A 49,012-nucleotide genomic window follows, 5' to 3' on the forward strand; every position below is an offset into this window, starting at 1 on the left:
TCACCCCAACCACCACCCAATCCCTATCCCCCACAACCCACCCCGCCGCCCCCGCCCCCCCCCCCCCCCGCGTCCGCACCGGAGGTCAGCTCCGGCGCTCGTCCTCCTCGTCCACGACCGTGCCCTCGGAGTCGACCTCGAAGCGCTCCCGGCGCACGTCCCCGCGCACGGTCTCGTCCTCGCGGACCCGCTCCTTGTGCACGCGCACCCGCTCGACGGGCCTGGTCTCCTTGCCGACGACCGGGCGCTCCTCGTACAGGGTGATGGACTCCTCGTCATCCTCGAACTCGCCGCCGCCCAGGGGCATGCCCTCGCTGATCGGCTCGCGCTCGATCACGACCTCGTCGTGCTCCAGCGGGATCTCCTCCTGGACCTGCTCGGTCTCCACGTACTTGCGCAGCCGTACGTGGCCGGCCTCCCTGGTCTCCTTGCGGACGCGCATCCGCTCCTCGGAGCGGGTCATGTCGAGGTCGTCCCCCGTCTCCGCGTCGCCGGGCGTGCGCTGGGAGGGGACGCCGGACGGCCGCAGTCCGTAGTAGCGGTAGAGACCGGCCTCCTCCTCCAGGGTCAGGCGGTCGTCGTCCACGTCCACGTTCGGCGCGTCCTTGATCGTCTCCTTGCCGAACGGGACGCGGAGCTCGTCACCGGACCGGCGGGCACCGATCAGCGGCACGAAGGTCTGCTTCATGCCGAACATCCCGGTGCGCACCGTGACCCACTCCGGCTCGCCCGTGCGGTCGCTCAGGAAGACCTGGCCGACCTTGCCGACATGCCGGCCGTCCGCGTCGATGACGTCGCAGCCGAACAGGCTCCGGATCTCTGTCTGCATAGCCACGGCGGTTCCCCCGAATACTGGTTTCCGCCGGCCGCTTCGCCGGGCCGGCGGGTGGCTCAACCCGGCAAATACCCCCAGACCTGGACAGAGCACGTCGGAACTGGATGTTTTGCCGGAATTCGGGGTCGGCGTCTCAGGAGTTGCCGGGCGCGGGGCTGTCCCCCGGCCTCTCGCCGCCGGGGATCTTCCCGATCTCCTCCAGATGCCGCTCCAGCTGCGGGAGCGCCTGCTCGGCGAGCTGCTTCACCTGCGGCGACGAGCCCTTCTCGATCTCGGTCTTCGTCTGCGCGACGGCCTTCTCGTGCGCATCGCGCATGGCGATCAGGAACTCCTGGTCGAAGTCGGAGCGCGAGGCGTCGCGGAGGGCGGCGAGGGTTCTCTTCTGCTCGCCCGAGGAGTTCTTCGGCAGCTTGACGCCGAGCTGCTTGGCGGTCTTGACGACCTGCTTGTCGAGCTCGTCGTGGTCCTTGACCAGCAGCGCGCCGAACTCGCGGACGGCCTCGGCGGAGCCCTTCTCCTTGGCGAGCTGACCGGCCTGGATCTCGGCCAGGTTGCCCTGGTGGGTCTTCTTGAGCCAGTTCCGGTCCTGCTTGGAGGGCTTGGCCGGGGAGGCGGTGTCCATCGGCGACTCCGCCGTGGCGGTGGGCGAGGCGGGCGAGGCGAGGCCCGCGGAGCCCGCGGAGGTGTTGGTGCCGCCGTTGCAGCCGGTGAGGGCGGTGGTGGCGGCGACGAGGAGCACGAGGTACGGGCGCGGAATGGGCATGACAGGTCCCCTGGCGTTCTGTGGTCACACGTTGACGGAGAGTCATCCAAGCGCGTCCGGAGGCCCGCGCTCACCACGCCACGCCGTTTCACCGGCAAAAGATGGGGCGGCAAGGGTTAGGTCCGGGCCTGTCCGGGAATGGCAGGCGACTCATGGACGTCGAACCGAGGAGGAGCCGTAGTGCTCACCCTGACAGAAAACGCAGCCCAGGCGATCCGCAGTCTCACCGCGGGCGCACCCGAGCCGACGCAGAGCGGCATCCGCATCGCGTCCAGCGGTGACGACGCCAGCTCGCTGACCCTGTCCCTGGCCACGGCTCCCGAGCCGTCTGATGCGGTCGTGGAGTCGGAGGGCGCCCGCGTCTACCTCGACCCGGTGGCCGCGTCGGTGCTGGACGACAAGGCTTTGGACGCCGGTGCCGACGACCAGGGGGCGGTGTCCTTCCTGGTGACCGAGCGCACCGTCTGAAACCATCCGAGCGGCACGCCGCCGCCGGGCCCGGCACGCGCCACGTGCCGGACCGGCGGTGTCGTCGTGCCCGGATTCAGGAGAACAGCTTGGCGAGGTAGCGGATCTGCTCTTCCCGCTGGTAGCCGCTGCCGCCCTCGTGGCCGTTCCACGGGTAGACCGTGATCTCCTTCGGCCCCTGCCAGTGGTTGTAGGCGGCGAAGACCGTCGACGGCGGGCAGATGAAGTCCATCAGCGCCACCGAGTACAACGCCGGCACTCTGCCGCGGGCCGCGAAGTTGACCCCGTCGACGTACGACAGCGTGCGGAACACCTGGTCCGCGGTCTCCCGCCGGGTGGCGAGGAACCGGACCAGCTCCTGGTACGGGTCGCGATCGGTGATCTCGACGGCCCGGCGGAAATGGGTCAGGAACGGCACGTCGATCAGCGCCGCCGCCACCGACGGGTGCAGCACGGCGGCGGCCTGCGCGATGCCGCCGCCCTGGCTGGCCCCGGAGACCACGATCCGGTCCGCGTCGACGGCCGGATGCGCCGCGGCGGCCTCGACCGCCCGGACCGCGTCGGTGAACACCCGGCGGTAGTAGTAGTCGTCGGGGTCCATGATGCCCCGGGTCATCATGCCGGGGGCCTGCGGGCCGGCCGCGCCGTGCGGGTCGCCAGTACTGCCGGGCGCGTTGATGTTGGCGCCGCCGTGGCCGCGCGTCTCCATGACGAAGACCGCGTACCCGGCGGCGGGCCACGTCAGGTGGTCGTGCGGGAAGCCGCGCCCCCCGCCGTAGCCGATGTAGTGCATCACGCACGGCAGCGGGCCCTCCGCCCCGCGCGGCAGCAGGAACCAGCCGTTGATCCGGTGCCCGCCCCACCCCGCGAACGAGACGTCGAAGACGTCCACGTGGGCGAAGGGCAGCGGGTACGGGGTGAACTCGGCGTCCAGCGCGAACTCGCGGGCCTCGGCGAGCGTACGGGTCCAGAACGAGTCGAAGTCGTCGGGCTCGTCGCGTTCCGGGAGGTAGGACCGGAGTTGCTCAAGCGGCAGATCGAACAGCGGCACAGATACTCCAACCTTTCGGGGTAGCGACATTTCATCGCATTCACCCTTATCTGCGCCACAGCGTGCACGATCGCCGCGAAACCGGGTAGCAGGCCGCCGTGAACCCGCATCTCTCCCCGCCCTCCCGGCCCCTCCTCGCGCCCGGCATGATCCTCGACGCTCCCCTGGAGCACGACGACTTCATCCTGCGGTTCGGCGACGACACCGAGGCACGGGCCGAGCTCGTCCGGCACGGCCCGCGCCCGGTGCTGATCGTCGGCGGCTACATGACCATGGACGGCACCGTCGTGGACGAACGCACCTGGACCGTGCGCGAGGTGACCGAGTCGGGCGGCCGGCGCGTGCTGCGCCTCGGAGAGCCTCTGGACTGACCCCCGGGAAACGCGCGAAATGCCGCACCCCCCTTCTTGCCGGGGTGCGGCATTCGCACAGCTTTTACGTGCGCCAGTCGTGAGCGGTTCCGTCAGACGCGGCCGCTGGTGTTTCCGTCGGCGTCGAACCAGCTACGTCCGAGGAAGTCGTCCTCCTCGTCGAACGGCCAGAGCCAGCCCTTGTCGTCGTAGCGCCTCTTGTCCTGGTGCTTGTGACCCCACTTGTCCCAGGAGTCGTCGTAGCGCTTCTTGTCGCGGTGCTTGTAGTCCCAGTCGTCCCAGGAGCGGTCGTCCCACTTCTTCTTTTTCTTGCCGCCGCGGTCCCACCGGTTGTCGTCGCGGCGGTCCCACCACTTACCGTGGTCGCCGGCCCACTTCTTGTCGTAGCGGCGGTCCCAGCGGTTGCCGTGGTCGCTGTCCCAGCTGTTGTCGACGTAACGCTTCCACCAATTGCCGTGGTCGTTGTCCCAGCTGTTGTCGAGGTAGCGCTTCCACCATTTACCGTGGTCGCCGGCCCACTGCTTGTCGTAGTCGCGGTTCCACTCGCTGCCGCGGTGGCCGTCCCACTTCTTCTTGTGGCGCGAGTCCCACTTCTTCTTGTGGCGGGAGTCCCACTTCTTCTTGTGGCGGGAGTCCCACTTCTTCTTGTACTGACCGCCGCGCTTCTTCTTGTAGTGGCCGTGGTCGCGATCCTTGTAGTCGTAATCGCGGTCGTAGCCGTGGTCGCCCTTGAACCTGCCTTCGTGGTCGTAGTCGAAGTCGTGGTCGAAGTCGTGATCGTGGTCGTGGTCGTGGTGGCGGTGGTGACGGTGGTGGCCGAAACCGAAGCCGTGGTGGAAGTGACCGCCGCAGTGCCCGTGGCGGCACTTGTGGTGGTGATGGTTTCCGCACTTGCGGCCGCACTTCTTCTTCACGCGGTGGCGCTTGCACTTGCCGTGCTTGCAGAGGACCGGCTTCTCGTGCATGGCGATGCCGACGCCGGCCACCTGGCCGGTGCTCGCGCTCGCCTGCGTCGCCGGGAGGAGCAGGGTCCCCGCGGCGACGGTCGCCAGAGCCAGCCCGGCGACCCGCCTGGCGGTCCGGAGAGGGCTTGCAATGTTCATGGGCGATGGTTTCCGTTCATGTTCATCGATCCTGGAAGCGGGCTTTCGAATGCCTCGCGACAGCGGCGAACATACCCGCACTCCTGATCACGACTATCTCGCCACTCAGCAATGTCGGTTCAAAAAAACGTCATTCTAGGGAACCGAAGAGATAGTGATGTAAATTGTCCAGTTTGGCCCGAAATGCTCTTTACGGAACAAGAACTTCCGGCGGGGCCATCATTTCCGAATAACAGATACGGTGGTGTCGTGATCAACGTATGCCGCACCACCGTGCTCGTCCTGTGTCTTCTTCTTCCATCGGTCCCGTTCACCGCCGCGACGGCGGACCGGGATAAGGACAAGGAAGCGTCCGTGTCCTCGCAAGAACCGGACGCGGACATCAGGTGGCTCCAGAAGCGGCTACGTCAGCGCGGTTATCTCTTCGCCAAGGCGACCGGCGTATACGACAAGGAGACCCGCTTCGCGGTATGGGCTCTGCGCAAGAGCCATGGAATGCGGCCCGCGAATGTCGTGGACGCGGCCGTACTGAGGAAGCTGGACCAGCCCGGGAAGATCCGCCCGCTGGTGAAGGGCGGGTCGCCCAACCGGGTGGAGATCGACCTGGGCCGGCAGCTCCTGACCGTCTACCGCCGCAACAAGCCGGTGCTGATCTCGCACGCCTCGACGGGCGCCGGGGTGCGTTTCTGCCAGGGCGGCCGCTGCCGCAAGGCCATCACCCCGGTCGGCGACTTCCGCGTCTACAAGCGCGCCGGAGGCTGGACGAAGGGCCCGCTGGGCTCGATGTACAACTCGCTCTACTTCGTGGGCGGGGTGGCCATGCACGGCTCGCGGAAGGTGCCCTCGTGGCCCGGCTCGCACGGCTGCGTGCGCCTGCCCATGTCCGTCGCCGACCGCCTCTGGAAGATCGTGGGCATCGGCGAGCCGGTGCACGTCCGCAAGGGCCGCAAACTGCACGGCTAGCCGCAAAATAGGTCGAGGGGCGCGGGGCCGCTGATTAGCGTGTGCCGCATGGAGACCGCACGACTGGTCTTGAGCCCCTTCACCGCCGGCGACGCCGACGAGCTGGTCCGCCTGCACAGCGACCCCGAGGTCATGCGCTACCTCAACGGGGGCAGGCCGACGCCGCGCGACACGGTCGTGCGCGACCAGCTCCCCCGCTTCATGGCGACGGGGTTCTTCGCCGCCCGCGAGCGCGCCACCGGCGCCTTCGCCGGCTGGTTCCACCTGCGGCCGGCCGGCGAGGGGGAGCTGGAGCTGGGCTACCGGTTACACCGGGCGTACTGGGGGCGCGGGTACGCCACCGAGGGGTCGCTGCGGCTGATCGAGCGGGCCTTCGCCGAGCTGGGCGCGCGCCGCGTCTTCGCCCAGACGATGGCAGTGAACCTGGGGTCGCGCCGGGTCATGGAGAAGTGCGGGCTGCGCCACGTACGCACGTTCTGGGAGAACTGGGAGGACCCGATCGACGGCGCCGAGCAGGGCGAGGTCGAGTACGAGCTGCTGCGGGAGGAGTGGGAGGCGTCACGTTAGCCCGACTACCTGGTGCACTGGTCCGACCAGTGACTAAGGTGCTGCCTTATGACGGCATACGAGCGGTTGTTCCGCCTCGACGGGCGGCGTGCGGTGGTCATCGGGTCGGGCAGCGGCATCGGCAGGGAGGCGGCGCTCGCGCTGGCCGCGCACGGCGCGTCGGTGGTGTGCGCCGACCGCGACCTGCCCGCCGCCGAGGAGACGGCCGCCCGCTGCGGCGGCACGGCCCGGCCGCTCGACGTCCTCGACGGCGACGCCGTGCGGGCGGCGGGCGCCGAACTGGAGGCGGACGTGCTGGTGTTCACCGCCGCCACCAACGTGCGCAAGCGGCTGCTGGACTACACCGCCGAGGAGTTCCAGCGGGTCGTGGACCTCAACCTGAAGGCGTCCTTCGAGGTGGTACGGGCGTTCGGCGCGGGCATGGTGGAGCGCGGGCGCGGGTCCATCATCGGCTTCGCCTCCATCCGCGCCTCCGTCACCGAGCCCGGCCAGAGCGTCTACTCGGCCACCAAGGCCGGGCTGGTCCAGCTGCTGCGCACCGCGGCGGCCGAGTTCGGGCCGTCCGGGGTGCGGGTGAACGCGATCGCGCCCGGCGTGGTGGAGACGCCGCTCACCCGGCAGATCAAGGACGACCCCGGCTGGTACGGCGCGTACGCGGCCAAGAGCGCCCTGGGCCGCTGGGCGACGGCAGAGGAGATGGCGGGCGCGGTCGTCTACCTGGCGAGCGACGCGGCCAGCTTCGTCACCGGCTCGGTCCTCTACGTCGACGGCGGCTGGACGGCGGTGGACGGCCGCTTCGAGCCGCCCAACTGACGGCCGCCCACCCGGGAGGGCTCAGGGCCGGATGATGGCCATCCGGGTCACGGTGAGCTCCTCGATCGCGAACCGCGGGCCCTCCCGGCCGACGCCGGAGTCCTTGACGCCCCCGTACGGCATGTTGTCGGCGCGGAAGCCCGGCACCTCGTTGACCACCACTCCCCCGGCCTCGATCCGCTCGATCGCGGCGAACGCGGTCGCCAGCGAGCGGGTGAACACCGAGGCGTGCAGCCCGTACCGGGAGGCGTTGACCGCGGTGAACGCGGCCTCCAGGTCGGGCACCGCGCGCACGCACACCACCGGCCCGAAGATCTCCTCGTCCCAGGCGGCGGCCCCGTCCGGCACCCCGGCCAGCAGCGTCGGCGCGATGGCCCGGCCGTCGCGCACGCCCCCCGTCACCACCTCGGCCCCCGAGCCGGCGATCCAGCCGAGCACCCGGTCGGTGGCGGCCGGGTCGATGAGCGGCGCCACCCGGGTCTCGGGCCGCCGCGGGTCGCCCACCACGACGTCCTTCATCCGCTCGGCCAGCAGCGCCTGGAACTCCGCCACCACCGGCTCCTCCACCAGCACCCGCTGCACCGAGATGCACGCCTGCCCGGAGGCGTAGTAGCCGCCGCGCACCACCGCGTCCGCCGCCGCCTCCAGGTCGGCGTCCGCCGCCACCACGAGGGCGGCGTTCGAGCCGAGCTCCAGCAGCACCTTCGTGGGGGCGGCGTTGCGGGCGATGGCGTGCCCGGCCGCGGCCGAGCCGGTGAACGAGACCGCGCCGATCCGGCGGTCCTCCACCAGCGTCCGGCCCACCTCGACGTCGCCGGTGACGAGCTGCACCGCCGCGGGCGGCAGCGCGCCGGACTCGCGCAGCAGGTGGACGAGCCAGAGCGTGGTCAGCGGCGTCGCCGGGGCGGGCTTGACGATCACCGGGCAGCCGGCGGCCACCGCGGGAGCGATCTTGTGGGCGGCGAGCAGCAGCGGATAGTTGAATCCGGTGATGCCGACCACCACCCCGATCGGCCGCCGCGTCCAGAACCCGACCAGGCCCTCGCCCGCCGGCAGCAGGTCCAGCGGCACGGTCTCGCCGTGCAGCCTTGCCACCTCCTCGGCGGCCGTGGCCAGCGTGACCAGCGTGCGCGCCACCTCCACCCGGCAGTCCACGAGCGGCTTGCCCGTCTCCAGCACGAGCAGCTGCTCGGCCTCCTCGCGGCGGGCGGCCAGCGCGTCGTGGGCGGCCATGAGGGCGCGGCGGCGGGCGTGCGACGGCAGCGCCGCCATCGCGGGCGCGGCGGCGAGCGCCTCGCCGACCGCGCGCGCCGCCAGTTCCGCGTTCCCGACGGGTGCGGGCATCACCACCGAGCCGTCGTACGGGAAGATCACGTCGGCTTCGGCGGCCGGCTCCACCCACTCGTCACCGATCGGCAGCCCGGACGGCCACTGCTGTTTCATGCTTCGATCCCCTCGATCATGGACGAATCGCGCTCGGGAAGACGTCGAGATAGGCGGGCGCGTCCTCCCAGCCGGTGGCGGCCAGCACGGCGTGCGCCACCGCCCTGCTGAACACGTCGGCCCCGGCGGCCAGCAGATCGTGCAGTTCGGCGCCCGGCTGTCCGTCCTGCTCCCCCGCGTCCGGCTCCGGCAGGGCGCAGGTGGCGACGGCGAAGATCGTGTCGCCGTCGACCATCGTGTGCGCGGGGCGGATGGCGCGGGCCAGCCCGTCATGCGCGACGGCGGCCAGCTTCGCGCACTGCGCCTTGGTCAGGGTGAGGTCCGTGGCCACCACCCCGATCGTCGTGTTCAACGAGGTCAGCCCTTCCGGCTGCCACGCCGCGACCTCCTCCTCGCGCGGCTCCTGTAACCGGTCGAACTCCCCCGGCAGCCCGTACCGCGCCCCGGCCGGCCGCCCGCTCCCGGGATCCAGCACCGACCCGGCGGCGTTCACCACCACCAGCGCGGCCACCGTCCCGCCCCCGGGCAGCACCGCACTCGCGTTCCCCACCCCACCGGCGAGGCCCCCGGCCACGGCCCCGGCGCCTGCCCCTACAGAGCCGTTGAGCGCTGAGGTCGATGTGCCGGACACGCCCGCCCCGCCGTCATCGGCTGAGGTGGAGCTCGGGGAGAGAGCACCGGACGCGGCTGGGGTCACACCGGGAGTTGCGACGGTCGTACGGTCCAAGCCGCTCCTGGCGTTGGCGGGAGCACTCGTACGGTCCGGCACGCACCCCACAGAGGCGGGAACACTCCCACGGTCCGGCAGGCCCACGGCGGCGTCGTAGGCGGCCTGGCCGAAGGAGGCGTCCGGGGTGGCGCGGAAGGCGCCGCCGCGGCCGAGGTCGTAGATGACGGCGGCCGGGACGATGGGGACGACGCCGCCTTCGACGGGGAAGCCGATGCCGGCGTCGGCGAGGCGGGAGACGACGCCGCAGGCGGCGCTGAGGCCGTAGGCGCTGCCGCCCGTGAGGACGATGGCGTGGACGCGGTCGACGAGGTTGCGGGGGTCGAGGAGTTCGGTCTCGCGGGTGCCGGGGGCGGCGCCGCGGACGTCGACGCCGGCCACCATGCCGCCGGGCGGGGCGAGGACGACGGTGGTGCCGGTGCGGTAGCCGCCGCCGGTCCGGTGGTGGTGGCCGACACGCAGGCCGGCCACGTCCAGCAGGGAGTTGGCAGGTCCGGGTCTCACGTCAGGTTCCGGGTGAGGAAGCGCCTGGCCGCCTCGGCGAACACCCGGGTGCAGCGGACGATCTCGTCGACCTCGACGTACTCGTCCGCCTGGTGGGCGATCCACTTGCCGCCCGGCCCGTACACGACGGAGGGGACGCCGCCCCAGTGGGTGAGGACGGTGCCGTCGGTGGAGCCGGGGACGCCGCCGTAGACGGGCTCCTCGCCGGTGACGTCACGGTGGGCGGCGGCCAGGGCGGCCACCACGGGGTCGGTGACGGGGACGTCCACGGGCGGGCGGTCGACGAGGGTGGTGACGTCGGCGGTGATGCCGTCCCAGGCGGCCAGGGCGGCGACCCGGGCGGCGATGTCCTGGTGGTCGACGCCGGGGATGGTGCGGATGTCGATGAAGACGGAGGCCGTGGCGGGGATGACGTTGACCTGTTCCTCGCTGCCGGCCCGGACCACGGTGGGCGTCACGTACACCTCGCCGAGGTGCTCGTGGGCGGGGAAGCGTTTCTGCAGCTCGGCCTGGAGTTCGCGCAGGCCGGTGAGGAGCGCGCCGACGGCCTGGACGGGGTTGCGGCCGTGCTGCGGCATCGCGCCGTGCGCCATCTTGCCGGTGAGGTCGGCGCGGAGCCGCAGGGCGCCCTTGGCGACGGCGCAGATCTCGCCGGCCTCGGGTTCGGCGACGATGGCGCCGTCGACGTCGGCGGCCAGCCCCTCGTCGACGAAGTGGTGGGCGCCGATCATGAGGCCTTCCTCGTCGGCGAGCGCGCACACCTTGATGCGTCCGGGGAACGGTCCAGCGAGCTGGAGCGCGCGGGTGGCGTAGAGGGTGGCGGCCAGGCCGGACTTCATGTCGGCGCTGCCGCGTCCCCACAGCTTGCCGTCGCGGATCTCGCCGCCGAACGGGTCGACGGTCCACTCCGACAGGTCGCCTTCGGTGACGACGTCGGTGTGGCCCTCGAACATCAGGGTGGGCCCGTCGCCTCCGCCGCCCTCGACCACGGCGACCACGTTGGGCCTGCCGGGCGCGGCCTCGTACATGACGGGCTCCCAGCCCCACTCGCGCATCCTGGCGGCGACCAGGTCGGCGGCGGGCTGCTCGCTGCGGCCCCGCGCCGGGTCGTTGGTGCTGGGGATGCGGACCAGCGCCTGGGTGAACTCCACGACGCCCTGGGCGTCCACTTCGATCACAGCAATCCCTCCAGAGTGGGTACGGCCGCCAGCAGCGCCCTGGTGTAGGGGTGGCGCGGTTCGATCCAGATGTCGTCCACGGCGCCGCTCTCGACGATCTCGCCGTGGTGCATGACGGCGACGGTCTCGCAGACGTGGCGGACGACGGACAGGTCGTGGGAGACGAAGACGAGGGTGAGGCCGTGCTCGTCGACGAGGTCGGCCAGCAGGTTGAGGATCTGCCCGCGGACGGACACGTCGAGCGCGCTGACGGGCTCGTCGGCGACGAGCACGGCGGGGCGGGGGGCGAGCGCGCGGGCGATGGCGATGCGCTGGCGCTGCCCGCCGGAGAACTGGTGGGGGTAGCGTTCGGCGGCGGCGGCCGGCAGCCCGACCTCGTCGAGGAGTTCGGTGACCCGGTTCCCCACGGGTTCGCCGAGCGCGACGAGCGGTTCGGCGACGATGTCGCGCACCCGCATGCGGGGGTCGAGCGAGCTCATCGGGTCCTGGAAGACGATCTGCAGGCTGCGCCGCAGGAAGCCGAGCCGCCGCTCGGGCAGGCCGGTGATCTCCTGGCCGCCGAACCTGATGGAGCCGGAGGTGGGCTTGTCGAGCGCGCACAGCAGCCGCAGCAGCGTCGACTTGCCGGAGCCGGACTCGCCGACGATGCCGTACCGCTCGCCCTTCTGCACGGCCAGCGAGACGCCGCGGAGCGCGTGCACGGCGCCGCCCGGCTTGGTGAGCGAGGTGCGGGGCCGGTGGTAGACGCGGGTGAGGTCGCTAGCCTCGATCAGCGGGGTGCCAGCATGCGTGGGCATGGCCCTCTCCTGTCAGCGCCGGGACTTTCTCGCAGGCGGAATCGGCGTGGGGGCAGCGGTTGCGGAAGACGCATCCGCCGGGGAACTGACCGGCGGGCGGCACGCTGCCCTGGATGGTGGGCAGGCGGGTGCCGCGCGGCGTCAGCTTGGAGGCGGCCAGCAGCCCTTCGGTGTAGCGGTGGCGGGGCCGGGTGAACACCTCGCGGATGGGGCCGCTCTCCACGACGCGTCCCCCGTACATGACCAGGACGCGCTCGCAGACGGAGGCGACCACGGCCAGGTCGTGGGTGATGAACAGCAGCGCGGGCGCCACCTCGGCGATGAGGTCGAGCATCTGCTTCTGCACGGTGACGTCGAGCGCGGTGGTGGGCTCGTCGCAGATGAGCAGGCCGGGCTCGTTGGCCAGGGCGATGGCGAGCATGACGCGCTGGCGCTGGCCGCCGGAGAGCTGGTGCGGGTAGGCGCGCGCGACCTGCGCGGGGTCGGGCAGGCGGACCTCGCCGAGCAGTTCGACGGCGCGGGCGCGGGCCTGGTCGCGCGGCCTGCCGTGCAGGGTCATGACCTCGGCGACCTGAGCGCCGACCCGCATGAGCGGGTTGAGCGCGGTCATCGGCTCCTGGAACACCATCGACATGGCCCGGCCGCGCAGGTCCTTCAGCTTCTGTTCGGGCACGCCGATCAGGTCGCGGTCGTGCAGGCGGGCCTTCCCTCCGGCGGTGACGCCCTCGGGCAGCAGGCCCATGAGCGACAGCGCGGTCAGCGACTTGCCGGAGCCGGACTCGCCGATGAGGCCGACCCGCTCACCGGGCCCGATCCGGAACGACACGTCGTGCACGAGCTCGACCGCGCCGGCCCGTACGGTGAGCCCCTCAACGCTCAGCACGGATCCTCCTGAGCTTGGGGTCGAGGTAGTCGCGCAGGCCGTCGCCGAGCAGGTTGAAGCCGAGCACGGCCAGCGCGATGGCCAGGCCGGGCCAGAGGGCCAGGCGCGGCGTGGAGAACAGCAGCTCCTGCGACTCCTGCAGCATGCGGCCCCACGACGGCGTCGGCGGGCGGGTGCCGAAGCCGAGGAAGGACAGCGCCGCCTCGGCCAGGATGGCGATGGCGAACGACACCGACGCCTGCACGATCAGCATGGAGCCGATGTTGGGCAGCACGTGCCGGAACGCCACAGGCAGGCGGCGGCGCCCGGCGGCGCGGGCGGCGAGGATGTAGTCGGTCACCATGACCTGCATGGTCGCGGCGCGGGCGACCCGGGCGAAGGCGGGCACCGTCGCCACCCCGATGGCGATCATCGCGGTGAGCGTGCCCGCCCCGTACACGGCGCCGAGCATGACGGCCAGCAGCAGCGCGGGGAAGGCGAAGACCAGGTCGTTGACCCGCATGACCAGCTCCGAGAGCCAGCGCAGGCGGGTCATCCCGGCGATCACGCCGAGCGGCGTGCCGATCAGCGCGGCGATGCCGACGGCCACGATGCCGACGTACAGGGTGGTGCGCGCGCCCACCATGAGCTGGCTGAAGGTGTCGCGGCCGAACTTGTCGGCGCCCAGCAGGTAGCCGTCGCCGGGCTCGCGCAGCTTGTTCGCCGCGTCGACGAGCTCCGGGTCGTGCGGCGTCCACACGAACGACACCAGCGCCATGGCCACGACCAGCCCGACGAGCACGCCGCCGGCGATCAGCCCGGCGTTCACCCGGCCCTTCATCGCGCCCCCCGCAGCCGGGGGTCGAGCGCCGCGTAGGCCACGTCGACCACGAAGTTGATCAGCAGGACGGCCGCCACCAGCACCATGACGACGCCCTGGACGAGCAGCAGGTCACGGGCAGCGACGCCGTTGAGCAGCAGGTCGCCCAGGCCCGGGATGACGAACACCCGCTCCACCACGACCGCGCCGATGAGCAGGGTGGCCAGTTGCAGGCCGAGCACGGTCACCACCGGCACGGCGGCGTTGCGCAGGCCGTGCCGCCAGAGCGCGCCCATCCGGCCGCGTCCCTTGGCGCGGGCGGTGCGCAGGTAGTCCTCCCGCATGACGTCCAGGACGGCCGAGCGGACGTAGCGGGTGAGCACCGCGCCCTGCACCAGGCCGAGGGAGAGCCACGGCAGCAGGAGACTGCGGAACCACTCGACCGGGTCCTCGGCCAGCGGCACGTAGCCGCCGGAGGGCAGCGCCTGGGCCTGCACCGCGAAGACGAACACCAGCAGGATGCCCGCCAGGAACGCCGGGATGGCGATGCCCACCTGGCTGAACGCGCTGATGACGACCCCGAGCGGGTTGCGGTGGTGCACGGCGGCGAACGTGCCGGCGGGGACCGCGATCAGCAGGGCGGCGAGCATGCCGCCGCCCACCAGCACCACGGTGACGCCGAGCCGGTCGCTGATCTGCGGCCCGATCGGGGCGCTGGTCACGTACGAGGTGCCGAAGTCGCCGGTGGCCAGCCCGCCGAACCAGTCGAGGAACTGTGCCACCGGCGGACGGTCGGTGCCGAACTGCCGGCGCAGCTCGGCCAGCGCCTCGGGCGTCGCGTTCACGCCCAGCGCCACCTCGGCGGGATCGCCGGGCAGCACGGCCATGAACGCGAAGACCAGCACGCCCGCGACCGCGGTGCTCACGAGGAACACCGCGGTCCTTTTCAGCAGGTACAGGATCACTGCTTGGCGAGCCCGGTGAAGTCGAAGGACTCGGAGATGGCGTTCTTCGGCAGGCCGGTCACGCCCTTCTTGGCCACGATCAGGTTGGGGAACAGGAAGAGGAAGTCGGCCGCGGCGTCCTCGGACATCAGCTTGGCCGCCGCCTTGTAGTTCTCGATCTGCTCCTGCTCGGTGCCCTCGTCGGCGGCGGCGAGCAGCTTGCCGAACTCGGGGTTGTCGTAGCGGAAGTAGTAGTCCTTGTTGGCGAAGATGCTGATGTCGCGCGGCTCGACGTGGTTGATGATCGACAGGTCGTAGTCAGCGTTGGTGAACACCGCGTCCAGCCAGCGGGCCGGGAACTCCAGCGGCTCGATGTCGGCGTTGATGCCGACCTGGGCGAGCTGCGACTTGACGACCTGGGCGCTGGCGACCGCGTACGGCAGGTTCGGGATACGCATCTTCACGTCGTACGTCTTGCCGCCGAGCAGTTCCTTGGCCTTCTCGACGTCGTACGGGTAGTCGCCGGTGCGGTCCTCGTACCAGGGGTCGGTGGGCGGCACCATCGCGCCGATCAGCTGGCCGCGCCCGGCCCAGGCGGTGTCGAGCAGCGCCTGGTGGTCGATGGCGTGGCGGACGGCCTGGCGCACCTTCTTGTCGTCGAACGGCGGCCGGCCGTTGTTCATGGAGAGGACGACCTCGCCGTTGGTGGTGCCCTCGATGACCTCGAACCGGTTGGGGTCGGCGAACTGGTCCAGCGACTCGGGGGCGTTGACGGCGGAGATGACGTCGATGCCGCCGGTCAGCAGCGCGTTGTTGAGCGCGGTGGCGTCCTTGAAGTACTTGAGCGTCACGGACGAGATCGCGGGCTTCTCGCCCCAGTAGCCGGGGTTGGCGTCGAGGCGGATGTGGTCGCCGCGCCGCCACTCGCCGAGCTGGTACGGGCCGGTGCCGACGGGGGTGTTGGCCAGGTCGTCGACGCCGGTGCGGCTGAACATGGCGCCGAGCCGGGTGGCGAGCGTGTACAGGAAGCTGTTGCTGGGCTTGGAGAGGGTGACGACGGCGGTGGTGTCGTCCTTCTTCTCCACCTTCTCGACCATGTCGAGCTGCGAGGTGATCTTCAGTTTCCAGTCGGTCTTGAGCCGCTCGAAGGAGAAGACCACGTCGTCGGCGGTGAAGTCGGCGCCGTTGCTGAACTTGACGCCCTGCCGCAGGGTGAAGGTGTAGGTCTTCCGGTCGTCGGAGACCTCCCACTTCTCGGCCAGCAGCGGGGCGATCGCGCCGTCCTGGTCGAGCTTGACCAGGCCCTCGTAGACGTTCACCAGCAGGGCCTGCGGGATGGCGACGCCCTCGGTCGAGGTGAAGTCGAGGTTGGCCGGCTCGGCCACGAACCCGACCGACAAACTCTGTTCCTGGGTGGCCTGCCGCTCACCGTCCGCGGCGCCGGAGCCGCCGCCCCCGCCGCAGGCGGCGATGCTCAGCAGGAGACCGCCCGCGGCGATCCAAGTCCCGATTCGCCTCATGTCCTTCAGCCTCCTGGCTAGTGCACTGGTCTGACCAGTAGGCTGCACCTTGCCAGTCCGCTACGGCTCAGGTCAAGGGGGCTTCAATGGGTGGTCCGCGGTTCGAGCCCGTACGGACCGTTCGCGCGTACGAGCGCATCGTGGAGCAGATCGAGGAGGCTGTCGAGACGGGGACGCTCAGGCCGGGTCAGCGGCTGCCGAGCGAGCGGGAGCTGATGGCGCAGTTCTCGGTGAGCCGCTCGACGGTCCGTGAGGCGCTGCGGGTGCTGCAGGCGCGCGGGCTGGTCCAGTCGCGGCCCGGCGATCCGAACGGGGCCGAGGTGCTGCCGTTCTCGCCCGCCGCGCTGCACAAGTCGATGACCACGCTGGCGCGCGTGGACGAGCTGTCGCTGGGCGAGCTGGTGCAGTTCAGGATGGTGCTGGACGCCTCGGCGAACCTGCTGGCGGCCCGGCTCCGCACCGACGAGCAGCTCGCCGAGATGGACGCGGCGATCGGGCGGATGCGCGAGGCGGCCGAGGTCAGCTACGACGAGTTCAGCAAGGCCGACGTGTCCTTCCACGACGCGGTGGCGCGGGCCTCGGGCAACAAGCTCATCCAGATCAGCACGGACGTGGTCCGGTCGATCGTGCTCGGGCTGATAGCCAAGAAGATCGCCTCGTCGGACGACCGGGTGGCGCTCATGCGGCGCAGCATCCGGCACCACGAGGAGGTGCTCGACGCGGTCCGCGCCGGTGACGGCCCGCTCGCGGCCCGGCTGTCGCGGGAGACGATGTACGACTACTACGTCGGCTACGTTCCGGAAGAGGAGCGTCCCGCGCTGCGCGCGCTGCTGGAGGAGTGAATCCCCCAGGGGGTGCCACGCGTTGCGTTCCAGGTGAAAGTGCTATGTTGCAGCCGTGGCTGGGGAGGAGACGTTGGCCGACGCGTTCCTGCGCGAACCGCGCCGCTACACCAGCCATCAGGTGGCCGAGATGGCGGGCGTGCCGGTCTACCGTGCCCGGCGGTTCTGGCGGGCGCTCGGCTTCGCCAACGTGGCCGACGACGCCGTGGAGTTCACCGACTCCGACGTCGAGGCGCTCAGGACGCTGCTCGGCATGGTCAGCGACGGCGTCTACGACGAGGACCACGTGCTTCTCATCGCCCGCGCGCTCGGGCGGGCGACGACCCGGCTGGCCGAGTCGCAGGCCGCGCTGGGCGCCGAAGCGCTGGACCAGGCGGGGGTGCCGCTGGCCGAGCGGCCCCGGGCGTGGCGCCGGCGGGCCGAGCGGGTGGTGCCCGACCTGGCCAAGCTGCTCGTGTACGCCTGGCAGCGCCAGCTCGCCGCCGCCGCGGGACGGCTCGCCGTGCAGGACCTCAGTTCGGTATGGGTGACGGTCGGGTTCGCGGACCTGGTGGGGTTCACTCGGCTGAGCAGGCAGATCACCGAAACCGAGCTGGCGGCGCTGGTCGACCGGTTCGAGGGCCGCTCGGCCGACATCGTCACCTCCTCCGGCGGCCGGGTGATCAAGACGCTGGGCGACTCGGTGCTGTTCGTGGCGGAGAGCTCGCGGGTGGCCGCCGACATCGGGCTGCGGCTGCTGGAGACGCACGCCAAGACCAAGAGCATGCCGGAGCTGCGGGTGGGCCTGGCCGCCGGGCCGGTGGTGTGGCGGATGGGCGACGTGTTCGGCACCACCGTCAACCTGGCCAGCCGCCTCACCGCGCTCGCCCTGCCGGGCACGATCCTGGCCGACCCGCAGACGGCCGAGGACCTGGCGGACGACGAGGAGTTCCGGCTGCGGGCGGTGGACCGGCTGTCGGTACGGGGTCTCGGCGAGCTGGTCCCGTTCACCGTGACCCGCGCCTGAGCCGCCGACCGGCTTCTGTTCACCTTCACGATCTGGTCGCTCGGGGTCCACGGCGAGGAGGAACATTTCCCGACTTGTCTTGTTATCGGGTACGTGACGCCGCTCTCGATACTCGACCGTTCGCTGATCCGGCAGGGGCAGGCCCCGGCCGCGGCGCTCCGCGACACCGTGCGCTTCGCCCGGGAGGCCGAGGAACTGGGCTACCACCGGTTCTGGGTGTCGGAGCACCACAGCGTCCCGGGCGTGGCGGGGTCGGCGCCGACCGTGCTGGCGGCGGCCGTCGCGGCGGCCACCTCCCGGATCCGGGTGGGCACCGGCGGCGTGATGCTGCCCAACCACCGGCCGCTGGTGGTGGCCGAGCAGTTCGGCGTGCTGGAGTCGCTGCATCCGGGCCGGATCGACATGGGGCTCGGCCGGTCGGTGGCCTTCACCGGGGGCATCCGCAAGGCGCTGGGCGTGGGCAGGGAGGCCGCGGAGGGCTTCCCCACGCAGCTGACGGAGCTGCTGGGCTTCTTCACCGGCGGCCAGGACGCCTACCCGGGCGTGCACGCGATCCCGGCGGAGGGCCTGCGCCCGCAGGTGTTCGTGCTGGCCGTGGGGTCGGGGGCGGACATCGCCGCGGCGCTCGGCCTGCCCCTGGTGATCGGCGGCTCGTCCCCGGCCGAGGCGGCCGCCCGCTATCGGGCCGCGTTCCGGCCGTCGGAATGGAGTGCTGATCCGTACGTGATGGTGGCCGCGAACGTCGCGGTCGGCGAGACCGCCGAGCGGGCGGCGGCGCTGCAGCTCCCCGAGGCGTGGGCGACCGCGCGCTCCCGGGTCCGCGGCGAGTTCCCGCCGCTGCGCCCGCCGGGCGAGATCCTGCGAATGGACCTGCCGGAGCGGGAGCGCGCCCGGCTGGAGGACGCGCTCAAGGGGCAGATCAGCGGGACCGAGGACGAGGTCGCGGCGCGGCTGCGGGACCTGGTGACGGTGACGGGGGCCGACGAGGTGCTGGTGACGATGAACACCTACGACCTGGACGACCGGCTGGACTCCTACCGGCGGCTGGCCCGGCTGGTGTGGTGAGCTTCGCGGCGGAGGAGGGCTTCGCGCTGGCCGTGCTCGCCGGGGAGGCCCGGCCGCCCGACGAGGGCTCGTTCTGGGCCGCCGTCGCCTGGCTGGTGGCCCTGTCGACCTTCGGCGGGTACGGGCTGTACTGGCTCATCCTGCGGCGCTCCGGAGTGACCGAGGTCAACACGCTCATGTTCCTCATGGCCCCCGTCACGGCGGTCTGGGGAGCCGTGATGTTCGGCGAGCCGTTCGGGGTGCAGACCGTGCTCGGCCTGGCCGTCGGTCTCGCGGCGGTCGTCATCGTCCATCGCGGTGACAGGCGGGCGCGCCCGCGAGACCCGGGCGCGGGGCCCGCCTGCCCGTCAGCTGAGCTGCAGGACGAGCGCGAGCTGTGCGACGACCGCTAGCGCGGCCGCGCCGACGGCCGTCAGGGCGACGACCACGAGGGTCGCGCGGAGCAGCGTGGTGACGACCTTGGCGATGTGACGGATGGCGGTGATGACAGTCCAGACGGCGAGGAAGGCGACGAGGTAGAGCAGGCCACGCGCCATCGCGACGCCCTCGGGGCTCGCGATCGTGGCCGCGAGTGATGCGGTGTGGAACATGGTGGGGTCCCTGTGGTTCGGCTACGAGGGGCCATGTGCGTGCGGCGACGCTGCCGCATGTTCCTGAGGACGATCGCCCGGACGGCCCGGCCCTCCCGGAGGGGCGCTGCCGGTCACGCGCGAAATCCCCCTGAACTTCAGTAAACCTTCAGTTCTTGACTGAAGTCTGCCCAAAGTTTGGGCCTGTTAATCGCCGGACAGGGTAAGTCCAACTGCACTAGAATGGCCGCCCGTCGGCAAGTCTGCGGATTTTCGGCGTTGGCCTGCGCGTTCACCCTCGCCTACGGCAGTGGGTAGAGGTTTACTGAAGGCGTTGAACCTCGAATGGAGGTGTCCTCATGGCGGATTCCGGTCAGGCCTTAGCACGCCGGCTCCGGCAGCTACGCCTCCAGCAGTGGCCCGGCACGAGAGTCAGGCAGCCGCAGCTGGCCCACGCGCTCAACGTCAGCGTGCCCCTCATCTCGTCGTGGGAGAACGAGGGCAACCCCAAGGTGCCGCCGGTCTCCCGCCTGGAGGCGTACGCGCTGATCTTCTGCACCCGCCGCTCGCTCAGCGACGGCGGCCTCGTCCCGCTCGACGAGGCCGAGTTGACGGCCGAGGAGTCCCAGCTGCGCGAGAAGCTCCTGCGGGAGCTTCTCGACCTGCGCGCGGCCGCCCTGAGTCGCGGCCAGGCGCCCGCGGTCGCCAACCCGTGGCAGTTCGACGACGGCAAGCAGGTCGTCATCGTCTGCGCGCGGCTGCCCAACGACTGGCTGGCGCGCATGCCCTACGTCAATCCCGACGACCCGGACCACATCGAGCTCTACACCTACGCCGACCTCGACGCGCTGTTCGAGCTGCACGGCCACATCCGCGCCTTCAACCCGGCCAGCGAGGTCCGCCGCCACACCCCGGACGAGCTGGAGCCGGACGATCTCACCTCCCATCTCGTGCTGCTGGGCGGCGTCGACTGGAACGACCTGACCAGCAACGTCTTCCAGGACCTCGACCTGCCGTTCAAGCAGGTCAACGACTGGGAAGGCGAGCACGGGGCGTACTTCTCGCACGGGGAGAAGCGTTTCCACCCCGAACTGGTGGACGGCCAGCTGCGGGAGGACGTGGCCCTGTTCTATCGCGGGCCCAACCCGTACAACGCCAAACGGACGCTGACGATCTGCAACGGCATGTACGGCCGCGGCACGCTCGGCGTGGCGCGAGCTCTTACCGATGTCAAGTTCAGGGACCGCAACACCGCGTGGCTCTACGACCGGTTCGCCGGCGTCGAGGCCTTCGCGCTGCTGAGCAAGGTCCGCGTCGTCAGGGGCAAGGTCGTCACGCCCGACTGGACATTGGACGAATTGAGGCTGGTCGAATGGCCTGACTGATCACCCCGGGGTCACCACCGTTCGGTGACGGGAACCGCCGGCGGAAGCAACCGGGTCCGCCACCGTTCCCGTCTGGGCCTGATGACGATATTGCCGACGACCTCTGCTTCGTACAGGCACTCGAACGGGAGCCCCGATCTGACGACGGGATCGTCGAGGAACGCCGGATCGTTCAGCAGCATGACTCCGGCGAGAGTCGCGTATCCGTAGACGCCCGCGACCACGAGAACGCGGCGCCGATCGTCGAACGGGTTCTCCGCGAAAACGATAATTCCATAATCGACGACGGCTTCGTTCTTCCTGTTGAGAGTGCTCCGCTCCCATCTGGGGGCGAGCGTCTTTCCCTCCCTGAGATCCAGGAGCGTCGTGGGAGAGAACCATCTCTTTCTGAAGCGGAGGCCGAGACGGTGTAACCGGCCGACTCCGTCCAGGATTTCGCGGGTGATCGGATTGGCGTCCGGCCCGCCGATCAGGATGAGGTTGTCGCGTTTGTCGTTGCGGCCGATGCCCTCTTCGAAGACGACGTCGAACACAGGTCTGCGCAGTGTCGCCATCGTTGTCTGGAGTTCATGAAGTGCCACCATGTCACCGGTCCCGTACAGCCCGGAGGGCTCCCATTTCACCTGGGAGTGACCTCTGAACGGAGCGACGACCACATGCAGGGCTCCGTTACCGAACCGGCGCCAGAAGCCGTGCGCACGGCGGCGGCGATACATGCCCACCAGCGAGCGTGAAACTCCAGCCAAGAATCCGAGCAGGGAGAAAAGGGCGGCGGCGATCAGGTTGACGACCAGCTCGTGCATCGCGCCATCCTTCCTCGGCACGTGACAGACGGAACGCCTTCATGAACTACTCTGCACCGGGGCCGGAAAGCACATCGGTCCCGTCAACGTCATATCGAAGATCGCCGGCGTCGAATCACCATTCCTCGCACCGGCATCTGCTGCACGTGTTCGACGCTCCGGCGGGCATGGCCCGGATCGACGCGATCGTGGTGCCGACCGCCCGCCCGAGCCGTTACCTCCGGCATGTTTTCCGCCTGGCGGACGCGCTGAGGTGCCCGCTGGTCGTCCTGTGCAGCGGCAAGTGGACCAGCGCCGGAAAAGTACGGGCCGACGCCCCTCCCGGCGCCGATCTGATCGCCGTCGACTTCAATGAGCACGCGGCGGCGCGGCTGCCGACGCTGGAGACCTCCACCGTGCTGCCCAAGAAGCTGCGGCGGCACGCCGACACCGCGGCCAAGCGCAACTACGCGCTGGCCCTGGCCAGGATCGCCGGCTGGGAGCGCATCGCGTTCCTCGACGACGACATCGAGGTGGGAGCTCCGGACGACCTCCGCAGGGCGGCCGGGCTGCTCGACCGTTTCGACGCCGCCGGGCTGTCGATCGGCGGGTTTCCGGACAACTCGGTGGTGTGCCATGCCTACCGGGCCGTCGGCGGGCATCAGGAGACGTTCGTCGGCGGCGGGGCGCTGGTCGTGGAGACGGTGCGCGACGTCGCCTTCTTTCCGAACATCTACAACGAAGACTGGTTCTATCTGCTGACAGAGCAAGGACTCCGCCCGCTCGCCGTCACCGGCCAGGTGAAGCAGGCGCCCTACGACCCGTTCCGCACGACCAGCAGGGCCAGGGCGGAGGAGATGGGCGACGTCCTGGCCGAGGGCGTGTTCTGGCTCCTCGACGAGGGCCGGAGCCTGGCGGAGGCCGACCTCCGGCACTGGAGCGCGTTCCTGGTCAGGCGCCGCCGATTCATCGAGAGCATCCTCGCCCGCCTGCCGCATGCCCGGGTGGACGACGACGAGCGGCGTCGCATGGAGGAGTCGCTCAGGGCCGCGCGGGGGCGCCTGGCGCTCATCAGCCCCGACCTCTGCGTGGAGTATCTCGACAAGTGGCGGGCCGACGGCAAGGTGTGGCGGGAGTTCGTGGAATTGCTGCCCACCGGCAAGCCCGTCGGGTACGCGTTGCGTTATCTCGCCACTCCCGACCGCCGCGGCACCCGTGCGGGGCGGCAATATCCGCCGACAAAACGCTGAGCAGTAGGCGTTATATGACAGATCGGCGGAGTTAGCTTGTTATCTACTGTTTCGGCGCTCGATTGTAGATGTCATGCTTCATGTCCGCATTCGAGCGGCCGTGGACGGGGATCTCGTCGCCCTGGTGAACGCGCTGGGGCAGGAACCGTACTTCCGGGCGCAGCTGGCGCGCCAGCGAGACAAGCGCGGGGTGCTGCTGGTGGCGTGGCACGGGTTCGAGCCGATCGGGGACGTGTACCTGCGGCTGGAGGAGGCCGAGGAGCCGGAGGTGCGGGAGCGGCTGCCCGGGGTGCCCCTGCTGACCCATCTGGAGGTGGCGCCGGAGCACCGCAATCAGCGGATCGGGACGCGGCTGATGGCCGCCGCCGAGCAGTGGCTGCGCCGGCTGGGTCATGATCGGGTGGCGCTGGGGGTGGATCCGCGGAACGTGCGGGTGCGGTCCTTATATCGGCGGCTCGGGTACGAGGAGTGGCCGCATCCTCCCGTGCCGACCACGCGCCGGATCTATCTGCCCGGCGGGCGTGAGGAGCAGGTGCCGGACGTGTGCCGGATTCTGGTGAAAGATCTGCGCCAGCCCCATAAGATTCCCGAACAATGTTCGGCAACGTGAGGGATGTCCGGTATGACGACTCGCCAGCATGCCATCGGAGACCTGCTCCGCCGCTCCGCCGCCCGTTATCCCGCCAAGACCGCCGTCGTCTACGGCGAGCTGCGGCAGAGCTACGCCGATCTGGACCGTACGGTGAACCGGACCGCCAACGCGCTCGCCGCGCGCGGGGTGCGCAAGGGCGACCGGTTCGCGATCCTCTCGCACAACAACCACGCGTTCGTGGTCGCCTACTTCGCGCTGGCCCGGCTGGGCGCGATCTCGGTGCCGATCAACTTCATGCTGGGCCCGGAGGAGGTCGCGTACATCCTGGAGCACTCGGGAGCGACCGGGATGCTCGTGGAGGAGGCGCTGCTGCCGGTGGCCCGGAGCGCGGCCGGCGAGCGGGTGGCGGTGCGCGGCGTCATCGGGGCGGGCCGCGACGGCTGGGAATCGTTCGGCGACTGGGCAGCGCACGGTGACGACGCCGAGCCGGGTGTGGAGATCGGCGACGACGACCCGATCCAGCTCATGTACACCAGCGGCACCGAGTCCCGGCCCAAGGGGGCGACGCTGTCGAGCCGGAGCCTGATCTCCCAGTACGTGACGTGCGTGGTGGACGGGGAGATGAGCGGCGACGACGTGGAGGTGCACGCGCTGCCGCTCTATCACTGCGCGCAGCTGCACTGTTTCCTCACGCCCGGCGTCTACCTGGGGGCGACGAACATCGTGCTGCCCGGCGCGGACCCGGCGGGGATCCTGGCGGCGATCGAGGCGGAGCGGGCCACCAAGCTGTTCTGCCCGCCGACGGTCTGGATCGGGCTGCTGCGCCACCCCGACTTCGACCGGCGTGACCTGTCGTCGCTGCGCAAGGGCTACTACGGCGCCTCGATCATGCCGGTCGAGGTGCTGAAGGAGATCGCGGCGCGGCTGCCGAACGTGCGGCTGTTCAACTTCTACGGGCAGACGGAGATGGCGCCGGTGGCCACGATCCTGCGGCCGGAGGAGCAGCTGACCCGGCTGGGCTCGGCCGGCCGGCCCGCGCTGAACGTGGAGACGCGGATCGTCGGCGAGGACGGCGAGCCGCTGCCGCCCGGCGAGGTGGGCGAGATCGTGCACCGCAGCCCGCACGCCATGCTCGGCTACTGGAACGACCCGGAGAAGACGGCGGAGGCGTTCCGCGGCGGCTGGTTCCACAGCGGCGACCTGGGCGTGATGGACGAGGACGGCTACCTGTCGGTGGTCGACCGGAAGAAGGACATGATCAAGACCGGCGGCGAGAACGTGGCGAGCCGCGAGGTCGAGGAGGCGATCTACCAGCATCCGGCGGTGGCGGAGGCGGCCGTGTTCGGGGTGCCGGACGAGAAGTGGATCGAGGCGGTGACGGCGGCGGTGGTGCTGCGCGAGGGCGCGAGCCTCACCGCCGAGGAACTGGTGGCTTTCCTGCGGGAGCGGCTGGCGCCGTTCAAGACGCCCAAGCACGTCCGGTTCGTCGAGTCTCTGCCGAAGAACGCCAGCGGCAAGGTGCTCAAGCGGGAGCTGCGCGAGGCGTTCTGACCGCCGCTCCGGGTAGGGCCGGGGTATGCCGGAGGGACATCTGGTGCACCGCTACGCCGGCGAGCAGCACGCGGCGCTGGCGGGCCGGACGGTGCGGGCCGTCTCGCCGCAGGGCCGGTTCGACGCGGCGCCGTACGACGGGCGGGCGGTGGAGCGGGTGGAGGCGCTCGGCAAGCACCTGCTGTACGTGTTCGACGCCGCTCCGGTCGTCCACGTCCATTTGGGCATGCGGGGGCTGTTCCTGCGCCGCGACGATCCGGCCACTCCCCCGCGGGCCGGGACGCGGCTGCGGCTGGCGACGGACGCGGTGGCGTTCGACCTGATCGCCCCCATCAGGTGCGAGTCCCTGGCGGACGGCGAGGTGGCCGCGCTGGCCGCCTCCCTCGGCCCGGACCCGCTGCGGCCCGGCGCGGACCGGGAGGAGGCGGTGCGGCGGCTCGCCTCGTACTCCGGCCCGGTCGGCGCGGCGGTGCTGGACCAGGGCGTGTGGGCGGGCATCGGCAACGCGTGGCGGGCGGAGCTGCTGTTCCTGGCCGGGCTGGACCCGGGGGCGCGCGGCGTGGGCGCGGCGGCGGCCGGGCGGCTCTGGGACGACGCGGTCCGCTATCTGGCGCTGGGCCGGGACGCCGGGCAGGTGGTCAGCGACCCGGCGGCGCCGGACGAGCGCTGGGTGTACAAGCGCGACGCCTGCCGCCGGTGCGGCGCCGCCGTGCGCACCTGGACGCTGGCCTCCCGCACCGCCTACGCGTGCCCCGTCGACCAGGGAAGATGACGCTCCGTCAGGTTGTTTTACCAGGATGCGCGAGAACCTCCTCGACATCCGCCGGATCTACTACGAGCCCGCCGCCGCCGAGCTGCCGCGCGGCCAGGAGGTCCTGGCCGGTTTCCCGGACGCCGAGCTGGTCGAGGTCGAGCGGCACGACCGCATCCCCGAGCTGTACGGCGACGAGACCAACGTGGCCCGCTGGGTGCGGATCAAGACCGAGGCGCTGGTGCTCGGCACCAAGAAGTCGCTGACCGCCCGCCCGAACGGCCGCTCCAGCGACTTCATCGCCCCGTCCACGGCCAACGGCTGCGCGATGGCGTGCGCGTACTGCTATGTGCCGCGCCGCAAGGGCTACAGCAACCCGATCACGGTGTTCGCCAACATCGAGCAGATCACCGGCTATCTGGCCAGGCACGCCGCCCGCCAGGGCGTCAAGCCGGAGCCTGACCAGGTGGACCCGCACGCCTGGGTGTACGACATCGGCGAGAACTCCGACTGCTCGGTGGACGCGACGATCTCGCGGAACGTGCGCGACCTGGTGGAGCTCTTCGGCGGCCTGCCGAACGCCAAGGCCAGCTTCGCCACCAAGTACGTCAACCGCGACCTGCTCGGCTGGGATCCGCGCGGGCGCACCAGGGTCAGGTTCAGCCTGATGCCGGAGTCCGACTCCAAGCTGCTGGACATCCGCACCAGCCCGGTGGCCGAGCGTATCGCCGCGATCGACGACTTCGTGGCCGCCGGGTACGAGGTGCACGTCAACTTCAGCCCGGTGGTGGTCAGGGACGGCTGGCTGGAGGACTGGGCGGAGCTGCTGGACCAGCTCGGCGACGGGATCGGCCCGGCGGCCCGCGAGCGGCTCGCCGCCGAGGTGATCTTCCTGACCCACAACGACCGGCTGCACGAGGTGAACCTGGGCTGGCATCCGAAGGCGGAGGAGCTGCTGTGGCGGCCGGACCTGCAGCAGCCCAAGCGTTCGCAGACGGGCGGCCGGAACGTCCGCTACCGCACCGGCCGGAAGGGCCGCTACGTGGCCGCGCTCACCGGCCTCATCGCCGAGCGGCTGCCCTTCTGCCGGGTCCGCTACGCCTTCTGACCGCGCAGCCCGGCGATGATGACCGCGCCGGCGGCCAGGTGCATCAGGGCGAGCGTGAGCTGCGAGGCCGCGCCGATCCCGCCGAGCGGGCCGAGCATCGACAGCACCAGGACGGCGGCGGCGATGGCCGTCCAGATGACGCGGGCGCGCGGGGTGAGGCGTTCGAGCAGGGCCAGCAGCGCCCAGCCGGCCAGGCCCGCGACGACGGTGGCGATCACCACCGCCCCCGGCCCGACCTCGATGGTTCCGCCTCCGGTCCGGGCGGCGAGCTCGACGCCGAGGATCGGGACGGCGGCGAGCCAGACGACTAAGGTGGCGGCGACGGCGGCGGCGATGGTCAGCAGGCGGCGGTTCATGCGGGCTGTTCCTCTCTTCTGAGCGGCTCGTACAGGCTGCTCCAGCCGTTGTAGAGCCCGCTCAGCACATGGTGGACATTGGTGATGATCATCGTAAGGACGGTGGCGGCCACGTACAGGAGCATTCCGGCCACCCGCACCGTGTCGGCGGGCAGCACGTACGCGATCGCCACCCGCGCGGCGGCGTCGAGCAGCAGCGCGACGCCCCAGATGACGGACGACACCCGCCAGATGCGGCGGAAGCGGGGCAGGCGCTCCCAGTAGACGTCCCACGGCTCGCGCGCCGGGCCGAACGGGTAGCGGCGCTCCAGCAGGGGCCGGGTGAACAGGTAGGCGAGCGGCCGGGACATCCGCACCGAGGCCAGGAACCAGAGACCCGCGGCGGCGGTGACCCAGCCCTCCTTGGCCAGCAGCAGCCGTTCGTCGCCGCTGACCAGTGAGACCAGCACCGCGACGGCGAGCATGGCGGTGAAGAACGCGCTCAGCCCGTCGAGCCGCCGCTCGCGCAGCAGCTTGACGCCGGTGTACGCGGCGGACACCAGCGTGTCGGCCAGCAGCGCCAGGTAGACGCTCACCCCGGCGGCGCGCAGCCCGTAGTAGATCGCCACCGGCACGACGAGGTTGAGCGCGACGGTCAGCCACGGCTTTCTCATGGCCCCGCCCGGGTGGCGAGGTCGAACATGGTCTCCAGCTCGCGTGCGGTGTGTTCCAGGTCGAGGTCCGGCTTGGCGCGCAGCAGGAACGGCAGCCCGTCGAGCGAGCGCTGGATCGTGGCGGCCATGACGAACGGGTCGAACGGGCGGAACTCCCCCCGTTCCTGGCCGTCGCGCAGGATGCGCTCCAGGTGGCTGAGAGTGCGTGTCTCCTCCTCAGGGCCGTACGAGCCGGCCTCGCCGGGATGGCTGAGGAAGATGGTCAGCAGCGCCTCCATCTCGTCGCGGTGCGCGGCGTGGAACTCGGTCAGCCCGCCGATGTAGGCGCGCAGCCTGCTCCTGGCGTCGGGCTGCGCGCTCACCCGCTCGTGCATGAACCGTCCCACCTTCTCGTGCACGTGCGCGACGACCGCGGCCATCAGCTCGTCCTTGCCGGCGAAGTGGTACGAGATGAGCCGCGTGCTGCTCAGCCCCGCCCGCTCGGCGATCTTCGCGAACGAGGTCTGCCCGTAGCCGAGCCGCCCGAGGGTCTCGATGGTCGCGGCGATGATCTGCGCGCGCCGCGCCTCCCCCGTGATCGTCCGCTTTCTTACTTGCATGGGTAAAAAATAACTCATCCAAGTAACTCTGCCAACCCCCGCGCCCGGTACGGTCGTCCTCGTGGTGACCTCATCGACCCCCGCGCCCATCGTGATCGCGCACCGCGGCGCGAGCGCCCACCGTCCCGAGCACACCCTGCTCTCGTACGAGACGGCGATCGCCATGGGCGCCGACTACATCGAGCCCGACCTCGTCCCCACCGCCGACGGCGTCCTCGTCGCCCGGCACGAGAACGAGATCTCCGAGACCACCGACGTGGCCGGGCGGCCGGAGTTCGCGGACAGGCGCACCACCAAGACGATCGACGGCCGCCGGGTGACCGGGTGGTTCACCGAGGACTTCACGCTCGCCGAGCTGAAAACGCTGCGGGCCAGGGAACGGGTGCCCGGCCTGCGCCCGGGCAACACGGCCTTCGACGGGCTGGCCCCGATCCCGACCTTCGAGGAGGTCGTGGAGCTCGCGCTCCGGCACGGGGTGGGCGTCTACCCGGAGACCAAGCACCCGACGTACTTCCGCTCCATCGGCCTGCCGCTGGAGGAGCCGCTGCTGGAGACCCTGGAACGGCACGGCGTGCGCGACGCGTACATCCAGTCGTTCGAGACCGCCAACCTGCGCGAGCTGTCCGGCCGGACGCGGCTGCCGCTCATCCAGCTCATCCGGGCGGACGGCGCGCCCTGGGACCGGGCCGGCGACGGGCTCACCTACGACGACCTGGTCACCCCGGCGGGGCTGGAGGAGATCGCCGGGTACGCCCGCGGGATCGGCGTCGACACCCGGCGCGTGCTGCCCATCGGCCCGGACGGCCGGACCGGCGAGCCGACCGGCCTCGTCCGCGACGCCCACCGCGCGGGGCTCGAGGTGCACGTGTGGACCGTACGCAACGAGAACTCCCAGCTCCCCGCCGACCACCGGCTCGGCGACCCGGACAGCCCCCACTACCCGCGCGCCACCGGCGACGTGGCGGGCTTCCTCGGCCGGCTGCTGGAGCTGGGAGTCGACGGCGCGTTCTGCGACGACCCCGCGATGGGCCGGGCCGTCGTCGCGCGGGTCTGTCGGGAGCGGCGAGTAGGGTTTCGGCCATGGAGAGCAGACTGACCCTGATGGCCGTGCACGCCCACCCCGACGACGAGTGCCTGAGCACCGGCGGGGTGCTGGCCCGCTATGCCGCCGAGGGCGTCCGCACTGTCCTGGTCACCTGCACCGACGGCGAGCAGGGCGACGGCCCGGGCGGCGTGAAGCCCGGCGAGCCCGGCCACGACCCCGCCGAGGTGGCCGAGCTCCGGCTGGCCGAATTGCGCGCCTCCGCCGACCATCTGGGCATCGAGCACGTCGAGCTGCTCGGCTACCGCGACTCCGGCATGGCCGGCTGGGCCACCAACGCCCACCCGGACGCCTTCGCCAACGTGCCCGTCGAGACGGCGGCCGGCCGCCTGGCCGAGCTGATGGACCGCTACCGCCCCCAGGTGGTGGTGACCTACGACGAGACCGGCGGCAGCGGCTACGGCCACCCCGACCACGTCCAGGCCCACCGCATCACCATGGCCGCCGCCGAGGGCGGCGTTCCCGCCAAGCTCTACCACACCGCCATCCCCCGGGCCGCGGTCCTCAACATGGCCGCGACCCTGCGCGAGGCGGGCGTCGAGTTCGACTTCGAGCCCGGCGACGACTTCGGCACCCCCGACGAGCTGGTCAACGCCGTCGTCGACGTCTCCGCGTACGTCGACCGCAAGCTCAAGGCCCTGCAAGCCCACGCCAGCCAGGGCGAGAACATCTTCCCGCTGCGCATGCCGCCGCACGTCCAGCACCAGATGTTCTCCCACGAGGCGTTCACCCGCGTCCGCAGCCGCGTCAAGACCCCGGCCCACGAGGACGACCTCTTCACCGGCCTCCGCTGACGCCTGCTCGCCGCCCCACGGCCGACCGGCAGGCGTACCCGGCCGCCAGCGCGACGACGAGCCAGGGCACCGGCTTCCAGCTCACGATCCCGGAATGGGCGACCACATCCACCCACCGCACGACGGCCTTGCTCGCGGCCGGTCCGGCCAGCGCGAGCGGCCCCCACAGCAGGAAGAGCCGCCGGGGAACGAGCATGATCGCGCGGCGCGCCGCCGGGGATGAAGGCGAGGGCGACGGCCGCCACCTGCGCCAGCAGCACGGAGCCGTGGTTGAGGGACAGCAGCGTGTCCAGGTCCGGCGAGAACGGGTCGGCGGTTTGATACAGCGCGAACGCGATCACGCCGAGCACGGCGAACCGGCGGCGGTCGAGGAGTACGGCCAGGGCCGCGACGATCAGCGGCCCCGCCGGGCGTGCATGCGCAGCGCTCCCCGGAGCAGATCCGTCAGCTCGGCTAGGTCCGGGTGGCGCCGGCCCGGACGTGCTGCGGCCAGCAGCACGCCGAGCATCTCCTCTTGATGGCGTGCCCGGTGGTCGCGCGGGTAGCGGGTTTCCAGCGGGCTCATGCCGGGCCCGCCGAACCGGCGGCCCGCAGGCGTGCCGTCGCCGCGCGCGCGTGCCTGCGCATGCGTTCGGCCTCCGCCGCCAGTCTGGCGGCGCCGTCGCCGGTCAGCCGGTAGTAGCGCCGCACCCTGCCGTCCACGATCTCTTCCCGGTCCTCGGTGATCAGGCCCTCTTCCCGGAGCCGGTCGAACGCGGCGTACAGGGTGCCGGCGCGCAAGCGGACCTGGCCGTCCGAGATGCGCTCCACGTCGGTCATGACGCCGTAGCCGTGCTGTGGACCGGCGGCCAGCGCGGTCAGGATCAGGAAGGTCGGCTCCTGCATGCGTCTCACGTGCATATGGGGGTGTCCGCGTCTCGTGAGAAAGTGGGCGGATGATCGCGGTGCTGGGTGAGTGCGTGGCCGACGGGTTCGCGGAGCGGCGCGAGGGTGAGCTGACGCTGCGGGTGCTGCCCGGCGGCGGGCCGGCCAACACGGCGGCGGCGCTGGCCCGGCTCGGCACGCGGGCGCGGTTCCTGGGGCGTCTGTCGGGTGACGTGTTCGGGGAGCTGTTCCGGGAGCGGCTGGCGGGGGTCGATCTGGCGTACGCGGTCGACGCCCGGGAGCCGAGCACGCTCGCGGTGGCGAGTCTCGACGGCGACGGGAAGGCGCGGTACAGCTTCCACGCGGAGGGCACCGCCGACTGGCAGTGGACGGCGGCGGAGCTGGCCGGGCCGGTGCTGGACGGGGCGCGGTGCCTGCACACCGGGTCGCTGGCGCTGGTCAGGCCGCCGGGGCGGGACGTGGTGGAGGCGTTCGCGGCCGCGGCGGCGGCGCGGGTGACGGTCTCGGTCGACCCGAACGTGCGGCCCAGCCTGGCCTCGCGGGAGGCGTACGCGGTCGAGCGGTGGTGTGCGTTCACCGACGTGCTGCGGCTCAGCGACGACGACTTGGAGTTCCTGCGGCCGGGTGAGCCGGTGGAGCGGGTGTGCGACGAGTGGCACGCCGCGGGGGCGCGGCTGGTGGTGGTGACCAAGGGCGCCGATGGTGCCCTGGTGTCCCTGGACGGGGCTCGGGCCGAGGTGCCCGCGCCCCGGGTGGACGTGGTCGACACCGTGGGCGCGGGCGACGCGTTCACCGCCGGGCTGTTGCACTGGCTCGACCAGCGCGGCCTGCTCGGCGGGCGGCTGGACGGCCTGGATCTGGAACAGGTTCGGGAGGCCGCGGCGTTCGCCGCCGAGGTGGCGGCGCTGACCTGCACGGTGGCGGGCGCCGATCTCCCCGCCGACCGGCTGCCCCGCGTCCCCAGCGCTGGGTAGGCGGCGCGGTCAGCGGCGGGAGAGTGTGTCGCGGACGTCCATGAGGGCGAAGCCGAGCAGGTTGAGGCCGCGCCAGGTGGCAGGTGAGGCGGCGGCCGGGTCGTCGGCAGACAGGCCGATGCCCCAGACCCGGTCCAGGGGGCTGGCTTCGACGAGGATCCGGCCGGCGGTGCTCAGGAGGAACTCCTTCAGCTCGGGGTGCTGCCCGAACTTGGCCAGGTTGCCGCGGACGACGATGTCGTAACGGTGGGCGGCCCAGGTCTCCTCGTCGAAGCCGCCGACGGCGCGTCCCAGCGCCTTCGCCTCGCCGGGGCTCGCCGCGGCGAGGATCTTCTCGGCCGCCCTCCCGTCGCCGAACAGCAGCGCCTTGTGCGCCATCATGTAGTGCTCGGCCGTCCGGTAGAGCCGCCCGTCCTCGGTGAATTCCGCGGGCCACCACTGGCTGAGGCAGCCCCGGCCGACGCCGCCGCCGCGGGCGGGCCGGTGGCCCCAGAAGGTGAGGTAGCGCAGCGGCAGGCCCGCCAGTTCGGCGGCCACGGCTTCCGGCACGGACCGGGGAAGCTTCTCCGACATGGCCTCACTCTGTCATAACGGCGCGACTCCGCCGCGTGATCTCCTCCGGGCCGGGTCGGGAGCACGGGAGCGCCCCGAGTATTCTGACGACTTGCAGGTGGCACACGCCGGAAACGGCACGAGCGAGGTGACGGTGCGCATTTCACTGATGTACGAGCCCGAGGAGACGTCGCGGAAGCGTGGCGAAGTCGGCGACCGCCTGACGACTTCGGGCTGATGGATGGAGCCGCTGCTCATTCTGCACGCGGCGGCCGCGCTTGGTGCTCCCTGGCTTGTGCGCCGGTATGGGCGGGGGTCGTTGCTGCTGCTCGCGGCGGCGCCCGCGGCCGGCTTCATCTACACCCTGCTGGGCCCTGAGCCGTCCTCCCGTCCGTGGGCGCCCGCTCTCGGGCTGACCCTGTCCTTCCGGGCCGACGAGCTCGGCCTGCTGATGATGGCGCTGGTGACCGGCGTGGGCGCGCTGGTCATGGTCTACAGTTCGCGCTATTTCGCCTCCGCCGATCCGGGGCTGGCCCGGTTCGCCGCGTTCATGACGGCGTTCGCCGGGGCCATGCTGGGCCTGGTCACGGCCGACGATCTGCTCCTGCTGTACGTGTTCTGGGAGCTGACGACGGTCTTCTCGTACCTGCTGATCGGGCACAATCCGGAGAGCAGGTCGAGCCGGCGGGCGGGCATGCAGGCGCTGGTCGTCACCACGCTGGGCGGGCTGGCGATGCTGGCCGGGTTCGTGATGATCGGGCAGGCCGCGGGCTCGTACCAGATCTCGGTGATCCTGGCGGACCCGCCGCAGGTCGCGCCGGTGGCGCTGGTGCTGGTGCTGGTCGGGGCGCTGAGCAAGTCCGCGATCTTCCCGTTCAGCGCGTGGCTGCCCGCGGCGATGGCCGCGCCGACGCCGGTGTCGGCCTATCTGCACGCGGCCGCGATGGTCAAGGCGGGCGTCTACCTGATGGCCCGGCTGGGCCCCGCGTTCGGCGACGCCACGGTGTGGCGGGCGGTCGCGCTGCCGCTGGGCGCGGCGACGATGCTGCTGGGCGGCTGGCGGGCGCTGCGTGAGACGGACCTGAAGAGGCTGCTGGCGTTCGGCACGGTCAGCCAGCTCGGTTTCCTGATCGTGCTGTTCGGCGCCGGGACGGGCGCGGCGGCGCTGGCGGGGGTGGCGATGCTGCTCGCGCACGCGCTGTTCAAGGCGTCGCTGTTCCTGGTGGTGGGGACGGTGGACCGGGCGGCGGGCCGGCGCGACCTGCGCGGGCTGAGCGGGCTCGGCAAGGCGATGCCGTGGACGTGCGCGGCGGGCGTGCTGGCCGGGGCGTCGATGGCGGGCCTGCCGCCGCTGGCGGGGTTCGTCGGCAAGGAGGCGTCGCTGGAGGCGCTGCTGGCCGACCCCCTCGTGCTGGTCGCGGTGGTGGCCGGGTCGGCGCTGACCGCCGCGTACACGCTGCGTTTCCTGTGGGGGGCGTTCGCCTCGAAGCCGGGCCGCAAGCCGACCAAGGTGCAGCGGCCCGTGGTGCTCATGGTGGCGCCGGCCGCGCTGCTGGCCGGGCTGGGGCTGGTGCTGGCGCCGCTGGCGGGCTGGTACGAGCGGGCGATGGGCGCCTACACGGCCGCCTTCCCCGACCCCGGGCACGGCACCCATCTGGCGCTCTGGAGCGGGGTGGGGCCGCCGCTGCTGCTGTCGCTGGTGGCGCTGGCCGGCGGCGGGGCGCTCTTCCTGGCGCGCGAGCCGGTGGCGCGGCTGGGCTCGGCCCTGCACATCACGGACTCGGGGGTGGCGTTCTGGAGCGCGGTGCGCCGGACCGACCTGGCGGCGCTGCAGTTCACCGGCATCGTCCAGCGGGGTTCGGTGCCCGACTACGTGCTGCTCACGCTGCTGTCCCTGGTCGGCGTCGGCGCCATGGTCCTGTCGTACGGGCCGCTCCCGGCGCTGGACGCGGCGGTGACGGCGTGGGAGCGGCCCGAGCAGCCGCTGCTGGCCGTGCTGATCGCGGCCGCCGCCGTGCTCGCGCTGCGGGCCCGCAGCTACCTGCTGCTGGCCGTCGCCTGCGGCCTGACGGGGTACGGGGTCGCGCTGCTGTTCCTCGCCCACGGCTCCCCCGACCTGGCGCTGACCCAGTTCCTGGCCGAGACGCTCAGCCTGGTCATGTTCGTGCTGGTGCTGAGGCGGGTGTCGAACCCGCCGGTGCCGGCCAGGCTGCCGTTCTGGCTGCGGCTCGGCCTGGGCGCGGTGACGGGGGCGGTGGTCGTCGTGGCGGGCATCCTGGCGATGGACGCCCGGCAGGCCCAGCCGGTCGGCGACCTCATGGCCGGCGCGGCCGAACGGGCGGGGGCCGGCAACATCGTCAGCGCCCTGCTGCTGGACATCCGGGCCTGGGACACGATGGGCGAGAGCACCGTGATCGTGGTGCTCACGCTCGGCGTCACCAGCCTGGTCTTCCTGCGCCGTACCTCGTACGCGATCGACAGGAGGCCGCCGCGCCCGCGTCCCGGGCGGCCCTGGCTGGCCGCGGCGCTGCCGGAGAAGGACCGGGCGCTCGCCTTCGAGGTGGCCGCCCGGCTGACCTTCCACACCATCCTCGTGCTCTCGGTGTTCCTGCTGTTCGTGGGGCACACCCGGGTCGGCGGCGGGTTCTCGGGCGGGATCGTGGCCGGGCTGGCCATCACGGTCCGCTACCTCGCGGGCGGGCGCGACGAGCTGGCCAGGGCGGTGCCGGTCCATCCGGGCGTGCTGCTGGGGGCCGGGCTCTCGCTGTCGGTGGGGACCGCGCTGGCCGGGCTGGCGTTCGGCGGTGAGGCGCTGCGCATGCTGGCCATGGACGTGGCGGTGCCGCTGGTCGGCACCGTGCATCTGTCCACGGTGACCCTGTTCGACGTGGGGATCTATCTGACGGTGGTGGGGATGGTTCAGGACGTGCTGCGGGCGCTGGGCGCCCAGGTCGACGAGCAGGTCGAGGCCGGATGACGATCTCGCTGGTGCCGTTGATCGTGTGCGGCCTCCTCGTCGCCGCGGGCGTGACGCTCGTCCTGGAACGGAGTCTCGTCCGGGTGCTGGTGGGCGTCATCCTGATGGGCAACGGGGTGAACCTGCTCATCGTCACCCTCGGCGGCAACGCCGGCGGCCCGCCGCTGCTCGGCCAGACCCCGCCGGAGGAGATGGCCGACCCGCTCCCCCAGGCGATGGTGCTGACGGCGATCGTCATCACCCTGGCCGTCACCGCGTTCCTGCTCGCCATGGTCCACCGGGCCTGGCAGCTGCGCGGCTCCGACGAGGTGAGCGACGACACCGAGGACCGCTGGGTGCGGCTGCGCGCCCGCCGCGGCGAGCTGGGCGAGCGGGTGCGCGCCCGGCAGGCGGAGTACGACCGGCTGGTGGCCGAGCAGCGCGCCGAACTGCGCGAGCCGACCAGAGGTGAGCAGCTGGCGCACCGCCGGGCCGACCGCAGGCGGCTCAAGGCCCGCCAGCGGGAGGCGCGCAAGCAGATGCGGCGGACCATCAGAGCCGAGCGGGAGCGTCAGGCGCTCGCGCTCGACCCAGAACTGGAGGGCGACGAGTAGTGGCAGCACTGATCGCTATCCCGGTGCTGCTCCCGCTGCTGGCCGCCGGGATCAAGCTGGCCATCGGCGCGCGGCTCCGGAATCTGCAGGGTGTCATCAGCATCTCCGCGCTGGCCGTCAACCTGGTGGTCTCGGCGATCCTGCTCGTCCAGGTCGACACGCACGGGCCCATGGTGGCGCGGATCGGCGGCTGGGAACAGCCGATCGGCATCACGCTGGTCGCCGACCGGCTGTCCGCGCTCATGCTGGTCACCTCGTCGGCGGTGACGCTCTGCGTGATGGTCTACTCCGTGGTCAGCGCCTACGACCGGCAGGAGGACGTCGCCCCGATGGCGATCTTCCACCCGGCGTTCCTGGTGATGCTGGCCGGGGTGGCCAACGCGTTCCTGACGGGCGACCTGTTCAACCTGTTCGTGGCGTTCGAGATGCTGCTGAGCGGCTCGTACGTGCTGCTGACGTTCGGCGGCACCCAGTCGAGGATCCGGGCCGGGGCCACGTACACGGTCATGGCGCTGATGTCGTCCATGCTGTTCCTCATCGCGCTGGCGGTGGTGTACGCGGCGACGGGGACGCTGTCGATCGCCCAGCTCGCGGTGCGTTTCGGGGATCTGACGCCGCAGGTGAAGCTGCTGGTGGAGCTGTTGCTGCTGCTGGCGTTCGCGATCAAGGCGGCGATCTTCCCGGTGTCGGGCTGGCTGCCGGACTCCTACCCGACCGCGCCCGCGCCCGCCACGGCGGTGTTCGCCGGGCTGCTCACGAAGGTCGGCGTGTACGCGATCTTCCGGCTGGAGTCGCTGCTGTTCCCCGGCGGGCCGGTGGGGACGCTGCTGCTCTGGGCGGCGCTGGCGACCCTGCTCATCGGGGTGCTGGGCGCGGTGGCGCAGGCGGACATCAAACGAATGCTCTCCTTCACCCTGGTCAGCCACGTCGGCTACATGGTGATGGGGGTCGGCCTGGCGACCGTGGCGGGGCTGGCGGGAGCCGTCTTCTACGCGGTGCACCACATGACCGTGCAGACGAACCTCTTCCTGGTGACGGGCCTGATCGAGCGGCGCACGGGCACCACGTCGGTGAACCGGCTGGGCGGCCTGATGCGCAAGGCGCCGCTGCTGTCGGTGCTCTTCTTCGTGCCCGCGATGAACCTGTCGGGCATCCCGCCCATGTCCGGTTTCCTGGGCAAGCTGGCGCTGGTCCAGGCGGGCCTGGACGTCGGCGGCCTGCTGCCGGTCGCGCTGGTCGTGGCCGCGCTGGTGACGAGCCTGCTCACCCTGTACGCGATCGCGAAGGTGTGGGGGAAGGCGTTCTGGCGGGAGCAGGGCGAGGGCGAGGTCGCGCCGGAGGCGGGTGAGGAGCCGGTGGAGCGGAGCCTCACGACCCAGCCGGGGCTGTACGGCCCGGTGTCGGCGCTGATCGTGCTGGGGCTGGCCTACACGGTGCTGGCCGGGCCGCTGTCGTCGCTGACGGTCCGGGCGGCCGAGGAGTTGATGGCGCGTCAGCCGTACATCAACGCGGTGCTGGGGGTGGGATGACAGCCGGGCGGGAGAAGACGCGGCGGCCGGAGCGCGACTGGCTGGTGCCGCGGCCGTTCGGGCGGCCGGTGCCGGTGGCGCTGGTCTGCTGGCTGGCGCTGATCTGGGTCATGCTCTGGGGCGAGCTGAGCTTCGGCACCGTGCTGGGCGGGCTGATCGCGGGGGCGGTGGTCACGTGGCTGCTGCCGCTGCCGGTGCTCGATCCCGGCATCCGGCTCCGGCCGCTGCCGTTCCTGCGGTTCCTGGCCTGGTTCCTGCTGGATCTGGTGACCTCGACGGCGCGGGTGGTCTATTGGGTGATCCGCACGCCTTCGCCGCCGACCGTGCTCGTCCCGGTCCGGCTGCGTACGTCGTCGGAGTCCATGACAGTCTTCATCATGATCGGTGTGACGACGGTGCCGGGGAGTCTCGTGCTCCGGGCCGACCGGGAGCGGCGGGAGCTGCTGATCCACGTGCTCGGCCGGTCCGGGTCCGAAGAGAAGGTGGCCACGCAGACCCGGGCCGAGGTGGCGGCGCTGGAGAGTCGGATCGTGTCGGCGTTCGGCACCCGCGCCGACCGGAAGGAGCTCGAATGACCACGGTGTACCTCGTGACGATGGCGCTGCTCGCCGTCGGCGCGGCGGCGGCGCTCTACCGGCTGGGCCGGGGCCCGACGACGCTGGACCGGGCGGTGTCGCTGGACGTGATCACGTCGCTGGCGATGTGCGGGGCGGGTGCCTACGCGGCCGTCTACGGCGACTACTCCGACGTGCCCATCCTGCTGGTGCTGGCGCTGCTCGGGTTCGTCGGCACGGTGTCGCTGGCGCACTTCTTCCCGGAGGGGGGCAAGTGAGCCTGATGGACGTGGCCGCGGCCGTCTGCCTGCTGGCCGGGGCGGTGCTCGCGCTGAGCGCCGGGTGGGGCATGGTGCGGTTCCGCTCCACCCTGGACCGGATGCACGTCGCCACCAAGCCGCAGGTGCTCTGCGTGCTGCTGGTGCTGCTGGCGATGTGGTTCCGGAATCCGACCTGGGCCACGGCCGGTCCTCTGATCATCGTCGCCGTGGCCCAGATCATCACCGTGTCGGTGGCCGCGTATGTGGTGGCGCGGGCCGACTACCGCCGCTCAAAGGCCGGCTCCGACGCCTCCTGAGCGGCGGCCGTCCTCCTCGGGCGGCGCGGAGCGGGCGGAGCGGTCGAGCGCCGGCTGCGCGAACCAGGCCCAGGCGGCCAGCGCCGCCACCACCCCGGCGGTGGACCAGGCGACGGCCGAGTCGAACAGGTGGTCCACGACCAGCATCGTGGCCGACACCATCGACAGGATCAGTGCCAGGGCGCCCGCGATGCCGTAGTGGTTGGAGCGGCGGACCAGCCTCTCCTTCAGTCCCTGGCGGAACAGCGTCCGGTGCTGGTTGGCGGGCGCGATGTAGCAGATGGACGCGACGGCCGCGGACACCAGCGCCACGAAGAACAGCCACCGGTCGAAGGCGCTGAGCCGGGCGAAGCCCTCCGAGAAGGGCACGGTGAGCAGGAAGGCGAAGAGCACCTGCACGCCCGTCACGGCGACGCGCGAGCCCTGCAGCAGTTCGACGAAGTTGCGGTCGGCCCGTTCCTCCCGGGTCTCCTTCGCCTGTTCGGATACCTGTTCCACGTCTACCGCCTCCCGGGCCCGGGTCAAAGTCGGGCAAAGCCGAAGGAGATACTGCCTTGGGGAGGCGGCTCAAAACTCCTCGCCGGCCAGGAACGTTCCCACCAGGCGGGCGAACTCGGCGGCTTGAAACTCCAGCGGCACCATGCCGCCGGGGATGACCGCCGTGGCCGCGCCGGGCAGCCGGTCGGCCAGCGGGCGCAGCTCGGGGAAGGCGTAGGGGTCGCGGGCCGCGCCCACGCAGAGCACCGGGCAGCGGATCAGGCCGAGCCGGTCCTCCATCCGGTACGCGGCGACCGCCCGGTGGCCGCCGCCGGGGTCGGGGCGGGCGGCCAGCGCGTCGCGGACGAAGCGGGCCAGCAGGTCGGGGCGGTCCGGCGGGTAGAAGCCGGCCCGGCCCGCCCACAGCTCCAGCAGGTGGGAGCCGTCCTCGCTCTCGGTCACGTGGTCCACCACCGGCCGGCCGCTCCGCCGCCGCCTGGCCTCGGCGTCCACCAGCGGCGTGGACGACAGGACGAGCCGGCTGACCCGCCCCGGAGCGCGGGCCGCCACCTCCACGGCGATGACGCCGCCGGTGTGGTGCCCGGCGACCGCCGCGGTGTCGAGGCCGAGGGCGTCCATGAGGGCGAGCACGCCGTCCGCGTACGCCTCGATCGTGTGCTCGGGCGGCGGCGCGGAGGCGCCGAAGCCGAGGGTGTCCATCGCGATGGCCCGGTGGCGGGCGCCGAGCAGCGGCAGCACCTCGCGGTACTCGTCCCAGGAACGGGGTGTCTGGTGGAGCAGCAGCACCGGTTCACCGGTCCCGCATTCGGCGTAGTGGATCTGTCCTAACGGGGTGCGGGCATAGCCGAGTTCGATCACGTGCACCATAATCCGCCCCGGGCCGCCGATTCACTAATACGAAATTCACTGAAATTCCGGGCGCGCTGTCGGGGCTGGTGTCGCTTCGGCGGGCCAGGGTAGGGCGACCGGCATGCTGGATCCGGACTGGGCGGGCGCGGCGGTGCTGACGGTCAACGCCGGCTCGTCGAGCCTCCGCCTCGACCTCGTGGACGGCGGCGCGGTCGTCGACAGCGCGCACAGCGGGCGGGCCGTGGATCCGGGGTCGGCGCGGGCGGAGGTGTCGGAGTTCCTCGGCCGCCGCCTGGACCGGGACGTGGGCGCGGTGGCGCACCGGCTGGTGCACGGCGGCGACCTGCTGACCGCGCCGGCCGTGGCCGACGACGCGCTGGTGGCCGCGCTCGGCGGCATCACCGGGCTGGCGCCGCTCCACCTGCCGCCCGCGCTGGCCCTGCTGGAGGCGGCCCGCGAGCTGCTGCCCGCGGTGCCGCACGTGCTCTGCCCCGACACCGCCTTCCACGCCGGGCTGCCGGACTCGGCCGCGGTCTACGCCCTGCCCCGGCCGTGGCGGGACAGGTACGGGCTACGCCGCTACGGCTTCCACGGCCTGTCGTACGCGTGGGCGGCGGACCGGACGGCGGAGCTGCTCGGCCGTCCCGTCGCGGAGCTGGACCTGGTCCTCGCCCACCTGGGCGGCGGCGCCTCGGTCTGCGCGGTGTCCGGCGGGCGCAGCCTGGACACCTCGATGGGCTTCACCCCGCTGGACGGGCTGCCGATGAGCAGGCGCTCCGGCGGCGTCGACCCCGGCCTGCTGCTGTGGCTGCTGGACGGCCGGCTGAGCCTGGCGGAGGTGAGCGACGGGCTGCAGCACGAGTCGGGGCTGCTCGGCCTGTCCGGCGGGCGCTCGGGCGACACCCGCGACCTCGTCGCCGCCGAGCGCGACGGCGACGAGGAGGCGGCGCTGGCCCTGCGGGTGTTCTGCCACCGGGTGAGCCGCGAGATCGCCGCCGCGGCCACCTCGCTGGGCCGCGTCGACGCGCTGGTGTTCACCGGCGAGATCGGCTGGGACCAGCCCGAGGTGCGCGAGGCGGTCTGCCGCCGCCTGCGCCTGCTCGGCGTCGAGCCGCCGGTGAGCGGCAACCGCGCCGACGACGGCCTCATCAGCCCGGCGGGCACCGCGGTGCCGGTGCTCGTCGTCGAACCGCACGAGGAGCTCCAGCTCGCCCGCGAGTGCCTGCGCGAGCTGTACGGTCCCGCTGTCGAGGTCTAGCCGCGGCCGAGCGCCCGCATGGCGGGCAGTGCCCTGTCGTCGAAGCCGGACAGGGCCTGGTTCTCCCAGGCGTTGCCGGTGGACGGGTCGGCCGGGTCCCAGCCGTTGCCCGGCACGCCGGTCCAAGTGGCCTCCCAGCCGTCGTCGTCGGCGGTGGTGAACGGGTAGCCGGTCTCGACCACGGCCACCGGCTTGCGGTAGCGGGTGGCGACGTCGTCGATGTTGGCCTGGAATGCCTCCAGGGTTGTGGTGCTCTCCTAAGGGGTGGGGGCTTGCTCCTCGACGACCGTGACGGCGCCGGGCGCGACGGTCACCGGCCCGTCGTGGCGCATCCCGTCGAAGACGCTCGTGCCGGTCACCCCCTCGACCGTCACCGGCTCGTCGCCGTGGTTGATGAGGAACAGGTGGCGGCCCCGCCGGACCAGCTCCAGCGTGTCGGGCAGGCCGCGCGGGCGGTTCACCCCGGCGTGGTCGAGCACGCCGGTCAGCAGCTCGCGCAGCCCGGTGACGGGGGCGGTGGCGAGGTACCAGGCGGTGCCGGCGCCGAGGTCGTGGCGGGTGAAGGCGGGGTGCCCGGCGTCCGGCCCGGTGGCGAAGGAGTGCTCGGCGACGGCTCCGGAGGGCAGGATCCGCTCGGACCAGATCCGGCCGTCGTACCCGCCGGTGACGGCGACGGTCTCGTGCTCGCGCAGCGGGTGGAACTCCTCGATCGACAGGCCCAGCACCTCGCGGAGCGCGCCGGGGTAGGCGCCGGGGTGTACGGTGTCGTGCTCGTCGACGATGCCGGAGAAGTACGACACGAGCAGGTGGCCGCCGCCCTCCACGTACCGGTGCAGGTTCTTGGCCGAGGCCTCGGTCAGCAGGTACATGCTGGGCGCGACCACGAGCCGGTAGCGCGTCAGGTCGGCGGAGGGGTGGACGAAGTCGACGGTGACGTGCTCACGCCAGAGCGTCTCGTAGAAGGCGTCGGCCCGCTCCCGGAACCGCAGGTCGACCGAGGGCCGCCAGTCCAGCTCCAGCGCCCAGTACGACTCCCAGTCCCACACCACGGCCACCTCGGCGCGGACCCGGCTGCCGCGCACGCCGGCGAGCTTGCGCAGGTCGGCGCCGAGCCGGACCACCTCCCGCCACTGCTCCGAGCCGGTGCCGGCGTGCGGCACCATCCCGGAGTGGAACTTCTCGGCGCCGAACCGGGAGGCGCGGAACTGGAAGAACAGCACGCTGTCGGAGCCGCGGGCGACGTGCGCGAGGCTGTTGCGGCGCATCTCGCCGGGCCGTTTGGCGATGTTGCGGGGCTGCCAGTTGACGGCGCTCGCGGAGTGTTCCATGAGCATCCACGGCTCGCCGCCGGCCACCGAGCGGGCCAGGTCGGCGGACATGGCCAGGTCGATGTGGTTGTCGGGCTGCTCGGCCTTGAGGTAGTGGTCGTTGGCGATCACGTCGAGGTCGCGGGCCCACTGCCACAGGTCGGTCGACTTGCAGTTCACGGTGCCGGCGAAGTTGGTGGTCACCGGGACGCCGGGGGTGATCTCGCGCAGGATGTCGCGCTGCAGCCGGTAGTGCTCGCGGTGCTGCTCGTCGCTGAAGCGGGCGAAGTCGAGGCGCTGGGCCGGGTTGACCGCGGTGTGGTTGTGGCGGGGGGCGTCGATCTGCGCCCAGGCGGTGTAGCGCTGCCCCCAGAACGCGGTGCCCCAGGCCTCGTTGAGCGCGGCCAGGTCGCGGTAGGTGTGGCGCAGCCAGTCGCGCCAGGCGGCGACGCTGTGCTCGCAGTAGCACTCCCCCAGCGGCGCCCCGTACTCGTTGTGCACGTGCCACATGACCACAGCGGGGTGGCCGCGGTAGTGCGTGGCGAGCGCGCGGACCAGGCGGGCGGTGGCCTCACGGAAGGCGGGCGCGCTGGAGCAGGCGCTCTGCCTGCCGCCGAAGCCGATCCGCACGCCCTCCCGGTTGACGGGGAGGGTGTCGGGGTGGCGGGCGGTGAACCAGGCGGGCGGCGCGGCGGTGGGTGTGGCCAGGTCGACGGCGACGCCGGAGGCGTGCAGCCGGTCGATGATCTCGTCCAGCCAGCCGAACTCGTAGCGGCCCTCCTCGGGCTCCATCAGCGCCCACGAGAACATGCCGAGGCTCACCAGGTTGACCCCGGCCTCGCGCATCAGCGCCGCGTCCTCCTCGTGCACCTCGCGCGGCCACTGCTCGGGGTTGTAGTCCCCTCCGTAGGCGATACCGGCCGGACGCTCCGGATACATCCATCCCCCTTGTCGAACTTCTGTGAACGTGCACAGTAGCGCTCCGGCACGCTCTTGGAAACCCGACCAGGTGTTAACGAGAGCGTAACGGGCCCTTGACCCGGCGCTCATGCCTGTTCCAGTCTGTGCACGTTCACAGAGAACTCTGGAGGTATGCATGCGTGCCACCCGCCTCGGTGCCGCCTTGGCCGCAGCGCTCGCGGCCACCCTGACCCTCGCCGGATGCGGCGGCGGCGAGCCCGCCGGCACGCCGGAGGCGGCGGAGTCGCCGTCCCAGGCTCCACAGGGCCCCGTCAAGCTCACCTACTGGACATGGGCCCCGAACATGGACAAGGTCGTCGAGGTGTGGAACAAGGCGCATCCCGACATCCAGGTGACCGTCAGCAAGCAGGCCGGCGGTGACGACGCCGCCGCCAAGTTCCTCACCGCGGCCAAGGCCGGAAACCCGCCGGACCTGGTCCAGGCCGAGTACCAGCACCTGCCGTCGTTCGTGGCCGCCGACGCGGTGGCCGACATCAAGGCCGAGGTCGAGCCGGTCAAGGGCGAGTTCGGCGACGGCGTGTGGGGGCTGGTCACGCTCGGCACCGAGGGCGTGTACGCGGTCCCGCAGGACAGCGGCCCGATGATGCTCTTCTACCGCCAGGACCTGTTCGAGAAGTACGGGATCGAGGTCCCCGAGACCTGGGACGAGTACGCCGAGGCGGCCCGCACCGTGCGGAAGAAGGACCCGAAGGTCTATCTCGGCACGTTCTCCAGCAAGGACCCGGGCGCGTTCACCGGCCTCGCCCAGCAGGCCGGCGCCCAGTGGTGGTCGATCGCCGGCGACGCCTGGAAGGTCGACGTCGCCGACGCGCCCACGGTCAAGGTCGCCGACTACTGGGGCGGCCTGGTCAAGGAGGGCGTCATCGACGACACTCCGTACTTCACCCCCGAGTGGAACAAGGCTCTCAACGACGGCAAGCTGCTCACCTGGCCGTCGGCGGTCTGGGCGCCGGGCACGCTGGAGAGCAACGCGCCCAAGGCCGAGGGCAAGTGGGCCATCGCCCCGATGCCGCAGTGGAACGCCGGTGAGAACCACACCGGCTTCTGGGGCGGCTCCTCCGTGGCGGTCGCTGCCAAGTCGCCGCACCGGGCCGCCGCCGCCCAGTTCGCCACCTGGCTCAACACCGACCCCGAGGCGCTCGACGTGCTGGTGAAGGAGGCCGCGATTTACCCGGCGGCCACCAAGGCGCAGTCGGCGCTGACCGAGGCGCCCGGCTACTTCGCCAACCAGCCCGACTTCTGGCAGCGGGCCGCCGAGGCCTCCGCCGGGGCGCGCGGCTTCACCTTCGGGCCCAACGTCGGCGTCACGTACAACGCCTTCCGGGACGGCTTCGACAAGGCGCTGCAGGACGGCAGCCCGTTCGCCGACGCCGTCCGGGCGATGCACGAGGCCACCGTCGCCGACATGCGCAAGTCCGGATTCTCGCTGGCGTCATGACGTACAACGCGAAGAGGCGGCGCGGCTCGCGCCGCCCCTTGCTCGCCCCGTACCTGTTCCTCACGCCGGCGATGGTGCTCTTCGTGCTCTTCCTGGCGGTGCCGATCGGCTACACCGTCTACCTGGCGACGCGCCGGACCCAGGTGTCCGGGCTCGGGCTGGGGAGCGGGTCGCGGCGCGAGGTGTCCGTGGGGTTCGACAACTTCGCCGCCGCGATCGGCGACGGCGAGCTGTGGGCCGGCTGGCTGCGGGTCCTCGGGTACGGCACGATCGTGCTGGTCGTGATGCTGGGGCTGGCCCTGGTGTTCGCGCTGGCCCTGGACTCGGCCCGGGTGCGGCTGGCCCGTTTCGGCCGGATCGCGATCTTCCTGCCGTACGCGGTGCCGGGGGTGGCCGCGTCGCTGCTGTGGGGGTTCCTCTACCTGCCGTCGCTCAGCCCGATCCGGGCGGTGCTGGAGGTGGACCTGCTGGCCGCGACGACGGTCACGTACTCGATGGCCAACGTGGCGGTGTGGGGCGGGACCGGCTTCAACATGCTGGTGCTCTACACGGCGCTGCGGGCGGTGCCGCGCGACTACTACGAGGCGGCCCGGCTCGACGGCGCCACCGAGACGCAGATCGCGCTGCGGATCAAGATCCCGCTGCTGCTGCCGGCGATCATCCTGACCACCGTGTTCTCCATCATCGCGACGATCCAGGTGTTCACCGAGCCGACGACGCTGCGGCCGTTCACCAACACGATCAGCTCCACGTGGAGCCCGCTGATGAAGGTCTACCGGGACGCCTTCGTCACCGGTGACCTGTACTCGGCGGCGGCCACCTCGATCGTCATCGCCGCCGTCTCGTTCGTCCTGGCGTTCGGATTTCTGCGCGTGGTCCGCGACCGCGCCTTCGGGGAGGGCTGATGGCCGCCGTCTCGACCCGCCGGTCCACCGGGCTGCTGCCGACCGCGGTGCTGCTGATCGGCGCGCTCTACTGCCTGTTCCCGGTGAGCTGGGTGCTGATCGCGGCGACCAAGTCGCCCGGGGAGCTGTTCACCACGCCGACCATGGCCTTCGGCACCGGGTTCTTCGCCAACGTGTCCGATCTGCTGGCCTACCGCGACGGGGTGTTCTGGCTCTGGCTGGTCAACACGTTCGTCTACGCGGGCGGCGGCTCGCTGCTGGCCACCCTGGTGGCGGCGGTCTCGGGGTTCGCGCTGGCGAAGTACCGCTTCCCGGGCCGGACGCTGATCTTCAACCTGCTGATCGGCGGCATCCTGGTGCCGGCGGTGGTGCTGGCCATCCCGCAGTATCTGCTGTTCTCCGAGGTGGGGCTGGCGGACACGTACTGGGCGGTGCTGCTGCCGCAGATCCTCTCCCCGTACAGCATCTATCTCGCCCGTGTGTACGCGACGGCGGCGATCCCCGACTCGCTGCTGGAGGCGGGGCGGATCGACGGGGCGGGCGAGTGGACGCTCATGTCGCGGGTGGCGCTGCCGCTGATGGTCCCGGGCATGGTGACGATTTTTCTGTTCCAGTTCGTGGCTATCTGGAACAACTTCCTGCTCCCGTACATCATGCTGGGAGACGACGGCAAGTTCCCGCTCACGGTCGGGCTCTACACGCTGCTGGCGGCCGGGGCCAACCAGCCGTCGCTGTACAACCTGATCCTCACCGGGGCGCTGCTGTCGATCATCCCCCTGATCGCGCTCTTCCTCACGATGCAGCGATACTGGAGGACAGACCTGTCCTCCGGAGCGGTGAAATGAAGCGCCCTACCATCCACGACGTCGCCGCCGCCGCGGGCGTGTCCCGCGGCACGGTGTCCCGGTTGCTCAACGGCGACCGTTACGTCAGCCCGGCCGCGCGGGCCGCGATCGAGCGGGCCATCACCGAGACCGGCTACGTCGTCAACCGGGCCGCCCGCAGCCTGGTGACGCAGCGGACCGGCTCGGTGGCGATGGTGCTGTCGGAGCCGGAGGAGCGGCTGTTCGAGGACCCCAACTACAGCACGCTCATCCGGGTGGCGATCCGCCGGCTGGCCGAGCGCGACATCTCGCTGGTGATGATGCTCGCCGGCAACGCGGGCGACCGTGAGCGGGTGGTCCGCTACGTGCGCGGCGGGCACGCCGACGGCGTGCTCCTGGTGACCACCCACGCGGGCGACCCGCTGGTCGACGCGCTCGCCGCCGCCGCTCCGTGCGTCTCGTGCGGCGCGGTGATCGGGCGCGAGAACGTCATCCCGTACGCGGCGGCGGACGACCGGCTCGGCGGCCGGCAGATGGCCGAGTACCTGGTGAGCCGGGGCCACAGGCGGATCGCCATGATCACCGGACCGATGGACACGCCCGGCGGCATCCAGCGCCTGGAGGGCTTCGCCGACGTGCTGGGCCGCAAGGCGTCCAAGCGGCTCATCGCGCACGGCGACTGGACCCAGGCCAGCGGCGAGCGGGCGATGGCCGAGCTGCTGGAGCGCACCCCGGACATCGACGCGGTGTTCGTCGCCTCCGACCTGATGGCGGCGGGAGCCCTGACCGCCCTGCGCGCGGCGGGGCGGCGGGTGCCGGACGACGTGGCGGTGGGCGGCTTCGACGACTCGTCGGTGGCCACCTCCACCCTCCCGCCGCTGACGACGATCAGGCAGCCGCTGGCCGAGACGGCGCACGAGACCATCAACCTGCTGCTGGCCCGGCTCGACGGCGCCGAGAAGGTCGAGCCGGTGGTGCTGCCGACCGAGCTGGTGATCCGCGAGTCCGCCTGACGGTCAGAAGTCCATGTCGCCGCCGGGCATGGCCCCGTTGGCGGCCGGGGTCTTCTCCGGCTTCTCGGCGATGACGGCCTCGGTCGTCAGGAACAGGCCCGCGATCGAGGCGGCGTTCTGCAGGGCGGAGCGCGTCACCTTGGCCGGGTCGATGATGCCCGCCTCGAACATGTCGACGTAGTCGCCGCCCGCCGCGTCGAGGCCCCGGCCGGGCTCCAGGCCGCGGACCCGCTCCACGACCACGCCGCCTTCCAGGCCGGCGTTGACCGCGATCTGCTTGAGCGGCTCCTCCAGCGCCTTGCGGACGATGGCGGCACCGGTGGCCTCGTCGCCCGACAGCTCCAGCTTGTCGAAGGCCCCGTCGAAAGCCGCAGCGCCGGCCTGCAGCAGCGCCACGCCACCGCCGGGGACGATGCCCTCCTCGACGGCCGCCTTGGCGTTGCGCACGGCGTCCTCGATGCGGTGCTTGCGCTCCTTCAGCTCGACCTCGGTGGCGGCGCCGGCCTTGATGACGGCCACCCCGCCGGCCAGCTTGGCCAGCCGCTCCTGGAGCTTCTCGCGGTCGTAGTCGGAGTCGCTGCGCTCGATCTCGGCGCGGATCTCGTTGACCCGGCCGGCGATCGCGTCGGCGTCACCGGCGCCGTCGACGATCGTGGTCTCGTCCTTGGTGACGACCACCTTGCGGGCCCGGCCCAGCAGGTCGAGGGTGGCGTTCTCCAGCTTGAGGCCGACCTCCTCCGAGATGACCTGGCCGCCGGTCAGGATCGCCATGTCGGCCAGCATCGCCTTGCGGCGGTCGCCGAAGCCCGGGGCCTTGACCGCCACCGAGCGCAGCACGCCCTTCAGCTTGTTGAGCACCAGCGTCGCCAGCGCCTCGGCCTCGACGTCCTCGGCGACGACGAGCAGCGGCTTGCCCGTGCCCATGACGGCTTCGAGCACCGGGATGAGGTCCCGGGCCGCGGAGATCTTCGAGTTGAGGAGGAGGATGTACGGGTCCTCCAGCACGGCCTCGAAGCGGTCCGTGTCGGTGACGAAGTGCGGGGCCAGATAGCCCTTGTCGAAGCGCATGCCCTCGGTGAGCTCCAGCTCCAGGCCGAAGGTGTTGCTCTCCTCGACGGTGATGACGCCTTCCTTGCCGACCTTGTCCATCGCCTCGGCGATGAG

At 71.7% G+C, this 49,012-nt stretch carries 56 protein-coding genes; 30 read left to right on the forward strand and 26 right to left on the reverse strand.

Annotated features, from left to right (window positions below; all coding sequences use genetic code 11):
• Positions 1-85: 85 nt before the first annotated feature.
• Both AB0J42_RS33115 and AB0J42_RS33120 read right to left on the reverse strand, forming a co-directional pair.
• Positions 86-829, reverse strand: a complete 744-nt coding sequence (locus AB0J42_RS33115) for a PRC and DUF2382 domain-containing protein (protein WP_364301644.1) — start codon at positions 827-829, stop codon at positions 86-88.
• Positions 830-968: 139 nt separating this feature from the next.
• Entirely contained in the window at positions 969-1,598 is a 630-nt protein-coding gene (locus AB0J42_RS33120) for a DUF4142 domain-containing protein (RefSeq protein ID WP_364301537.1), read from the reverse strand.
• 180 nt (positions 1,599-1,778) lie between these two features.
• Here AB0J42_RS33120 and AB0J42_RS33125 point away from each other — a divergent pair, with 180 nt between their 5' ends.
• The gene (locus tag AB0J42_RS33125; protein ID WP_364301539.1) at positions 1,779-2,066 is read left to right on the forward strand and encodes a Fe-S cluster assembly protein HesB; all 288 of its coding nucleotides are present in this window, start codon (positions 1,779-1,781) and stop codon (positions 2,064-2,066) included.
• A gap of 76 nt (positions 2,067-2,142) precedes the next feature.
• Here AB0J42_RS33125 and AB0J42_RS33130 read toward each other — a convergent pair whose 3' ends face one another.
• Entirely contained in the window at positions 2,143-3,117 is a 975-nt protein-coding gene (locus AB0J42_RS33130) for an acetylxylan esterase (RefSeq protein ID WP_364301541.1), read from the reverse strand.
• A 98-nt stretch (positions 3,118-3,215) separates the two neighbouring features.
• Here AB0J42_RS33130 and AB0J42_RS33135 point away from each other — a divergent pair, with 98 nt between their 5' ends.
• Complete coding sequence (locus AB0J42_RS33135; RefSeq protein WP_364301543.1) at positions 3,216-3,488, forward strand: hypothetical protein; 273 nt, start codon at positions 3,216-3,218, stop codon at positions 3,486-3,488.
• Positions 3,489-3,580: 92 nt separating this feature from the next.
• Here the strand turns inward: AB0J42_RS33135 and AB0J42_RS33140 are convergent, their stop codons facing one another.
• Entirely contained in the window at positions 3,581-4,591 is a 1,011-nt protein-coding gene (locus AB0J42_RS33140; RefSeq protein ID WP_364301545.1) for a hypothetical protein, read from the reverse strand.
• 354 nt (positions 4,592-4,945) lie between these two features.
• Between AB0J42_RS33140 and AB0J42_RS33145 the strand changes: the two genes are divergently transcribed.
• The 3 genes from AB0J42_RS33145 to AB0J42_RS33155 are packed head-to-tail and all read left to right on the forward strand — an operon-like array spanning position 4,946 to position 6,934.
• Complete coding sequence (locus AB0J42_RS33145) at positions 4,946-5,554, forward strand: L,D-transpeptidase family protein (RefSeq protein ID WP_364301547.1); 609 nt, start codon at positions 4,946-4,948, stop codon at positions 5,552-5,554.
• A gap of 48 nt (positions 5,555-5,602) precedes the next feature.
• Positions 5,603-6,121 carry a GNAT family N-acetyltransferase gene (locus AB0J42_RS33150; protein ID WP_364301549.1) on the forward strand — a complete coding sequence of 173 codons (519 nt, stop codon included), beginning with the start codon at positions 5,603-5,605 and terminating at the stop codon, positions 6,119-6,121.
• A gap of 48 nt (positions 6,122-6,169) precedes the next feature.
• Positions 6,170-6,934, forward strand: a complete 765-nt coding sequence (locus AB0J42_RS33155) for an SDR family oxidoreductase (protein ID WP_364301551.1) — start codon at positions 6,170-6,172, stop codon at positions 6,932-6,934.
• Positions 6,935-6,955: 21 nt separating this feature from the next.
• On the opposite strand, the gene AB0J42_RS33160 is transcribed toward AB0J42_RS33155, so the two are convergent.
• The 8 genes from AB0J42_RS33160 to AB0J42_RS33195 are packed head-to-tail and all read right to left on the reverse strand — an operon-like array spanning position 6,956 to position 15,729.
• A complete protein-coding gene (locus AB0J42_RS33160; protein ID WP_364301553.1) occupies positions 6,956-8,377 on the reverse strand; it encodes an aldehyde dehydrogenase family protein in 1,422 nt (473 codons plus the stop codon).
• 16 nt (positions 8,378-8,393) lie between these two features.
• Complete coding sequence (locus tag AB0J42_RS33165; RefSeq protein WP_364301555.1) at positions 8,394-9,608, reverse strand: P1 family peptidase; 1,215 nt, start codon at positions 9,606-9,608, stop codon at positions 8,394-8,396.
• The gene (locus AB0J42_RS33170) at positions 9,605-10,786 is read right to left on the reverse strand and encodes a M20 family metallopeptidase (protein WP_364301557.1); all 1,182 of its coding nucleotides are present in this window, start codon (positions 10,784-10,786) and stop codon (positions 9,605-9,607) included. Before AB0J42_RS33170 ends, AB0J42_RS33165 begins: the two co-directional genes overlap by 4 nt.
• Positions 10,783-11,583: an ATP-binding cassette domain-containing protein gene (locus AB0J42_RS33175; protein ID WP_364301559.1), complete on the reverse strand. Its 801-nt coding sequence runs from the start codon at positions 11,581-11,583 to the stop codon at positions 10,783-10,785. Before AB0J42_RS33175 ends, AB0J42_RS33170 begins: the two co-directional genes overlap by 4 nt.
• On the reverse strand, positions 11,546-12,466 hold the full coding sequence (locus tag AB0J42_RS33180) for an ABC transporter ATP-binding protein (RefSeq protein WP_364301561.1): 921 nt from the start codon (positions 12,464-12,466) through the stop codon (positions 11,546-11,548). The genes AB0J42_RS33175 and AB0J42_RS33180 overlap by 38 nt, the downstream gene beginning before the upstream one ends.
• Complete coding sequence (locus AB0J42_RS33185) at positions 12,453-13,286, reverse strand: ABC transporter permease (RefSeq protein WP_364301563.1); 834 nt, start codon at positions 13,284-13,286, stop codon at positions 12,453-12,455. The genes AB0J42_RS33180 and AB0J42_RS33185 overlap by 14 nt, the downstream gene beginning before the upstream one ends.
• The gene (locus tag AB0J42_RS33190) at positions 13,283-14,230 is read right to left on the reverse strand and encodes an ABC transporter permease (protein WP_364301565.1); all 948 of its coding nucleotides are present in this window, start codon (positions 14,228-14,230) and stop codon (positions 13,283-13,285) included. The genes AB0J42_RS33185 and AB0J42_RS33190 overlap by 4 nt, the downstream gene beginning before the upstream one ends.
• Positions 14,227-15,729 (reverse strand): ABC transporter substrate-binding protein, encoded by a 1,503-nt coding sequence (locus AB0J42_RS33195; protein WP_364301567.1) that lies wholly within the window; start codon positions 15,727-15,729, stop codon positions 14,227-14,229. The genes AB0J42_RS33190 and AB0J42_RS33195 overlap by 4 nt, the downstream gene beginning before the upstream one ends.
• 86 nt (positions 15,730-15,815) lie before the next feature.
• Between AB0J42_RS33195 and AB0J42_RS33200 the strand changes: the two genes are divergently transcribed.
• From AB0J42_RS33200 to AB0J42_RS33215, 4 genes are all read left to right on the forward strand, one after another.
• The gene (locus AB0J42_RS33200; protein WP_364301569.1) at positions 15,816-16,571 is read left to right on the forward strand and encodes a FadR/GntR family transcriptional regulator; all 756 of its coding nucleotides are present in this window, start codon (positions 15,816-15,818) and stop codon (positions 16,569-16,571) included.
• Positions 16,572-16,626: 55 nt separating this feature from the next.
• Entirely contained in the window at positions 16,627-17,577 is a 951-nt protein-coding gene (locus tag AB0J42_RS33205) for an adenylate/guanylate cyclase domain-containing protein (RefSeq protein ID WP_364301571.1), read from the forward strand.
• A 93-nt stretch (positions 17,578-17,670) separates the two neighbouring features.
• A complete protein-coding gene (locus AB0J42_RS33210) occupies positions 17,671-18,642 on the forward strand; it encodes an MsnO8 family LLM class oxidoreductase (protein ID WP_364301573.1) in 972 nt (323 codons plus the stop codon).
• Entirely contained in the window at positions 18,639-19,034 is a 396-nt protein-coding gene (locus AB0J42_RS33215; RefSeq protein ID WP_364301575.1) for a DMT family transporter, read from the forward strand. Before AB0J42_RS33210 ends, AB0J42_RS33215 begins: the two co-directional genes overlap by 4 nt.
• Here AB0J42_RS33215 and AB0J42_RS33220 read toward each other — a convergent pair.
• On the reverse strand, positions 18,990-19,232 hold the full coding sequence (locus tag AB0J42_RS33220; protein ID WP_364301577.1) for a hypothetical protein: 243 nt from the start codon (positions 19,230-19,232) through the stop codon (positions 18,990-18,992). The genes AB0J42_RS33215 and AB0J42_RS33220 overlap by 45 nt on opposite strands.
• Before the next feature lie 338 nt (positions 19,233-19,570).
• Here AB0J42_RS33220 and AB0J42_RS33225 point away from each other — a divergent pair, with 338 nt between their 5' ends.
• Positions 19,571-20,596 carry a hypothetical protein gene (locus AB0J42_RS33225; RefSeq protein ID WP_364301579.1) on the forward strand — a complete coding sequence of 342 codons (1,026 nt, stop codon included), beginning with the start codon at positions 19,571-19,573 and terminating at the stop codon, positions 20,594-20,596.
• Positions 20,597-20,607: 11 nt separating this feature from the next.
• Here AB0J42_RS33225 and AB0J42_RS33230 read toward each other — a convergent pair whose 3' ends face one another.
• Positions 20,608-21,399, reverse strand: a complete 792-nt coding sequence (locus AB0J42_RS33230; protein WP_364301581.1) for a hypothetical protein — start codon at positions 21,397-21,399, stop codon at positions 20,608-20,610.
• A gap of 146 nt (positions 21,400-21,545) precedes the next feature.
• Here AB0J42_RS33230 and AB0J42_RS33235 point away from each other — a divergent pair, with 146 nt between their 5' ends.
• The 5 genes from AB0J42_RS33235 to AB0J42_RS33255 all read left to right on the forward strand — a co-directional run bounded on the left by AB0J42_RS33235 (position 21,546) and on the right by AB0J42_RS33255 (position 26,630).
• Complete coding sequence (locus AB0J42_RS33235; protein ID WP_364301583.1) at positions 21,546-22,628, forward strand: hypothetical protein; 1,083 nt, start codon at positions 21,546-21,548, stop codon at positions 22,626-22,628.
• Between the two features lie 100 nt (positions 22,629-22,728).
• Positions 22,729-23,238: a GNAT family N-acetyltransferase gene (locus AB0J42_RS33240; protein WP_364301585.1), complete on the forward strand. Its 510-nt coding sequence runs from the start codon at positions 22,729-22,731 to the stop codon at positions 23,236-23,238.
• Positions 23,239-23,250: 12 nt separating this feature from the next.
• On the forward strand, positions 23,251-24,771 hold the full coding sequence (locus AB0J42_RS33245) for an acyl-CoA synthetase (protein WP_364301587.1): 1,521 nt from the start codon (positions 23,251-23,253) through the stop codon (positions 24,769-24,771).
• Between the two features lie 25 nt (positions 24,772-24,796).
• A complete protein-coding gene (locus AB0J42_RS33250; protein WP_364301589.1) occupies positions 24,797-25,543 on the forward strand; it encodes a DNA-formamidopyrimidine glycosylase family protein in 747 nt (248 codons plus the stop codon).
• A gap of 25 nt (positions 25,544-25,568) precedes the next feature.
• Positions 25,569-26,630 (forward strand): spore photoproduct lyase family protein, encoded by a 1,062-nt coding sequence (locus AB0J42_RS33255; RefSeq protein WP_364301591.1) that lies wholly within the window; start codon positions 25,569-25,571, stop codon positions 26,628-26,630.
• Here the strand turns inward: AB0J42_RS33255 and AB0J42_RS33260 are convergent.
• The 3 genes from AB0J42_RS33260 to AB0J42_RS33270 are packed head-to-tail and all read right to left on the reverse strand — an operon-like array spanning position 26,618 to position 28,238.
• Positions 26,618-26,986, reverse strand: coding sequence for a DUF6069 family protein (locus AB0J42_RS33260; protein WP_364301593.1), 369 nt, complete (start codon positions 26,984-26,986; stop codon positions 26,618-26,620). The genes AB0J42_RS33255 and AB0J42_RS33260 overlap by 13 nt on opposite strands.
• Positions 26,983-27,639 (reverse strand): VC0807 family protein, encoded by a 657-nt coding sequence (locus AB0J42_RS33265; protein ID WP_364301595.1) that lies wholly within the window; start codon positions 27,637-27,639, stop codon positions 26,983-26,985. Before AB0J42_RS33265 ends, AB0J42_RS33260 begins: the two co-directional genes overlap by 4 nt.
• A complete protein-coding gene (locus AB0J42_RS33270) occupies positions 27,636-28,238 on the reverse strand; it encodes a TetR/AcrR family transcriptional regulator (protein WP_364301597.1) in 603 nt (200 codons plus the stop codon). Before AB0J42_RS33270 ends, AB0J42_RS33265 begins: the two co-directional genes overlap by 4 nt.
• Before the next feature lie 61 nt (positions 28,239-28,299).
• Here AB0J42_RS33270 and AB0J42_RS33275 point away from each other — a divergent pair, with 61 nt between their 5' ends.
• Together AB0J42_RS33275 and AB0J42_RS33280 are read left to right on the forward strand one after the other, a co-directional pair.
• Positions 28,300-29,334: a glycerophosphodiester phosphodiesterase family protein gene (locus tag AB0J42_RS33275; protein WP_364301599.1), complete on the forward strand. Its 1,035-nt coding sequence runs from the start codon at positions 28,300-28,302 to the stop codon at positions 29,332-29,334.
• Positions 29,319-30,134 (forward strand): PIG-L family deacetylase, encoded by an 816-nt coding sequence (locus AB0J42_RS33280; RefSeq protein ID WP_364301601.1) that lies wholly within the window; start codon positions 29,319-29,321, stop codon positions 30,132-30,134. Before AB0J42_RS33275 ends, AB0J42_RS33280 begins: the two co-directional genes overlap by 16 nt.
• On the opposite strand, the gene AB0J42_RS33285 is transcribed toward AB0J42_RS33280, so the two are convergent.
• The 3 genes from AB0J42_RS33285 to AB0J42_RS33295 all read right to left on the reverse strand — a co-directional run bounded on the left by AB0J42_RS33285 (position 30,118) and on the right by AB0J42_RS33295 (position 31,034).
• Positions 30,118-30,330: a hypothetical protein gene (locus tag AB0J42_RS33285; RefSeq protein ID WP_364301603.1), complete on the reverse strand. Its 213-nt coding sequence runs from the start codon at positions 30,328-30,330 to the stop codon at positions 30,118-30,120. The two genes, AB0J42_RS33280 and AB0J42_RS33285, sit on opposite strands and share 17 nt — an antisense overlap.
• A gap of 198 nt (positions 30,331-30,528) precedes the next feature.
• On the reverse strand, positions 30,529-30,699 hold the full coding sequence (locus AB0J42_RS33290) for a hypothetical protein (protein ID WP_364301605.1): 171 nt from the start codon (positions 30,697-30,699) through the stop codon (positions 30,529-30,531).
• Positions 30,696-31,034: a helix-turn-helix transcriptional regulator gene (locus tag AB0J42_RS33295; RefSeq protein WP_364301607.1), complete on the reverse strand. Its 339-nt coding sequence runs from the start codon at positions 31,032-31,034 to the stop codon at positions 30,696-30,698. Before AB0J42_RS33295 ends, AB0J42_RS33290 begins: the two co-directional genes overlap by 4 nt.
• 35 nt (positions 31,035-31,069) lie before the next feature.
• Here AB0J42_RS33295 and AB0J42_RS33300 point away from each other — a divergent pair, with 35 nt between their 5' ends.
• Positions 31,070-31,993 (forward strand): carbohydrate kinase, encoded by a 924-nt coding sequence (locus AB0J42_RS33300; RefSeq protein WP_364301609.1) that lies wholly within the window; start codon positions 31,070-31,072, stop codon positions 31,991-31,993.
• A gap of 9 nt (positions 31,994-32,002) precedes the next feature.
• On the opposite strand, the gene AB0J42_RS33305 is transcribed toward AB0J42_RS33300, so the two are convergent.
• Positions 32,003-32,566, reverse strand: a complete 564-nt coding sequence (locus AB0J42_RS33305) for an NADAR family protein (RefSeq protein WP_364301611.1) — start codon at positions 32,564-32,566, stop codon at positions 32,003-32,005.
• A 91-nt stretch (positions 32,567-32,657) separates the two neighbouring features.
• Here AB0J42_RS33305 and AB0J42_RS33310 point away from each other — a divergent pair, with 91 nt between their 5' ends.
• The 7 genes from AB0J42_RS33310 to AB0J42_RS33340 are packed head-to-tail and all read left to right on the forward strand — an operon-like array spanning position 32,658 to position 38,775.
• Positions 32,658-32,783, forward strand: coding sequence for a hypothetical protein (locus AB0J42_RS33310; protein WP_364301613.1), 126 nt, complete (start codon positions 32,658-32,660; stop codon positions 32,781-32,783).
• 3 nt (positions 32,784-32,786) lie between these two features.
• On the forward strand, positions 32,787-35,522 hold the full coding sequence (locus AB0J42_RS33315) for a Na+/H+ antiporter subunit A (protein WP_364301615.1): 2,736 nt from the start codon (positions 32,787-32,789) through the stop codon (positions 35,520-35,522).
• Positions 35,519-36,115 (forward strand): Na(+)/H(+) antiporter subunit C, encoded by a 597-nt coding sequence (locus AB0J42_RS33320; protein WP_364301617.1) that lies wholly within the window; start codon positions 35,519-35,521, stop codon positions 36,113-36,115. Before AB0J42_RS33315 ends, AB0J42_RS33320 begins: the two co-directional genes overlap by 4 nt.
• Positions 36,115-37,644 carry a Na+/H+ antiporter subunit D gene (locus AB0J42_RS33325; RefSeq protein WP_364301619.1) on the forward strand — a complete coding sequence of 510 codons (1,530 nt, stop codon included), beginning with the start codon at positions 36,115-36,117 and terminating at the stop codon, positions 37,642-37,644. The genes AB0J42_RS33320 and AB0J42_RS33325 overlap by 1 nt, the downstream gene beginning before the upstream one ends.
• Complete coding sequence (locus AB0J42_RS33330; protein WP_364301622.1) at positions 37,641-38,219, forward strand: Na+/H+ antiporter subunit E; 579 nt, start codon at positions 37,641-37,643, stop codon at positions 38,217-38,219. Before AB0J42_RS33325 ends, AB0J42_RS33330 begins: the two co-directional genes overlap by 4 nt.
• On the forward strand, positions 38,216-38,476 hold the full coding sequence (locus tag AB0J42_RS33335; RefSeq protein WP_364301624.1) for a monovalent cation/H+ antiporter complex subunit F: 261 nt from the start codon (positions 38,216-38,218) through the stop codon (positions 38,474-38,476). Before AB0J42_RS33330 ends, AB0J42_RS33335 begins: the two co-directional genes overlap by 4 nt.
• A 5-nt stretch (positions 38,477-38,481) precedes the next feature.
• Positions 38,482-38,775, forward strand: a complete 294-nt coding sequence (locus AB0J42_RS33340) for a monovalent cation/H(+) antiporter subunit G (protein WP_364301646.1) — start codon at positions 38,482-38,484, stop codon at positions 38,773-38,775.
• On the opposite strand, the gene AB0J42_RS33345 is transcribed toward AB0J42_RS33340, so the two are convergent.
• Together AB0J42_RS33345 and AB0J42_RS33350 are read right to left on the reverse strand one after the other, a co-directional pair.
• Positions 38,749-39,273: a DUF6328 family protein gene (locus AB0J42_RS33345; RefSeq protein WP_364301626.1), complete on the reverse strand. Its 525-nt coding sequence runs from the start codon at positions 39,271-39,273 to the stop codon at positions 38,749-38,751. The two genes, AB0J42_RS33340 and AB0J42_RS33345, sit on opposite strands and share 27 nt — an antisense overlap.
• Before the next feature lie 69 nt (positions 39,274-39,342).
• Complete coding sequence (locus tag AB0J42_RS33350; protein WP_364301628.1) at positions 39,343-40,131, reverse strand: alpha/beta hydrolase; 789 nt, start codon at positions 40,129-40,131, stop codon at positions 39,343-39,345.
• A 112-nt stretch (positions 40,132-40,243) separates the two neighbouring features.
• Between AB0J42_RS33350 and AB0J42_RS33355 the strand changes: the two genes are divergently transcribed.
• On the forward strand, positions 40,244-41,380 hold the full coding sequence (locus AB0J42_RS33355; protein ID WP_364301630.1) for an acetate/propionate family kinase: 1,137 nt from the start codon (positions 40,244-40,246) through the stop codon (positions 41,378-41,380).
• Here AB0J42_RS33355 and AB0J42_RS33360 read toward each other — a convergent pair.
• A complete protein-coding gene (locus AB0J42_RS33360; protein WP_364301648.1) occupies positions 41,377-41,622 on the reverse strand; it encodes a glycosyl hydrolase 53 family protein in 246 nt (81 codons plus the stop codon). The genes AB0J42_RS33355 and AB0J42_RS33360 overlap by 4 nt on opposite strands.
• A 15-nt stretch (positions 41,623-41,637) precedes the next feature.
• Positions 41,638-43,626, reverse strand: a complete 1,989-nt coding sequence (locus AB0J42_RS33365) for a beta-galactosidase (protein WP_364301632.1) — start codon at positions 43,624-43,626, stop codon at positions 41,638-41,640.
• Between the two features lie 157 nt (positions 43,627-43,783).
• Between AB0J42_RS33365 and AB0J42_RS33370 the strand changes: the two genes are divergently transcribed.
• From AB0J42_RS33370 to AB0J42_RS33385, 4 genes are read left to right on the forward strand one after another with little or no spacing between them, the layout of a single operon-like run.
• On the forward strand, positions 43,784-45,106 hold the full coding sequence (locus tag AB0J42_RS33370) for a sugar ABC transporter substrate-binding protein (RefSeq protein WP_364301634.1): 1,323 nt from the start codon (positions 43,784-43,786) through the stop codon (positions 45,104-45,106).
• Positions 45,103-46,011, forward strand: a complete 909-nt coding sequence (locus AB0J42_RS33375) for a sugar ABC transporter permease (RefSeq protein WP_364301636.1) — start codon at positions 45,103-45,105, stop codon at positions 46,009-46,011. The genes AB0J42_RS33370 and AB0J42_RS33375 overlap by 4 nt, the downstream gene beginning before the upstream one ends.
• On the forward strand, positions 46,011-46,856 hold the full coding sequence (locus AB0J42_RS33380) for a carbohydrate ABC transporter permease (RefSeq protein ID WP_364301638.1): 846 nt from the start codon (positions 46,011-46,013) through the stop codon (positions 46,854-46,856). Before AB0J42_RS33375 ends, AB0J42_RS33380 begins: the two co-directional genes overlap by 1 nt.
• Positions 46,853-47,848 carry a LacI family DNA-binding transcriptional regulator gene (locus AB0J42_RS33385; protein ID WP_364301640.1) on the forward strand — a complete coding sequence of 332 codons (996 nt, stop codon included), beginning with the start codon at positions 46,853-46,855 and terminating at the stop codon, positions 47,846-47,848. Before AB0J42_RS33380 ends, AB0J42_RS33385 begins: the two co-directional genes overlap by 4 nt.
• A 3-nt stretch (positions 47,849-47,851) precedes the next feature.
• Here AB0J42_RS33385 and groEL read toward each other — a convergent pair.
• Positions 47,852-49,012, reverse strand: a 1,161-nt coding sequence (gene groEL, locus AB0J42_RS33390; protein WP_364301642.1) for a chaperonin GroEL, incomplete at its 5' end; no start/stop codon positions are given.

It is taken from the genome of Nonomuraea sp. NPDC049649 (assembly GCF_040675175.1).
GTDB lineage: Bacteria > Actinomycetota > Actinomycetes > Streptosporangiales > Streptosporangiaceae > Nonomuraea.

Coding starts and splice junctions, on each gene's coding strand:
- AB0J42_RS33260 (WP_364301593.1), bottom strand. CDS start 26,986: ATGAACCGCCGCCTGCTGACCATCGCCGCCGCCGTCGCCGCCACCTTA.
- AB0J42_RS33280 (WP_364301601.1), top strand. CDS start 29,319: ATGGAGAGCAGACTGACCCTGATGGCCGTGCACGCCCACCCCGACGAC.
- AB0J42_RS33265 (WP_364301595.1), bottom strand. CDS start 27,639: ATGAGAAAGCCGTGGCTGACCGTCGCGCTCAACCTCGTCGTGCCGGTG.
- AB0J42_RS33330 (WP_364301622.1), top strand. CDS start 37,641: ATGACAGCCGGGCGGGAGAAGACGCGGCGGCCGGAGCGCGACTGGCTG.
- AB0J42_RS33340 (WP_364301646.1), top strand. CDS start 38,482: ATGGACGTGGCCGCGGCCGTCTGCCTGCTGGCCGGGGCGGTGCTCGCG.
- AB0J42_RS33155 (WP_364301551.1), top strand. CDS start 6,170: ATGACGGCATACGAGCGGTTGTTCCGCCTCGACGGGCGGCGTGCGGTG.
- AB0J42_RS33255 (WP_364301591.1), top strand. CDS start 25,569: ATGCGCGAGAACCTCCTCGACATCCGCCGGATCTACTACGAGCCCGCC.
- AB0J42_RS33385 (WP_364301640.1), top strand. CDS start 46,853: ATGAAGCGCCCTACCATCCACGACGTCGCCGCCGCCGCGGGCGTGTCC.
- AB0J42_RS33355 (WP_364301630.1), top strand. CDS start 40,244: ATGCTGGATCCGGACTGGGCGGGCGCGGCGGTGCTGACGGTCAACGCC.
- AB0J42_RS33295 (WP_364301607.1), bottom strand. CDS start 31,034: ATGCACGTGAGACGCATGCAGGAGCCGACCTTCCTGATCCTGACCGCG.
- AB0J42_RS33185 (WP_364301563.1), bottom strand. CDS start 13,286: ATGAAGGGCCGGGTGAACGCCGGGCTGATCGCCGGCGGCGTGCTCGTC.
- AB0J42_RS33375 (WP_364301636.1), top strand. CDS start 45,103: ATGACGTACAACGCGAAGAGGCGGCGCGGCTCGCGCCGCCCCTTGCTC.
- AB0J42_RS33250 (WP_364301589.1), top strand. CDS start 24,797: ATGCCGGAGGGACATCTGGTGCACCGCTACGCCGGCGAGCAGCACGCG.
- AB0J42_RS33285 (WP_364301603.1), bottom strand. CDS start 30,330: ATGCTCGTTCCCCGGCGGCTCTTCCTGCTGTGGGGGCCGCTCGCGCTG.
- AB0J42_RS33290 (WP_364301605.1), bottom strand. CDS start 30,699: ATGAGCCCGCTGGAAACCCGCTACCCGCGCGACCACCGGGCACGCCAT.
- AB0J42_RS33380 (WP_364301638.1), top strand. CDS start 46,011: ATGGCCGCCGTCTCGACCCGCCGGTCCACCGGGCTGCTGCCGACCGCG.
- AB0J42_RS33230 (WP_364301581.1), bottom strand. CDS start 21,399: ATGCACGAGCTGGTCGTCAACCTGATCGCCGCCGCCCTTTTCTCCCTG.
- AB0J42_RS33245 (WP_364301587.1), top strand. CDS start 23,251: ATGACGACTCGCCAGCATGCCATCGGAGACCTGCTCCGCCGCTCCGCC.
- AB0J42_RS33305 (WP_364301611.1), bottom strand. CDS start 32,566: ATGTCGGAGAAGCTTCCCCGGTCCGTGCCGGAAGCCGTGGCCGCCGAA.
- AB0J42_RS33365 (WP_364301632.1), bottom strand. CDS start 43,626: ATGTATCCGGAGCGTCCGGCCGGTATCGCCTACGGAGGGGACTACAAC.
- AB0J42_RS33195 (WP_364301567.1), bottom strand. CDS start 15,729: ATGAGGCGAATCGGGACTTGGATCGCCGCGGGCGGTCTCCTGCTGAGC.
- AB0J42_RS33315 (WP_364301615.1), top strand. CDS start 32,787: ATGGAGCCGCTGCTCATTCTGCACGCGGCGGCCGCGCTTGGTGCTCCC.
- AB0J42_RS33270 (WP_364301597.1), bottom strand. CDS start 28,238: ATGCAAGTAAGAAAGCGGACGATCACGGGGGAGGCGCGGCGCGCGCAG.
- AB0J42_RS33320 (WP_364301617.1), top strand. CDS start 35,519: ATGACGATCTCGCTGGTGCCGTTGATCGTGTGCGGCCTCCTCGTCGCC.
- AB0J42_RS33200 (WP_364301569.1), top strand. CDS start 15,816: ATGGGTGGTCCGCGGTTCGAGCCCGTACGGACCGTTCGCGCGTACGAG.
- AB0J42_RS33220 (WP_364301577.1), bottom strand. CDS start 19,232: ATGTTCCACACCGCATCACTCGCGGCCACGATCGCGAGCCCCGAGGGC.
- AB0J42_RS33150 (WP_364301549.1), top strand. CDS start 5,603: ATGGAGACCGCACGACTGGTCTTGAGCCCCTTCACCGCCGGCGACGCC.
- AB0J42_RS33300 (WP_364301609.1), top strand. CDS start 31,070: ATGATCGCGGTGCTGGGTGAGTGCGTGGCCGACGGGTTCGCGGAGCGG.
- AB0J42_RS33120 (WP_364301537.1), bottom strand. CDS start 1,598: ATGCCCATTCCGCGCCCGTACCTCGTGCTCCTCGTCGCCGCCACCACC.
- AB0J42_RS33225 (WP_364301579.1), top strand. CDS start 19,571: ATGGCGGATTCCGGTCAGGCCTTAGCACGCCGGCTCCGGCAGCTACGC.
- AB0J42_RS33335 (WP_364301624.1), top strand. CDS start 38,216: ATGACCACGGTGTACCTCGTGACGATGGCGCTGCTCGCCGTCGGCGCG.
- AB0J42_RS33370 (WP_364301634.1), top strand. CDS start 43,784: ATGCGTGCCACCCGCCTCGGTGCCGCCTTGGCCGCAGCGCTCGCGGCC.
- AB0J42_RS33115 (WP_364301644.1), bottom strand. CDS start 829: ATGCAGACAGAGATCCGGAGCCTGTTCGGCTGCGACGTCATCGACGCG.
- AB0J42_RS33175 (WP_364301559.1), bottom strand. CDS start 11,583: ATGCCCACGCATGCTGGCACCCCGCTGATCGAGGCTAGCGACCTCACC.
- AB0J42_RS33160 (WP_364301553.1), bottom strand. CDS start 8,377: ATGAAACAGCAGTGGCCGTCCGGGCTGCCGATCGGTGACGAGTGGGTG.
- AB0J42_RS33140 (WP_364301545.1), bottom strand. CDS start 4,591: ATGAACATTGCAAGCCCTCTCCGGACCGCCAGGCGGGTCGCCGGGCTG.